53 protein-coding genes (2 of these 53 cut by a window edge) are annotated in these 56,723 nt (G+C 66.1%); 30 read left to right on the top strand and 23 right to left on the bottom strand.

The window, feature by feature from the left end; all coding sequences use genetic code 11:
- Both NYR55_RS08395 and NYR55_RS08390 read right to left on the bottom strand, forming a co-directional pair.
- Positions 1-456: the 5' portion of a DsbA family protein gene (locus NYR55_RS08395; RefSeq protein ID WP_260020777.1), read on the bottom strand. The gene continues 267 nt to the left of window position 1, outside the view; only the first 456 of its 723 coding nucleotides appear in the window; its start codon is at positions 454-456; the stop codon falls past the left edge of the window.
- Between the two features lie 60 nt (positions 457-516).
- Complete coding sequence (locus NYR55_RS08390; RefSeq protein WP_260020776.1) at positions 517-1,050, bottom strand: DUF721 domain-containing protein; 534 nt, start codon at positions 1,048-1,050, stop codon at positions 517-519.
- A 26-nt stretch (positions 1,051-1,076) separates the two neighbouring features.
- Here NYR55_RS08390 and mutY point away from each other — a divergent pair, with 26 nt between their 5' ends.
- From mutY to nudC, 3 genes are read left to right on the top strand one after another with little or no spacing between them, the layout of a single operon-like run.
- The gene (gene mutY / locus NYR55_RS08385; protein ID WP_260020775.1) at positions 1,077-2,126 is read left to right on the top strand and encodes an A/G-specific adenine glycosylase; all 1,050 of its coding nucleotides are present in this window, start codon (positions 1,077-1,079) and stop codon (positions 2,124-2,126) included.
- The gene (locus NYR55_RS08380; protein WP_260020774.1) at positions 2,126-3,436 is read left to right on the top strand and encodes a serine hydrolase domain-containing protein; all 1,311 of its coding nucleotides are present in this window, start codon (positions 2,126-2,128) and stop codon (positions 3,434-3,436) included. The genes mutY and NYR55_RS08380 overlap by 1 nt, the downstream gene beginning before the upstream one ends.
- Complete coding sequence (gene nudC, locus NYR55_RS08375) at positions 3,436-4,308, top strand: NAD(+) diphosphatase (protein ID WP_260021603.1); 873 nt, start codon at positions 3,436-3,438, stop codon at positions 4,306-4,308. The genes NYR55_RS08380 and nudC overlap by 1 nt, the downstream gene beginning before the upstream one ends.
- Here nudC and metW read toward each other — a convergent pair.
- Together metW and NYR55_RS08365 are read right to left on the bottom strand one after the other, a co-directional pair.
- Positions 4,305-4,895, bottom strand: coding sequence for a methionine biosynthesis protein MetW (gene metW / locus NYR55_RS08370; RefSeq protein ID WP_260020773.1), 591 nt, complete (start codon positions 4,893-4,895; stop codon positions 4,305-4,307). The two genes, nudC and metW, sit on opposite strands and share 4 nt — an antisense overlap.
- Positions 4,892-6,010: a homoserine O-acetyltransferase gene (locus NYR55_RS08365; RefSeq protein WP_260020772.1), complete on the bottom strand. Its 1,119-nt coding sequence runs from the start codon at positions 6,008-6,010 to the stop codon at positions 4,892-4,894. The genes metW and NYR55_RS08365 overlap by 4 nt, the downstream gene beginning before the upstream one ends.
- 89 nt (positions 6,011-6,099) lie before the next feature.
- Between NYR55_RS08365 and hisC the strand changes: the two genes are divergently transcribed.
- Positions 6,100-7,197 carry a histidinol-phosphate transaminase gene (gene hisC, locus NYR55_RS08360; RefSeq protein WP_260020770.1) on the top strand — a complete coding sequence of 366 codons (1,098 nt, stop codon included), beginning with the start codon at positions 6,100-6,102 and terminating at the stop codon, positions 7,195-7,197.
- On the top strand, positions 7,194-8,099 hold the full coding sequence (locus tag NYR55_RS08355; RefSeq protein WP_260020768.1) for a prephenate/arogenate dehydrogenase family protein: 906 nt from the start codon (positions 7,194-7,196) through the stop codon (positions 8,097-8,099). Before hisC ends, NYR55_RS08355 begins: the two co-directional genes overlap by 4 nt.
- Here NYR55_RS08355 and NYR55_RS08350 read toward each other — a convergent pair.
- The 4 genes from NYR55_RS08350 to ftsE are packed head-to-tail and all read right to left on the bottom strand — an operon-like array spanning position 8,096 to position 10,952.
- Complete coding sequence (locus NYR55_RS08350; RefSeq protein ID WP_260020766.1) at positions 8,096-8,800, bottom strand: lysophospholipid acyltransferase family protein; 705 nt, start codon at positions 8,798-8,800, stop codon at positions 8,096-8,098. The genes NYR55_RS08355 and NYR55_RS08350 overlap by 4 nt on opposite strands.
- A gap of 3 nt (positions 8,801-8,803) precedes the next feature.
- Positions 8,804-9,355: a YdcF family protein gene (locus NYR55_RS08345; RefSeq protein ID WP_260020764.1), complete on the bottom strand. Its 552-nt coding sequence runs from the start codon at positions 9,353-9,355 to the stop codon at positions 8,804-8,806.
- Entirely contained in the window at positions 9,352-10,251 is a 900-nt protein-coding gene (locus tag NYR55_RS08340) for an FtsX-like permease family protein (RefSeq protein WP_260020762.1), read from the bottom strand. The genes NYR55_RS08345 and NYR55_RS08340 overlap by 4 nt, the downstream gene beginning before the upstream one ends.
- A complete protein-coding gene (ftsE, locus tag NYR55_RS08335; RefSeq protein WP_260020760.1) occupies positions 10,248-10,952 on the bottom strand; it encodes a cell division ATP-binding protein FtsE in 705 nt (234 codons plus the stop codon). The genes NYR55_RS08340 and ftsE overlap by 4 nt, the downstream gene beginning before the upstream one ends.
- Positions 10,953-11,121: 169 nt before the next feature.
- On the opposite strand from ftsE, the gene NYR55_RS08330 reads away from it, so the two are divergent.
- The gene (locus NYR55_RS08330; RefSeq protein WP_260020758.1) at positions 11,122-11,841 is read left to right on the top strand and encodes a zinc-ribbon domain-containing protein; all 720 of its coding nucleotides are present in this window, start codon (positions 11,122-11,124) and stop codon (positions 11,839-11,841) included.
- Here the strand turns inward: NYR55_RS08330 and NYR55_RS08325 are convergent.
- Positions 11,825-13,186: an MATE family efflux transporter gene (locus tag NYR55_RS08325; RefSeq protein WP_260020756.1), complete on the bottom strand. Its 1,362-nt coding sequence runs from the start codon at positions 13,184-13,186 to the stop codon at positions 11,825-11,827. The genes NYR55_RS08330 and NYR55_RS08325 overlap by 17 nt on opposite strands.
- A gap of 56 nt (positions 13,187-13,242) precedes the next feature.
- Positions 13,243-14,355, bottom strand: a complete 1,113-nt coding sequence (locus NYR55_RS08320) for an alkene reductase (RefSeq protein ID WP_260020755.1) — start codon at positions 14,353-14,355, stop codon at positions 13,243-13,245.
- Positions 14,356-14,411: 56 nt separating this feature from the next.
- On the opposite strand from NYR55_RS08320, the gene NYR55_RS08315 reads away from it, so the two are divergent.
- From NYR55_RS08315 to ssb, 5 genes are read left to right on the top strand one after another with little or no spacing between them, the layout of a single operon-like run.
- Positions 14,412-15,338, top strand: coding sequence for a DMT family transporter (locus NYR55_RS08315; RefSeq protein ID WP_260020754.1), 927 nt, complete (start codon positions 14,412-14,414; stop codon positions 15,336-15,338).
- 36 nt (positions 15,339-15,374) lie between these two features.
- Positions 15,375-16,034 carry a COQ9 family protein gene (locus NYR55_RS08310; RefSeq protein ID WP_260020753.1) on the top strand — a complete coding sequence of 220 codons (660 nt, stop codon included), beginning with the start codon at positions 15,375-15,377 and terminating at the stop codon, positions 16,032-16,034.
- Between the two features lie 38 nt (positions 16,035-16,072).
- Complete coding sequence (locus NYR55_RS08305; RefSeq protein ID WP_260020752.1) at positions 16,073-16,321, top strand: FeoA family protein; 249 nt, start codon at positions 16,073-16,075, stop codon at positions 16,319-16,321.
- Positions 16,318-18,165 carry a ferrous iron transporter B gene (locus NYR55_RS08300; protein WP_260020751.1) on the top strand — a complete coding sequence of 616 codons (1,848 nt, stop codon included), beginning with the start codon at positions 16,318-16,320 and terminating at the stop codon, positions 18,163-18,165. Before NYR55_RS08305 ends, NYR55_RS08300 begins: the two co-directional genes overlap by 4 nt.
- 9 nt (positions 18,166-18,174) lie before the next feature.
- Positions 18,175-18,726, top strand: a complete 552-nt coding sequence (gene ssb / locus NYR55_RS08295; protein WP_260020750.1) for a single-stranded DNA-binding protein — start codon at positions 18,175-18,177, stop codon at positions 18,724-18,726.
- Between the two features lie 7 nt (positions 18,727-18,733).
- On the opposite strand, the gene NYR55_RS08290 is transcribed toward ssb, so the two are convergent.
- Together NYR55_RS08290 and NYR55_RS08285 are read right to left on the bottom strand one after the other, a co-directional pair.
- Positions 18,734-19,594: a pirin family protein gene (locus NYR55_RS08290; RefSeq protein WP_260020749.1), complete on the bottom strand. Its 861-nt coding sequence runs from the start codon at positions 19,592-19,594 to the stop codon at positions 18,734-18,736.
- A gap of 14 nt (positions 19,595-19,608) precedes the next feature.
- Positions 19,609-20,622: a polyprenyl synthetase family protein gene (locus NYR55_RS08285; RefSeq protein WP_260020748.1), complete on the bottom strand. Its 1,014-nt coding sequence runs from the start codon at positions 20,620-20,622 to the stop codon at positions 19,609-19,611.
- A 112-nt stretch (positions 20,623-20,734) separates the two neighbouring features.
- Between NYR55_RS08285 and NYR55_RS08280 the strand changes: the two genes are divergently transcribed.
- A complete protein-coding gene (locus NYR55_RS08280; RefSeq protein ID WP_260020746.1) occupies positions 20,735-21,016 on the top strand; it encodes a chorismate mutase in 282 nt (93 codons plus the stop codon).
- A 21-nt stretch (positions 21,017-21,037) separates the two neighbouring features.
- Here the strand turns inward: NYR55_RS08280 and NYR55_RS08275 are convergent, their stop codons facing one another.
- Both NYR55_RS08275 and uvrB read right to left on the bottom strand, forming a co-directional pair.
- Positions 21,038-21,562 carry a hypothetical protein gene (locus tag NYR55_RS08275; protein WP_260020744.1) on the bottom strand — a complete coding sequence of 175 codons (525 nt, stop codon included), beginning with the start codon at positions 21,560-21,562 and terminating at the stop codon, positions 21,038-21,040.
- 73 nt (positions 21,563-21,635) lie between these two features.
- The gene (gene uvrB / locus NYR55_RS08270; RefSeq protein WP_260020742.1) at positions 21,636-23,834 is read right to left on the bottom strand and encodes an excinuclease ABC subunit UvrB; all 2,199 of its coding nucleotides are present in this window, start codon (positions 23,832-23,834) and stop codon (positions 21,636-21,638) included.
- A gap of 56 nt (positions 23,835-23,890) precedes the next feature.
- Between uvrB and NYR55_RS08265 the strand changes: the two genes are divergently transcribed.
- Positions 23,891-24,280: a VOC family protein gene (locus NYR55_RS08265; protein WP_260020740.1), complete on the top strand. Its 390-nt coding sequence runs from the start codon at positions 23,891-23,893 to the stop codon at positions 24,278-24,280.
- Here NYR55_RS08265 and NYR55_RS08260 read toward each other — a convergent pair.
- The gene (locus tag NYR55_RS08260) at positions 24,277-25,446 is read right to left on the bottom strand and encodes an MBL fold metallo-hydrolase (RefSeq protein WP_260020738.1); all 1,170 of its coding nucleotides are present in this window, start codon (positions 25,444-25,446) and stop codon (positions 24,277-24,279) included. The two genes, NYR55_RS08265 and NYR55_RS08260, sit on opposite strands and share 4 nt — an antisense overlap.
- Positions 25,443-26,966: a fumarate hydratase gene (locus tag NYR55_RS08255; RefSeq protein ID WP_260020736.1), complete on the bottom strand. Its 1,524-nt coding sequence runs from the start codon at positions 26,964-26,966 to the stop codon at positions 25,443-25,445. Before NYR55_RS08255 ends, NYR55_RS08260 begins: the two co-directional genes overlap by 4 nt.
- Positions 26,967-27,100: 134 nt before the next feature.
- Between NYR55_RS08255 and NYR55_RS08250 the strand changes: the two genes are divergently transcribed.
- The 5 genes from NYR55_RS08250 to NYR55_RS08230 all read left to right on the top strand — a co-directional run bounded on the left by NYR55_RS08250 (position 27,101) and on the right by NYR55_RS08230 (position 36,933).
- Positions 27,101-29,167, top strand: a complete 2,067-nt coding sequence (locus tag NYR55_RS08250; RefSeq protein WP_260020735.1) for an EAL domain-containing protein — start codon at positions 27,101-27,103, stop codon at positions 29,165-29,167.
- 71 nt (positions 29,168-29,238) lie between these two features.
- Positions 29,239-31,371 carry an NAD-dependent DNA ligase LigA gene (gene ligA, locus NYR55_RS08245; RefSeq protein WP_260020734.1) on the top strand — a complete coding sequence of 711 codons (2,133 nt, stop codon included), beginning with the start codon at positions 29,239-29,241 and terminating at the stop codon, positions 31,369-31,371.
- Between the two features lie 98 nt (positions 31,372-31,469).
- Positions 31,470-34,928, top strand: a complete 3,459-nt coding sequence (locus NYR55_RS08240; RefSeq protein ID WP_260020733.1) for a TonB-dependent receptor — start codon at positions 31,470-31,472, stop codon at positions 34,926-34,928.
- Positions 34,929-35,041: 113 nt separating this feature from the next.
- Positions 35,042-36,136: a sensor histidine kinase gene (locus NYR55_RS08235; RefSeq protein WP_260020732.1), complete on the top strand. Its 1,095-nt coding sequence runs from the start codon at positions 35,042-35,044 to the stop codon at positions 36,134-36,136.
- Positions 36,133-36,933 carry a LytTR family DNA-binding domain-containing protein gene (locus tag NYR55_RS08230; RefSeq protein ID WP_260020731.1) on the top strand — a complete coding sequence of 267 codons (801 nt, stop codon included), beginning with the start codon at positions 36,133-36,135 and terminating at the stop codon, positions 36,931-36,933. Before NYR55_RS08235 ends, NYR55_RS08230 begins: the two co-directional genes overlap by 4 nt.
- 83 nt (positions 36,934-37,016) lie before the next feature.
- Here the strand turns inward: NYR55_RS08230 and NYR55_RS08225 are convergent, their stop codons facing one another.
- From NYR55_RS08225 to NYR55_RS08215, 3 genes are all read right to left on the bottom strand, one after another.
- Complete coding sequence (locus tag NYR55_RS08225; RefSeq protein WP_260020730.1) at positions 37,017-37,310, bottom strand: DUF3297 family protein; 294 nt, start codon at positions 37,308-37,310, stop codon at positions 37,017-37,019.
- A 60-nt stretch (positions 37,311-37,370) separates the two neighbouring features.
- Entirely contained in the window at positions 37,371-39,017 is a 1,647-nt protein-coding gene (locus NYR55_RS08220; protein ID WP_260020729.1) for an FAD-dependent oxidoreductase, read from the bottom strand.
- Positions 39,018-39,123: 106 nt separating this feature from the next.
- On the bottom strand, positions 39,124-39,507 hold the full coding sequence (locus NYR55_RS08215; protein ID WP_260020728.1) for a hypothetical protein: 384 nt from the start codon (positions 39,505-39,507) through the stop codon (positions 39,124-39,126).
- Between the two features lie 143 nt (positions 39,508-39,650).
- Here NYR55_RS08215 and NYR55_RS08210 point away from each other — a divergent pair, with 143 nt between their 5' ends.
- From NYR55_RS08210 to NYR55_RS08195, 4 genes are all read left to right on the top strand, one after another.
- Positions 39,651-40,049: an EVE domain-containing protein gene (locus NYR55_RS08210; protein ID WP_260021602.1), complete on the top strand. Its 399-nt coding sequence runs from the start codon at positions 39,651-39,653 to the stop codon at positions 40,047-40,049.
- A 47-nt stretch (positions 40,050-40,096) separates the two neighbouring features.
- Entirely contained in the window at positions 40,097-41,101 is a 1,005-nt protein-coding gene (locus tag NYR55_RS08205; protein ID WP_260020727.1) for a glycoside hydrolase family 5 protein, read from the top strand.
- Between the two features lie 212 nt (positions 41,102-41,313).
- Positions 41,314-41,868 carry a DUF2975 domain-containing protein gene (locus tag NYR55_RS08200; RefSeq protein ID WP_260020726.1) on the top strand — a complete coding sequence of 185 codons (555 nt, stop codon included), beginning with the start codon at positions 41,314-41,316 and terminating at the stop codon, positions 41,866-41,868.
- A complete protein-coding gene (locus tag NYR55_RS08195) occupies positions 41,868-42,104 on the top strand; it encodes a helix-turn-helix transcriptional regulator (protein ID WP_260020725.1) in 237 nt (78 codons plus the stop codon). The genes NYR55_RS08200 and NYR55_RS08195 overlap by 1 nt, the downstream gene beginning before the upstream one ends.
- Before the next feature lie 138 nt (positions 42,105-42,242).
- On the opposite strand, the gene NYR55_RS08190 is transcribed toward NYR55_RS08195, so the two are convergent.
- Both NYR55_RS08190 and typA read right to left on the bottom strand, forming a co-directional pair.
- A complete protein-coding gene (locus NYR55_RS08190; RefSeq protein WP_260020724.1) occupies positions 42,243-43,193 on the bottom strand; it encodes an OmpA family protein in 951 nt (316 codons plus the stop codon).
- Positions 43,194-43,356: 163 nt separating this feature from the next.
- On the bottom strand, positions 43,357-45,177 hold the full coding sequence (gene typA / locus NYR55_RS08185) for a translational GTPase TypA (protein WP_260020723.1): 1,821 nt from the start codon (positions 45,175-45,177) through the stop codon (positions 43,357-43,359).
- Between the two features lie 128 nt (positions 45,178-45,305).
- On the opposite strand from typA, the gene NYR55_RS14985 reads away from it, so the two are divergent.
- From NYR55_RS14985 to NYR55_RS08170, 3 genes are all read left to right on the top strand, one after another.
- Positions 45,306-46,472, top strand: coding sequence for a DUF418 domain-containing protein (locus NYR55_RS14985; protein ID WP_260020722.1), 1,167 nt, complete (start codon positions 45,306-45,308; stop codon positions 46,470-46,472).
- A gap of 83 nt (positions 46,473-46,555) precedes the next feature.
- Positions 46,556-47,755, top strand: a complete 1,200-nt coding sequence (locus NYR55_RS08175) for a toxic anion resistance protein (RefSeq protein ID WP_260020721.1) — start codon at positions 46,556-46,558, stop codon at positions 47,753-47,755.
- Positions 47,752-48,447 (top strand): hypothetical protein, encoded by a 696-nt coding sequence (locus NYR55_RS08170; RefSeq protein ID WP_260020720.1) that lies wholly within the window; start codon positions 47,752-47,754, stop codon positions 48,445-48,447. The genes NYR55_RS08175 and NYR55_RS08170 overlap by 4 nt, the downstream gene beginning before the upstream one ends.
- A 24-nt stretch (positions 48,448-48,471) precedes the next feature.
- On the opposite strand, the gene NYR55_RS08165 is transcribed toward NYR55_RS08170, so the two are convergent.
- Positions 48,472-48,633 carry a DUF1674 domain-containing protein gene (locus NYR55_RS08165; RefSeq protein WP_260020719.1) on the bottom strand — a complete coding sequence of 54 codons (162 nt, stop codon included), beginning with the start codon at positions 48,631-48,633 and terminating at the stop codon, positions 48,472-48,474.
- A 70-nt stretch (positions 48,634-48,703) separates the two neighbouring features.
- Here NYR55_RS08165 and htpX point away from each other — a divergent pair, with 70 nt between their 5' ends.
- From htpX to purH, 5 genes are all read left to right on the top strand, one after another.
- A complete protein-coding gene (gene htpX, locus NYR55_RS08160; protein ID WP_260020718.1) occupies positions 48,704-49,603 on the top strand; it encodes a zinc metalloprotease HtpX in 900 nt (299 codons plus the stop codon).
- 6 nt (positions 49,604-49,609) lie between these two features.
- The gene (locus NYR55_RS08155; RefSeq protein ID WP_260020717.1) at positions 49,610-50,896 is read left to right on the top strand and encodes an RsmB/NOP family class I SAM-dependent RNA methyltransferase; all 1,287 of its coding nucleotides are present in this window, start codon (positions 49,610-49,612) and stop codon (positions 50,894-50,896) included.
- A gap of 95 nt (positions 50,897-50,991) precedes the next feature.
- Positions 50,992-51,654, top strand: a complete 663-nt coding sequence (gene rpe / locus NYR55_RS08150; RefSeq protein ID WP_260020716.1) for a ribulose-phosphate 3-epimerase — start codon at positions 50,992-50,994, stop codon at positions 51,652-51,654.
- Positions 51,651-53,384, top strand: coding sequence for a heparinase II/III family protein (locus tag NYR55_RS08145; protein ID WP_260020715.1), 1,734 nt, complete (start codon positions 51,651-51,653; stop codon positions 53,382-53,384). Before rpe ends, NYR55_RS08145 begins: the two co-directional genes overlap by 4 nt.
- A 44-nt stretch (positions 53,385-53,428) precedes the next feature.
- Positions 53,429-55,018, top strand: coding sequence for a bifunctional phosphoribosylaminoimidazolecarboxamide formyltransferase/IMP cyclohydrolase (gene purH, locus NYR55_RS08140; protein WP_260020714.1), 1,590 nt, complete (start codon positions 53,429-53,431; stop codon positions 55,016-55,018).
- 49 nt (positions 55,019-55,067) lie between these two features.
- On the opposite strand, the gene NYR55_RS08135 is transcribed toward purH, so the two are convergent.
- Positions 55,068-56,723, bottom strand: partial view of an ABC transporter ATP-binding protein/permease gene (locus tag NYR55_RS08135; protein ID WP_260020713.1) — the 3' portion only. The gene runs 159 nt beyond the window's last position; 1,656 of the gene's 1,815 nt are visible here — the last part of the coding sequence; the start codon falls outside the window, past its right edge — the gene reads right to left on this strand; its stop codon occupies positions 55,068-55,070.

Below are 56,723 nucleotides of genomic sequence, written 5' to 3'. Positions count from 1 at the left end.
CGCCTGGGCGCGCTGTTCGGAAATTGTCGACTGCTTGGCGATGAATGCCGACTGGTTGGCCATCATCTGGTCGAGCACCGGGAAGAACGCGGTGTCGGGCACGCAATTGCCCAGCAGGATCGGCGCCAGATCGACGACGCCGTGCACCGGAAATTCGCGGAATTCAAAGCTGACCTTACCGGTGGAGATGTAGTTGGCCTTGAGCGGCTCCATCCCCTCCAGCGCAAAGCGGGCGCAGGTCGGGCAGGTGCGCGATCCATATTCCACCAGCTTCAGCGGCGCATTGGGGTTGCCCAGGCGAACGCCGCCCTCCGGCGTGCGGGCGACCGTTGTCGTCCAGTTCTGGCCCGCGGGCGGGGGCGCTGCCTCCACCGGGCCTTCGGCAACGACATTGCCCTCTGCACCGCCGCCACAGGCGACCAGAACCAGAGGCAGGGCGAGGATGAGCTTACGCATCGTCAACGACGGTCTCCTGACAAGATATTTCGGGCGTTCTGGCCGGTTCCGCGCGCGGGATCAACTGATCTTGGCAATCGGCAGCGGCAGGGGCGGGCTATCCTCGATCCCGGCGGCCAGCGCCTCCAGCACCCGGAGCAATTCGGGATCGGCAACGGCGCGGACATTCTCGCCCACCTGCACCGGATTGGGTGGCGGGGCCGGGCGGGGCGGGGCGGGGGCGCGGCGGGGCGGCGCGGCCTGCCGGAACACGATCCGGGCGACGGCGGCATAGCCGAAGAACCGGTTCACCCGGTCCATGATCTCTGGCGAGATGTGCTGCATCATCGTGCCATAGGCAGGCGATACCTGTAGCGTCAGCACGCCATTGTCCCGCTGTCCGTGCGGAAAGCGCAGCGATTCGGGTTGCGACACCCGGGCATAGCGTTCGCCGACGATTTCGGGCCAGCGCGTGACGATCGCGCTTTGCACGAACCCGAACCGGCGAAATGCCGCGCGGCCGACATCGGGCAGCAGATCGGCGACCGACCGCGTGCCGCCGACGCGCTGGCGCGGCAGATCATGAGTCGGTGCAGGTTGCCGGGATTTGGCCATGGCCGCTTTCATGCCATAGGGCGGCCGTGCCCGCCAGTCCGTCAGACCCCGTAGCGATCGCGCCCGCCCTGCTCGGCTGGTATGATCGCAGCGCGCGCACCCTGCCCTGGCGTGCGCCGCCGGGCGCGCCGGCCATGGACCCCTATCGCGTATGGCTGTCCGAGGTGATGCTGCAACAGACGCAGGTCGCCACCGTCATCCCTTATTTCCACGCCTTCACCACGCGCTGGCCCGGCTTTGCCGCGCTGGCTGCGGCGGACGAGGGTGACGTCATGGCGGCATGGGCGGGGCTTGGCTATTATTCCCGCGCGCGCAACCTGATCGCCTGTGCCCGCGTGGTGGCGCAGGCGCATGGCGGGCGGTTGCCGGAGACGGAGGCGGCGCTGCTGACCCTGCCCGGGATCGGTGCCTATACCGCCGCTGCCATTGCCGCCATCGCGTTCGGCCGGCGCGCGGTGGTGGTGGACGGCAATGTCGAACGGGTGGTCGCGCGGCTGTTCGCCATCGGCCAGCCGCTGCCCGCCGCACGGCCGCTGATCCGTGCGCAGACCGATGCGATCACGCCGGACGACCGTCCGGGCGATTTCGCGCAGGCGATGATGGACCTGGGCGCGACCGTCTGTACGCCGCGCAATCCCCAATGCCTGATCTGTCCGCTGCGGGGCGGTTGCCGCGCGGCCATGGCCGGCAATCCGACGGAGTATCCGGTCAAGGCGCCGCGCAAGGCAAAGCCGGTGCGCCATGCGACCATGTTCTGGGTGGAACGGGATGGCCACGTCCTTTTGGAGCGGCGGCCGGATCGCGGGTTGCTGGGCGGGATGCTGGCGCTGCCCACCGGGCCATGGGCGGATACGCCGCCGGACCTTGCCGATGCGCCGGTATCGGGGGACTGGCGCTGGGCCGATGGCACGGTGCGCCATGTGTTTACGCATTTCGAACTGCATTGCCGCCTTGCGACCGTCACATTGCCGATGCACATCCACAGCAATGGCCATTGGTGGCCGGTGGATCAGCTGGACCGGGCAGGGCTGCCGACGCTGTTCGCCAAGGTCGCCGGATTGCGAAGGAACGGATGATGAAGCGGTTGATCCTGATGCTGGCGCTGAGCAGCATTGCCTGTGCCCCGGTGATGTCGGAACCGGCCGCGCCCCCCGTTGCACCGGCCAGTGCATCGGCTGACCTGTCCGGTCTGGACGCCCTGGCGCGCCGGTATGTCGCGGAAAACAAGACGCCGGGCATCGCGATGGCGATCGGGGTCGGCAATGCGCCGACGACGTTCATCAGCGCGGGCAAGCTTGCCGACGATCCCAATGCGCCGGCGGCAACGCCCGACAGCCTGTGGCGCGTTTATTCCATGACCAAGCCGGTAACGGCGATGGCGGCGATGATCCTGATCGAGGAAGGCAAGCTGCGCCTGGATCAGCCGATTGCCGAGGTGCTGCCCGAATTCGCGCAGATGAAGGTGCTGACCGATCCGGCCAAGAGCCTGGACAGCCGGCCGGCAAAGACGCCGATCACCGTGCGTCACCTGCTGACCCACACCGCCGGGCTGGGCTATTCCATCGTCACCACCGGCCCGTTGCTGAACGAATATAACCGGCTGGGGCTGCTGCCTGCGGCGGTCAATGTGCAGATGGAAGCGCAGATGGCCGCCGCCCGGCCCGACAGCCTTCAGGAATTCGCCCGCCGCGTTGCCAGCGCGCCGCTGATCGCTGAACCGGGGACGGTGTGGAGCTATTCGATCAGCCTGGATGTGCTGGGCGCGGTGATCGAAAAGGCGAGCGGGATGCCGTTCGACCGCTTTGTCCAGACGCGATTGTTCGATCCGCTGAAGATGACGTCAAGCTTCTGGACGGTCCCGGAAAGCGCGGCGTCGCGGCTGGCCACCAACTACACCTTTGTCGGGGACAACCGGATTCCGGTCGATCCGGGCATTGGATCGCTGTGGACCCGTGCGCCGGAATTTCCCTATGGCGGCGCGGGCCTGGTCATGTCGGCGCGCGATTATGACCGGTTCCTGCATATGCTGCAGAACAAGGGCGAGCTGGACGGTGCCCGCGTGATGAAGCGCGAGACGGCGGAACTGGCGATGTCCAATCTGTTGCCGCCGGGCGTCGATTACGAACGGGCAGCGGCCAATACCGGGGGCGACCGCGCGGCGGCGACCATGGGCTATGGCGCGGGCGGCAGCGTCTATCTGGCCGACAAGGCGGGCGGCGCGGGCGCCGGCACTTATGGCTGGGGCGGGGCGGCGGGCACCGTTGCCTGGGTCGATCCGAAGAACGGCGTGCGCGGCACGATCATGGTCAATTATTTCCCCAGCGACAAATGGCCGCTGCGCGATGAAGCGACCAAGGCTGTTTACGCCGACATCGCCGCCAAGTGATTCCGCAGCCCGGATTTAGCGGCGGCTGGCTGGACCGCGCCGATGCCCTGCGCCAGCAGCCGGAGCGGGTGGCCGCGATGCTGGCCGATCCCGCATCGCGCCTGTTGCGGCTGACCGCGCTGGAGCCGGAACTGGACGGGGCGGGGCGGCTGGTCTGGGACGGGATTGCCACGCTGGCGGCGGATGCGCAGCCGCTGCTGCTGGGGATCCGCGACGGCATTGCGCACTTTGCCGCCGCGCGCACCGACGATCCGGCGGCGTTCGGCCGGTCGCCCACGCTGACCGCATTGCTGGGCGAGATGCGGCATGAGGAAGCGGCGGTCTATGCCGTCGCCCGCAGCCTGATCGACTGGCATCGGCGGCACGGGTTCTGCGCCAATTGCGGGCAGGCGAACGATATGGCGCGGGCGGGATGGATGCGCGCCTGTTCCGCTTGCGGGGCGGAACATTATCCGCGCACCGATCCCGTCGTCATCATGCTGGCCGAACGCGGCGACCGGGTGCTGCTTGGCCGCCAGCCCAGCTGGCCCCCGGGCCGGTGGTCGGCGCTGGCCGGATTTGTCGAGGTGGGCGAGACGATCGAGGAAGCGGTGCGGCGCGAAACGATGGAGGAAGCGGGCATCAGCGTCGGCGCGGTCCGCTATATCGCCAGCCAGCCCTGGCCGTTCCCGTCATCGCTGATGATCGCGTGCATCGGCAAGGCGCTGGACGAGGCAATCACGATCGACGCCAACGAGCTGGAACAGGCGCGCTGGTTCACCCGGGACGAGGTTTCCGCCGCGCTGGCGGGAGCCGATGATGCTGCGTTCATCCCCGCGCCGCCCTATGCCATCGCGCACACGCTGATGACCGCCTGGATTGCCGGGGCCTAGCGCCGCAACAGGAACACCGCGTGCTGCGCCGTCCAGTTCGCCGCCCAGGGCGAACGCAGCTGACCGTCAGTCAGATACCAGGCGCCCTCGATCGTGATCTGCCGCTCGTCCAGAAAAGCGCGGAAATCATCGACCGACAAATGGTGGATATTGGGCGTGTCATACCATTGCGCGGGCAGCGCCCGCGTCACCGGCATCCGGCCATGGCGAAGCAGGAACAGGCGCATCCGCCAATGCGCGAAATTGGGAAAGCTGACGAAAGCGCGCGCACCGATGCGCAGCAGTTCGTCCAGCACCCGGTCGGGCCGGCGCGTCGTCTGCAATGTCTGGCTGAGGATCGCGTAATCGAAACTCTGGTCGGGATAGCCGGCAAGGTCGGTATCGGCATCGCCCTGTACCACCGACAGGCCGCGGCCGATCGCGGCGGCGACATTGGCGGCATCCAGTTCAAGCCCGCGCGCGTTGACCCCGCGCGCATCGCGCATCGCCGCCATCAACTGTCCGTCGCCGCACCCGACATCCAACACACGGGCACCCGGCGCCACATTGTCGGCGATGACGGCAAGGTCGGGGCGCAGCGCCGTCATCGGCCATTCCCCAGAAAGCCCGCCACCACCTGGTTCATTTCCGGCGCATCCAGCAGGAATGCGTCATGGCCGAACGGGCTGGACAGCTCGACAAAGCTGGCCTCTGCCCCGGCGGCGTGCAGGGCATGGACGATCGCGCGGGATTCGGCGGTGGGATACAGCCAGTCGGTATCGAAACTGACCACGCAGAACCGGGTCCGCGTCCCCTTGAACGCATTGGCGAGCAGGCCGCCATGTTCCTCGGCCAGGTCGAAATAATCCAGCGCACGGGTGATGTAGAGATAGCTGTTGGCATCGAACCGGTCGGTAAAGGCCAGGCCCTGATGCCGCAGATAGCTTTCCACCTGAAAATCCGCGTCGAAGCCGAAGGTCTTGCTTTCCCGCGCCTGCAGCTTGCGGCCGAATTTTGCGGTCAGCCCCGCTTCCGACAGATAGGTGATGTGCGCCGCCATCCGCGCCACGGCCAGGCCGGCGGCGGGCGGCTGACCCGCGCCATAATAATCGCCGCCGCGCCAGTTGGGATCGGCCATGATCGCCTGTCGCCCGACCTCGTGAAACGCGATGTTCTGGGCCGAATGGCGCGCGGTCGATGCGATGATGACGGCCGAGCGGACCCGGTCGGGGAACGTCGCGGCCCAGCTCAACGCCTGCATCCCGCCCATCGACCCGCCGACCACGGCCTTCAGCGTGCCGATGCCCAGATGATCGAGCAGCATCGCCTGTGCCCGCACCATGTCGCGGATGGTGATGACCGGAAAGCCCATGCCCCAGGGGCGGCCCGTTGCCGGATTGATCGTCGCCGGACCGGACGAGCCCATGCAACTGCCCAGCACATTGGTGCAGATGACGAAATGATGCGCGGGATCAATCGGCTTGCCCGGCCCGATCATCCGCGTCCACCAACCGGGCTTGCCGGTGACGGGGTGGGTCGATGCAACATGATGATCACCGGTCAGCGCATGGCAGATCAGAATGGCGTTGGAACGATCGGCGTTCAGCGTGCCATAGGTCTGATACGCGATTTCGACGGGCGCCAGCTGCGCACCCGAATCGAGCACGAGCGGTCCGGGCAGGATCGCAGTTGGGCTGGAGCCGGGCCGTGCATCGTCTGACATCGGTCGCGGAAGTAGGGCCAGCCAGTGCGCGGCGCAAGCAGGACGGCGCGCCTTGCCATCCCGGCCAAGCTGCGCCATGGCCCCCGGCCATGAACGCTCCCATGCCCAAACCGTGGATCATGGACATCGCCCCCTATGTGCCGGGCAAGTCCAAGACCGACAGCGGCACCGTTGCCGCCAAACTTTCGTCCAACGAAAATCCGCTGGGCTGTTCGCCCCATGCGGAGGTGGCGTTCGAGGCGGGGCGGACCAGCCTGGCCCGCTATCCCGACGCCAGCGCCGCCGGGTTGCGCGAGGCGATTGCCGAGGCCCATGGCCTCGACCCCGCCCGCGTCATCTATGGCACCGGGTCGGACGAGGTGCTGCATCTGGTTGCCGGGGCCTATGCCGGGCCCGGGGATGAGGTGATTTTCGTCCGCTACGGATTTTCCGTCTATGAAATCGCCGCCCGGCGCGTGGGCGCAACGCCCGTCATCGCACCGGACAAGGATTATGCGACTGATGTGGACGCGATCCTGGCCTGTGTCAGCCCGCGCACCCGCATCGTCTATATCGCCAACCCCAACAACCCGACCGGCACTTTTGCCCCGCGCGAGGAAATCGCCCGGCTGCACGCAGGCCTGCCCGGTGACGTGATGCTGGTGATCGATCAGGCCTATGCCGAATATCTGTCGGCGGAGGAGGACGATCTGGGCCTGGAAATGGCCCGGACGCTGCCCAATGTCATCGTCACGCGGACCTTTTCCAAGATTTACGGCCTGGCCGCGGAACGCATCGGCTGGGGCTATGGTTCGGCCGAGGCGATCGGCGCGATGCACCGCATCCGGGCACCGTTCAACGTGACCACGGCGGGCCAGATGGCCGCCATCGCCGCGCTGAAGGATCAGGATTTCGTCGCGCACAGCCGCGATCACAATGCCCGGTGGCGCAGCTGGCTGGAGGGAGAGATTGCGGCGATGGGCAATCACGGCCTTCGCCTGGTGCCAAGCTGGTGCAACTTCATCCTGGTTCTGTTCGAAGGCGCGGTGACGGCAGAGGTCGCGTATCACGCGCTGATGGAGCGGGGCTATATCGTCCGCTGGCTGCCCGGCCAGGGGCTGCCCCATGGCCTGCGCATCTCGATCGGGACCGAGGATGAGACGCGCGGCGTGGCCGCTGCGCTGCGCGAGATCGTGACGGCGGGATGAGCGCGGTCCGTTCGGTCGCCATCATCGGGCTGGGTCTGATCGGCGCGTCCATCGCGCGGGCGACGGCCGCGATGCTGCCGGACGTGCGGGTGACCGGGCATGACAGGGATGCGGGCGTGCGCGACCGGGCACGGGCCATCGGCCTGTGCGATGTGATCGACGATCCGGCCGAAGCGGTGGCGGGCGCGGACCTGATCGTGCTGTGCGTGCCGGTCGGCGCGATGGGCGATGCGGCGCGGGCGCTGGCCCCCGGCCTGTCGCCCGGCGCGATCGTCAGCGATGTGGGATCGTGCAAGGCGAGCGTCGCGGCCGCGCTGGTCGACGCATTGCCGGATGCCATCGTCATCCCCGCGCACCCGGTGGCGGGGACCGAACAGAGCGGCCCGGAGGCCGGATTTGCCACCCTGTTCCGGGGGCGGTGGTGCATCCTGACCCCGGCCGAGGGCACCGATCCGACGGCGGTCGAGCGGCTGGCGGCCTTCTGGCGCGGTATCGGCGCCGATGTCGAGACGATGGATGCCGAACATCATGACCGGGTGCTGGCGATCACCAGCCATCTGCCGCACCTGATCGCCTATACCATCGTCGGCACGGCGTCGGACATGGAGGCGGTGACGCGTAGCGAGGTGATCAAATATTCCGCCGGGGGCTTTCGCGACTTTACCCGCATCGCGGCCAGCGACCCCACCATGTGGCGCGACGTGTTCCTGGCCAATCGCGAGGCGGTGCTGGAAATGCTGCAGCGTTTTTCAGAGGACCTGTCGGCGCTGCAGCGCGCCATACGCTGGGGCAAGGGCGACGAGCTGTTCGAACTGTTCAGCCGCACCCGCGATATCCGGCGCGGCATCGTGGAACAGGGTCAGGACGATGCCCGCCCCGATTTCGGACGGGTCCACGACTAGTGTGAAAGGGTTCCGGGGCGGTCGAGCAGGTTGATCGCCCGGTGCACCTCAACCTCGATCGCGTCCCTTGAACGGCCGGCCGGAATGGTATCGCCGATCCGCATCGTCACGGTGCCTGCGCGCAGCGGGCCGGTGCGCGGCCAGGCATAGCCGCTGTCCACCGCGATCGGCACGACGGGCAGGTCGAGCAGTTTGTACAACCCGGCGAAACCCGATTTCAGCGGCGGTTGCTCGCCCGGCTGTACCCGCGTCCCTTCCGGGAAAATCGCGATGGACCGGCCGCGCGCGGCGGCGGCGCGCCCTTCCTTCATGATGTGGCGCAGCGCCCGCGCCGATGCGTCGCGGTCGGCGACGATGCAGCCATAGCGGACGGCCAGCCATCCCCAGACGGGGATTTCGGCCAGTTCGCGTTTCAGGATGATCGCCGGGCCACCGAAATGCGCGGCCATGACCAGCGTTTCCAGCATCGACTGGTGCTTGATGGCATAGAGCACCGGTCCCTCGGGCCGCGTCCCTTCGATCCGGATGCGGACGCCGGCACAGATCCGCGCGATCGCCAGCGCCATCGCCGCCCAGCGCCCGGCATAGACGATCAGGCCGCGTTGCCCCCAGATCAGGCTGACCGGCGCGGCCAGCACGACCGGCACGGACAGGGCGACGAAAACCAGCTGGAACAGGCGGTGGCGCAACCAGATCGTCATGGGTCAGCCGCCAATGCCCAGCAACAGTGCCAGCCGCCGCACCGCATATTTGTGATATTCGCGCAGCAGCGCCCGGAACGGCGCATTGGTTGCCACCGGATCCTCGACCACGCGAATATCGGGGCCAAGCGAATTGCGCAGTTCCAGGCTGGCGCGGGCCATATGCCAGTCGGACGTCACCAGCCGGACCGACCGGTAGCGGCGCGAGAGCACCCAGGCGCGGGTTTCATCGGCATTCGACCGGGTATCCACCGCCTCATGCCCCAGATCGACGCAGCAGCGGAACAGCGTGGTCGGCGCGCCATATTGCACGGCCAGCTCGACCGGGCGGACATCGGGATCGACACCTGAAATCAGCATCCGCTTCGCCTCGCCCGCCCGCATCAGGGCAAGGCCACGGTCGATCCGTCCGGCGGCGCCTGTGACCACGACGATCGCGTCGGTCCGCTCGTCCGTTGCCGGCTGTCCGAACGACACGAGGAACCATGCAAGGCCGCCGATCCACAGGATGAACGCCAGCGCGATCAGGCGTGCGGCCCAGCGAAGGAGCATCATGGCACCTGCTCCAGCGCGCGCATCACCGCAATCCGCGCCGCGATCAGGGCGGCAAGGCCAAAGGCAACGGGCAGCGCGATCAGCGCCAGCGCATCGCGCGGACCCAGCAAGCCGCCCTCGATCATCGCGGAATCCATCGCCGCTGCCTGCCACTGCACGACGATCAGCACCAGTGCCGCCGCGCCCGAACCGATCAGCCCGCCGATCAGCGTGTCGAGCGCGATCCGCGCCTCGAACAACCGGGCGACCTGCTTGTCCATCGCTCCCAGCAGGTGCAGCACGTCGATCGTCAGCCGGTGGGTGTCCAGCCCCGACCGGACGGCCAGCACCACGACCAGCGTGGTTGCCAGCACCATCAGCACGACGATGCCCAGCGCCAGCCAGCCGAGCAGCCGGAACATCGACCGCACCGGCGCCAGCCAGCGGGCATGGCGTTCCACCTGCGCGCCGGGCGACAGCCTGCGCACCGCCAGTTCAACCGCGGCCATTGACGCTGCATCGCCGCCCGCCACGTCCACATCGATCATCGCGGGCAATGGCAGATCGGGGTCCAGCCCGGCATCGCCCAGCCATGGCTGAAGCAGCTGCGCCATCGCCGCGCGCTCGACCGGCCGGACGCCGGCGACCTGGGGCACGGTGCGCAGCCGACGGGCAAGGTCCGCCGCCGCCCGGTCCCGTACCGCCGCATCCCCCTCGATCAGCTGCACCGTCAACCGGCCGGCCAGCTGCCGGTCGAGCGACTGGCCCGCGCGCGCCAGCATCAGGCCGGCGGCGGCCGCCAGCGTGGTCAGGAACAGCATGATCGCCATGGTCCACAGCATCGCGCGGGTGCGGTGCCGTTCGTCCAGCAGGCGACGGTCGGCGGGCGAGGGGAGCCACAGGTCGGGCCGTTTCACAGGCCGCGCCCCGGCGGATGGCGCAACAGGCCGGACGGATCGACCAGCCGCCCCTTGTCGATGCGCAGCATTTCGGCGCGCGGGATCCGGCCGATCAGGTGGAAGTCGTGCGTCGCAACGACCACGGTGGTGCCCATCTGGTTCAGGCTTTCGAACAGGTAGAGCAGCCGTTCGGCCATGTCTGGATCGACATTGCCGGTCGGTTCGTCCGCGATCAGGATTTCGGGGCGTGAAATCACCGCGCGGGCGATTGCCACGCGCTGCTGCTCGCCGCCCGACAGGGTTTCCGGCGTCGCCCGGTCAAGCTGGGCCAGCCCGACCCAGGCCAGCATTTCCCGTACCGGCGCCTCGATCTCCGTCTCGCGCATCCCGGCAACGCGCAGCGGCAGGGCGATATTGTCATAGGCGGACAGGTGCGGGACCAGCCGGAAATCCTGAAACACCACGCCGATGCGCCGCCGGAATCCGGGCAGCCGGTCGCGGCGCAGCGCGCTCACATCCTCTCCGAACAGGCGGATGGCGCCGCGCGTCGGCCGCTGTGCCAGATAGAGCAGGCGCAGCAGCGACGTCTTGCCCGCGCCGGACGCCCCGGTAACAAAGGTGAACGCGCCTTCCGACAGGGCGAAACTGATGTCGCTGAGCGTTTCCGCGCCCGTGCCGTAACGAAGGCCGACCTGCTCGAACTGAACGATCTTGGCCATTCGCGCGCTGTCCCGCCGCTCCCCGTTTTCGTGCCACAATGCGACACGCCATCGCACGGTTGCTGGAATGGCTCAAGCCGGGCGTCTTTCGCTTGCCTTCACCATCGGACAACGCCTAGATTCGCGCATTCGCCGCCGTGTCGGTGTCTGACTGTTTCCGGGCCTGTCCATGATCATTGAATGCACCGAATGCCAGACCCGCTATCTCGTTCCCGATGCCGCCATCGGTGCGGAAGGGCGCACGGTCCGGTGCGCGAAATGCCGGCATAGCTGGTTTCAGCCGCCGACCATGACGCAGCCAGCACCCGCCGCCGCACCGCAGCCCGCAATCGCGGCTCCGGCGGCACAACCGGCGATGCCGGCGGCGACGGCGGTGGCTGCTGCCGCAGCGGCAGTCGCTGCGCCATCCCGTGCAGCGGGGCCGGGGATCGATGCCTTTGCCCATCGCGCGCCGTTTCGTCCCCGCCGCAATCCGGCCAAGCGCTGGACCGCCATGGCGGTGGGCGCGGGTGCGCTGATGCTGTTGGCCACAATCGGCATCCTGTTTGTCGATACGCCGGGCATTGCGCGTCAGATGGGGCTGGATTTCGTGTCGGCCGAAACGCCGCTTGGTCTGGTCAGCGATCCGGTCGACCGGCGCGCGCTGTCGGGCGGCAGCGAACTGTTCGCCGTTTCGGGCCGCGTCACCAACCCGACGGGCAGCGTGCAGCGCGTTCCCGATATCCGGGCGGACCTGCGCGATGGGCAGGGTCGGCTGGTCTATAGCTGGACGATCGCCCCGCCGCAGCGGAGCATCGAGCCGAATGGCGAAGTGCGGTTCAACACGGTCAAGCTGAACCTGCCTGCCAATGGCAAGCGCGTGGAATTGAGCTTTACCGGCCCGATCTAACGGCCAGCCTGCGCGCCACGACCCATAGCCGCGCACCGTTGAGCGCGGCGGCGGCGACCATGCCCAGCCCCGATGCCAGCGCAAGGCCGGTGCCGCCCCATCCCGCCGCATAAAATGCCCAGCCAAGGCCCCCTGTGATCACGAAATAGGCAAGGATCGAGTTGACCCCTGCCATCACCTGATCGCCCAGCGAGCGCAGCGCATAGACCAGCACCACCTGAATCCCGTCGAACAGGATGAAGGGCGCCCAGAGCATCAGCATCGCCGCCGCGACCGTCCAGGTTTCCGCCTCTGCCGGAAACAGGCTCGCCACGCTGCCCGGTGCAAGGATCATCGGCAGGGCAAGCAGGGCAGTGACCGCTGCCGCGAGTGCGACCGCGATCAGCGTGCGGGGGATCGCCGCTGCCGCCATGCCCTCGCCCACCGCATTGCCTGCCCGGACCCCCGCGGCCGAGCCAAGCCCGATGGCAAAGGAAAAGGTGACGTTGTGGGCGGAAAACACGATCTGGAACCCGTGCGCCACCTGATCCCCCAGCCGGGTGGACAGGGCGATCAGGATCGAAAACCCGGCAAGTTCAAGCGCAGAGGCAAGTGCAGGCACGAACCCAAAGCGCAGCAGGGCGGCGACGTCGCGCCACTGGATCGCCCAGCGGCTGCCCGCCAGACCGCGCTCGGCCGCGTCCGGCATTCGCCACGCCGCGATCAGCATCGCGCCAGCGCCGACCGCCGATGCGGTGACCGTTGCCGCAGCCGCGCCGACCGCACCCAGCAGGGGCAGGCCCAGATGCCCGCCGGACAGCGCCCAGGCGAGCAGCGCGTTGAGCGGCAGGATCGCCAGATTGATGACCATCGCGATGCGCGGCCGGCTGATCCCTTCGAAAAAGAAGCTGCAGGCCAGGATCACCAGCTGAAACGGCGCAGCCAGCGCCATCACCTGAACCACGCGGGCAGCGGCGGGCAGGATGTGGGGATCGACGCCGATCACGGTCAGGATCGGCGCCGCGAACAGCGCCAGGATGGCAGTGACGATCGCGGCCAGGCCTAGCGCGGCGACCAGCCCGTGGCGCAATGTCCGCCCGGTCGCCGCCCGGTCGCCCGCCCCATCGGCCTGCGCCGCATGGACCAGGATGCCCGACAGCCAGCCGACCGCCATGACGATGCTGATGAACGTAACAGCGCGGCTCGCCCCCAGCGCCGCCGCCTCCTGCGTCCCCGTCAGGCCGACGACGATGATGTCGGTGACGTGCAGGATCGTCCAGTTGAGGCTGGTCAGCACCACGGGCCAAGCCAGCGCCAAAAGGCGACGGGCCTCGGTACGGGCAGGCTGGGCGGCGGGGAATGACATGACGGGCGGCGTGTAGCGCGCCGCCCGTCGGAAGGGAAATCAGGGTCGCACGGCGATCAGGCGGCTTCCACCTCGGCCAGGGTCGGATAGTCGGTATAGCCCTCTGCCCCGCGCGAATACCATGTCGCCATGACGTCAGGGGCAAGATCCGCCCCGGTCTTCAGCCGTTCGACAAGGTCCGGGTTCGAAATGAACGGCCGGCCAAAGGCGATGCCGTCGGCATGGCCGCTTTCCACTTCGGGTGCGGCATTATGCGCACGATAATCCTGGTTCAGGATCAGCGGACGGGTGAACACGCGGCGGATGGCGGGCGACAGCTTTGGCTGATCCGTCTGGCCGAACGTGCCGTCCGGGCCGACCTCGCGCAGTTCGAGGAACGCGATCCCCTGATCGTTCAGCCATTGTGCGGCGGGCACGAACACCGCCTCCGGGTTGCTGTCGATCACGCCCTGCGTGTCGCCATTCGGGCTGAAGCGCACGGCCACGCGATCGGCACCCACGGCGCCAATCAGCCGCTCGACCGCCTCGCGCAGCAATCGGGTGCGGTTCTCCGGGCTGCCGCCATAATCGTCGTCGCGATGGTTGCTGCCGTCGCGCATGAACTGATCGATCAGATAGCCATTGGCGGCGTGGAGCTGAACCCCGTCGAAGCCGGCGGCGCGGGCATTGCGTGCGGCCCGCTCATAATCGTCGAGCACCCGGGCAATATCGTCCAGCGTGGCGGCCCGCGCCTCGCCATAGGGGCGCTTTGCCGTCTCGCTTTCCTTCAGGCTTTCATAAGTGCGCACCGCGCCGGGCGCCGTGGTGGCGGATGCCGACAGCGGGGCTGCCCCGCCCAGGAAATCGGGATGGACCAGTCGGCCCATATGCCAGAGCTGGGCAAAGATGCGGCCACCAGCGCGCTTGACCTGCTCGATCACCGGCTTCCATCCCTCGACCTGTTCATCGGTCCAGAGACCGGGGGTATAGGCCCAGCCCAGCCCTTCGCGACTGATCCCGGTCGCTTCGGAAATCAGCAGGCCGGCGGTGGCGCGCTGCGCATAATAATCGCCCATGATCGGCGTGGGGACGTGCGCCTCGGTCGCGCGGCCGCGGGTCAGCGGCGCCATCAGGACGCGGTTGGGCGCGGCGACGGCGCCAAGCTGGATCGGATCGAACAGGCTGGGCATGAAAAACTCCCGAAAAAGTCATTGCGTTGCGGCAAAGATAGGGGTGAAGCGGATCGATGCATCCCCAGCCGCCGGCCGAAAGCGTTTCAGCGCCCCAAGAAGAAATTGCTGCACCTGCTGCCTCGCCCGGCGCGGGGCCGCTGCTGGCGCTGATCGCGTCGAACATCCTGCTCGCCTTCGGGCCGCTGTTCGTGCGGCTGGCCGATACCGGGCCGGTGGCATCGGCGTTCTGGCGCATCAGCCTGGCCGTGCCGGTGCTGTTTGCCATTGCCGCCTGGCGCGGGCGCGGCTGGCTGGGCGAAGTGCCGCGGCTGTGGCCGATCCTGATGGTGTCCGGCATCGCCTTTGCCGCCGATCTGGCGGCCTGGCACCTTGGCATCCTGAAAACCTTCATGGCCAATGCCACGTTGTTCGGCAATTCGACGACGCTGTTCTTTCCGATTTACGGGTTCATCGTCCTGCGCGCCTGGCCCAGCCGGGCGCAGGCGGCGGCATTGGCGATGGCGATGGTGGGGGCCGCGCTGCTGCTTGGCCGGTCGGCACAGCTCAGCGCCGACAATATTCTGGGCGATCTGCTCTGCCTGCTCGCCGGGCTGCTCTACACCGTCTATTTCATCCTGATGGCGCGAGTGCGCGAGCGGCTGGACGCGGTACCTGCACTGGCGCTGTCCAGCCTGATGAGCGCCGCGCCACTGCTGATCTTTGCCATCCTGCTGGGCGAGCGGATCTGGCCGGGGGACTGGACGCCGCTGATCGCTTTGGCGCTGTGCAGCCAGATTCTGGGGCAGAGCCTGATCATCTATGCGCTGCATCACGTCTCGCCGCTGGTCGTCGGCATCGCCCTGCTGACCCAGCCGGTGGTGGGCGGGGTGACCGGATGGCTGTTGTTCGGCGAGCGGCTGGGCGTGCTCGACCTGATCGGCGCGCTGCTGGTTGCCGCCGCGCTCGTTCTGGTCCGGCGCGGCCCGGCGCTTGCGAAGTAGCGCCGCCGATCTAGATAAGACGTCAGGAGACTGAGCATGGCCGATCTGTCCGACGCGACCCTGGATGAACTGCGTGAGGCGCTGGCAGCGGAATTGCCCGCGCAGGCGGCGTTTGATGGTTGGAAACCGGCCGCGGTCGATGCCGCCGCCGACGCGCTGGGTGTCGACCGCGATGTCGCGCGGCTCGCCTTTCCGGGCGGCGCGGTCGACATGATCGATGCCTGGTTCGCGCAGGTGGACCGGGAAATGGAGGCACGGCTGCCCGCCGAGCAACTGTCCAACCTGAAAATCCGGGATCGCATCACCCGCCTGCTCGAAACGCGGCTGGATATCCTGGCCCCGGACCGGGAGGCGCTGCGCCGGGCGCTGGCCATTCTGGCGATGCCGCAAAACGCGCCGCGCGCGGTAAAGCTGGGCTGGCGATCGGCCGACCTGATGTGGCGGATGGCGGGCGATACCGCGACCGATTTCAACCATTATACCAAGCGGGTGACGCTGAGCCTCGTCTATTCCAGCACGATCATGGCGTTTCTGGACGATGAGAGCGACGATTTCGCCGACACGCGCGCGTTCCTGGCCCGCCGCATCGACAATGTGATGCAGTTCGAAAAGGTAAAGGCCAAATGGCGCGGGGCGGGCGGGGAACGCCCCAGCCTGACCCGGTTCATCGGCCGCCTGCGCTATCCCGCAATCTAATTGATAATCAGTCGCAGCAACGCTAAGGCGGGCAGGTGATGTCATCTCATTCGCTTGCCCAGCTTCGCGCGCGCGACCGCGCCATGGTGACTGCTATCGACTGGCAACGCCTGTCCGAGCCGGAGGCGCGCCGTCTGCGCGAGCTTGGCATGGATGAGGGGGTCGAGGTCGAGATGGTGCGCCGGGGCGGCATCCTGGGCGGGCCGCTTGCCTGCCGGATCGGACGGATGACGGTGGCGCTGCGCCGCCATGTCGCCCTGGCGGTTACGGTCGAGCCGGCGGCATGAGCACCATTCCCATGATCGCGGTCGTCGGCAATCCCAATGCCGGCAAGACCGCGTTGTTCAACGCGCTGACCGGTGCCCGGCAAAAGGTCGGCAATTATCCCGGCGTGACGGTGGAGCGGCATTCGGGCCGCATCGCGCTGGCCGATGGCCGCCCGGCCGAACTGGTCGATCTGCCCGGCACCTATAGCCTGAACCCCGCCAGCCCGGACGAGGCGGTGACCCGCGACGTGGTGATGGGCCGTTTCGCCGGCGAGCGGCGGCCCGATGCCATTCTGGTCGTGGTCGATGCCGGCAATCTGGACAATCATCTGCGGTTCGCGTTGCAGCTGATCGCGCTGGGCCTGCCCGTTGTCGTTGCGCTGAACATGGTCGATCTGGCCGAGCGCGACGGCCTGACGCTGGACGCCGCGCGCCTGTCCGCCGAACTTGGCGTGCCGGTGGTGCCGACCGTGGCGGTGCGGCGGCGCGGGCTGGATGACCTGCGCGATCAGCTGAGCGAAGCATTGCGGACAAGGGCGGTCGTCGCCCCGGTGGCGGACGTGCCGGAGTTTTCCGATGTGCAGCGGCGGGCCCGCGCCATCGCACGCGCCGCGACGCTGAACGAAACGATGACGCGCCGCTGGACGCACCGGATCGATGCCGTGGCGCTGCATCCCGTGTTCGGCCTGATCCTCCTGCTTGGCCTGTTGTTCGTCATGTTCCAGGCGGTGTTCGCGTGGTCCGAAGCGCCGATCGGCTGGATCGAGGACGGGATCGCCGCGCTGGGCGGGGTGGTGGGCGAAACGCTGCCGCCGGGCATCCTGCACGACCTGATCGTCGATGGCATCATTGCCGGCGTAGGCGCAGTGATCGTGTTCCTGCCCCAGATCCTGATCCTGTTCGGCTTTATCCTGGTGCTTGAGGCATCGGGATACATGACGCGAGCGGCGTTCATGATGGACCGACTGCTGGCCGGGGTCGGCCTGTCCGGTCGCGCGTTCATCCCGCTGCTGTCCTCCTTTGCCTGTGCCATTCCCGGCATCATGGCAACGCGGACGATTGCGGACGAAAAGGAGCGGCTGTCGACCATCCTGATCGCCCCGCTGATGACGTGTTCCGCGCGGCTGCCCGTCTATACGATCATCATCGGCGCGTTCATTCCCGCGCGCGCCGTGCTGCCGGGTGTGGGGCTGCAGGGGCTGGTGCTGTTCATCCTGTACATTGCGGGCATTCTGGGCGCGCTGGCGGCGTCCTTGTTGCTGCGCCGGACGGTGACCAAGGGCGCGTCCTCGGGATTCATGATGGAGCTGCCGCGCTATCAATGGCCCAATGTGCGCGATCTGCTGCTCGGCCTGTGGCAGCGGGCGAGCGCGTTCCTGAAGCGCGCGGGGACGATCATCCTGGTCACCACAGTCTTGCTATGGGCGCTCCTCGCCTATCCCAAGGCGCCGGAGGGGCAGGCGCAGGTGGAATACAGCTATGCCGGGCGGATCGGCGCGGCGATCGAGGTGGTCGTGGCCCCCATCGGGTTCAACCGCGACATCGCGCTTGCCCTGTTGCCTGCCATGGCGGCGCGCGAGGTTGCCGTGGCGGCGATCGGAACCGTCTATGCCGTCGAGGATTCGGAAAGCGCCGATGGACAGACGACGATCCGCGACAATCTGCGCACCCGGTGGAGCCTGCCCACCGCGCTCGCCTTTCTCGCCTGGTTCGTGTTCGCGCCGCAATGCATCTCGACCATCGCGGTTGCGCGGCGGGAAACGAATGGTTGGAAATGGCCGCTGTTCATGGTTGGCTATCTGTTCCTGCTGGCCTATGCCTCGGCCGGCATCGTTTATTGGGGCGCGATCGCCCTGGGGCTTTAGGGACAGATCATGGCAGGCAGCGTCAACAAGGTCATTCTGGTCGGCAATCTGGGCAAGGACCCGGAAGTGCGCAGCTTTTCCAATGGCGGCAAGGTCGTTGAACTGCGCATCGCCACGTCCGAAAACTGGAAGGACCGCCAGACCGGCGAGCGCAAGGAAAAGACCGAGTGGCATACGGTCAAGATCTTCAATGACGGCCTGGCCGGCGTTGCCGAACGCTATCTGAAAAAGGGCAGCAAGGTTTACATCGAAGGCGCGCTGACCACCCGCAAGTGGCAGGATCAGAACGGGCAGGACCGGTATTCGACCGAAGTCGTGCTGCAGGGGCTGAACGGCAATCTGACGATGCTGGATGGCGCGCCCGGCGGCGGTGGCGGCGTGGGCGGCGGCGGATCACGCGGCGGCGGCGGCGACTGGGATCAGGGTGGCGGCAACGACTTTGCCGGCCAGTCTTCGCGCGGCGGAAATGGCGGCGGCGGTCGTGGCTTCAACGACTTTGGCGGCGGCTCGGGTGGCGGCGGCGGCTTTCCCGACGATCTGGACGACGACGTTCCGTTCTGATCGGCGCCTATAGCGTCGAAATCTCCGCAATGCCGAACCGGCCCGCCTGATAATCGCGATAGGCGGCGTGGATTTCCTCTACGCTGTTCATCACGAACGGGCCGTGCGCGACCACCGGCTCGCCGATCGGATCGGCATGGCACAGCAGGAACGAAGCTCCCGACGGGGAGGCCAGGGTCAGCCGGTCGCCCGGCCCGAACCGGCCCAGATGATGTTCCGGTAGCGCCCGTCCGCCAATGTCGAGCGCGCCGCGCACCGCATAGACGAACAGATCGCGGCCGGTAACGCCGTCCAGGCTGAGCGAAGCACCCGCATCCAGCGTGCCGAAACTGGCGAACACGCCGGTCAGCGATTCGACCGGCCCGGTTGCGCCATCGAAGGTGCCGGACACCAGATGCAGGCGCGCGCCATCGCGGGAGATCACCGGGATGGCCGCGGCGCTGACCCCGACATAGCGGGGCTGCGTCATCTTGAGCCGTGCGGGCAGGTTTACCCATAGCTGCAGGATTTCCATGGGTCCGCCGTCGCGCTTGAATGCCGCCGGGCTGACTTCCGCATGGACGATGCCGCGCCCCGCCGTCATCCACTGGATGCCGCCTGCATCGACGATGCTTTCGTGGCCCGCCGAATCGGTATGCGCCAATGACCCGTCGAGGACGAAGGTGACGGTTTCAAATCCGCGATGCGGGTGCGGACCGAATGGCAGGCCGTGATTGCCCGGCGGATAGGTTTGCGGGCCGTGATGGTTCAGGAACAGGAACGCGCCGATCCGGTCCAGCCCGATTCCCGGCACCGGCCGCCGGGTGACCAGATCGCCGATATCGTCCCGATGGGCGGGGTGGACGGACAGCAGCGCGATGTCGGCCATCGACCAGCCGGAGGTCAGTATGCGCGGGCGACGGCGAACTCGACCGCTTCGACCATCGCGTCCTTGGCCTTGCCATTGGCGAACGCGCCAAGCGCGTCGATCGCGCGCTGGCCGTAATGGCGGGCGCGGGCCAGGGTGTCGTCCACGCTGCGACTCGCCTGAACCAGGCGCACCGCCTCGGCAAAATCGGCGTCCGATGCGCGGCGGCCGGCGATGGCGTCGCGCCAGAACCGGCGGGCTTCCTCGTCCCCGCGGGCATAAGCGAGGATGACGGGCAGGGTCATCTTTCCCTCGCGGAAATCGTCGCCCGCATCCTTGCCCATCGTGCCGGCGTCCGACGTATAATCGATGGCGTCGTCGACCAGCTGGAATGCAATGCCCAGATTGCGGCCATAGGCGTCGAGCGCGGCTTCCTCGCCCTCTGGCCGTTCGGCCACGACGGCGGCAATGCGGCACGCGGCGGCGAACAGCGCGGCGGTTTTTGCGCCGATGATGTCGAGATAGCGGTCCTCGCCCAGCTCGACCTGCCGCGTCGCCGTCAGCTGGTTGACCTCACCCTCGGCGATCACCGCGCTGGCGTGGCTCAGGATCTTGAGCACCTTGAGGCTGCCATCCTCGACCATCAGTTCGAACGAGCGCGAGAACAGGAAATCGCCCACCAGCACGCTGGCCGGATTGCCCCAGATGATGTTGGCAGTACGCTTGCCCCGACGCAGATCGGACCCGTCGACCACGTCGTCGTGCAACAGGGTGGCGGTGTGGATGAATTCGACCGCGGCGGCCAGCTTGTGATGGCGGTTGCCGCCGTAATCGAGCAGCCGGGCGCTGGCCAGGGTCAGCATCGGCCGCATCCGCTTGCCGCCGCCGGCAATCAGATGCCCGGCCAGTTCGGGGATCAGCGGGATTTCCGACTGCATCCGGTCCAGGATCACCTGGTTCACGGCGTTCATGTCGGCCGCGACAAGCGCGATCATGGGATTGAGCGAGGGCTCGGCCCCGGTGCGCAGGCGGTGGATCGTCGCGGTCATCAGCAGGGGATGTGGCGGCTCGACGCGCCAAAGGCAAGGCTTTGCCCTTGCCTTTGCGTAACGTCACCGCGAAAGCAGCGTTAACGAAACGGGACCGGGCCGGGGACGCAGAATGACGGATGCTACGCTCGCACGCTATCGCCAGAGCATCGACAATATCGATGCCGCGCTGATCCATATGCTGGCCGAACGGTTCAAGATCACTCAGGCGGTCGGGCTGTACAAGGCGCAGGCCGGATTGCCCCCCGCCGATCCGGGGCGCGAGGAACGGCAGATCGAACGGCTGCGCCAGTTGGCCGATCAGGCTGGGCTGGACCCCGAATTTTCGGAAAAGTTCCTGCGCTTCGTCATTGACGAGGTGATCCGCCATCATGAGCGGTTTCAGGAACGCTGATCCCCCGCGTTTCCGCCGACCCTAGCGCCGGCAATCCTCGACCACGCGCAGAAATTCGGGCCAGGCGGGGATGACCAGCGTCTGGCCGCCGCCGGTCACGACGAACCGCCCGCGACTGAATCCGATCGCGTCGAACAGGCGGTCATTGGCCGGACGGACGAACCCGGCCATGCCCGGCTGACCCGGCAATGGCGACAGGACGACGGGCGCGGCCATCGAACTGGTCTGCACCTCTGCCGAGGCGGTTCCCGGCGGCAGGCGAAAGCCAAGGGTCAACTGACGCGACTGGCATCCCGCGCTGACCAGCGGCAGGGCGCCGGCGGTGCCATAGGTCGCGATTCCCGGCCGCCACTGCCAATCCCCGGGCGTGACCGGCCAGTCGCGCCAGTCGGCGGAGCTGCTGGGCACAGGGGCTGGGGCGGGTGCCGGCGCGGGGCTGGGCGCCGGGCGCGGGGCGGGGGCCGGAGCCGGCGGATCGACCCGCGGCACACAGGCGGCGATAGACAGGCCGAGCAGGATCAGCGGCGTGCGGGAAAAACGGACCATGGCCCGCTTATGGGCGATGCACGCCGCCGCCTCAACCGCCGATCACCGCGACATGCGGGGAAAGCGGAACGGGTCAGCGCCCGGCGCGGCCACCCCCGAATTTGCGCTGCGTCTTTCCGTAGCGGGTCTTGCGCGTGCCGGGTTTCCCCTCGTTCGACCTTCCCATGACTGGCGCCTTGCGCTCGCCCTCCGGCAGGCCCAGCTCCTCCGCCTCCAGCGAGCGGATTTCGTCGCGGATGCGGCCGGCCTCCTCGAACTCCAGATTGGCCGCTGCCTCGCGCATCTTCTTTTCCAGATCCTGGATATAGGCGCGCAGATTGTGGCCGACCATGTGGGGCCGGTCCTCGATCCCGGTATCGACCGTCACCTGATCCTTGCTGGCGACATGGGCGATGATGTCGCCGATATTGCGCTTGATCGTGGTCGGCGTGATGCCGTGCAGCGTGTTGTAGGCGACCTGTTTTTCGCGCCGCCGGTTCGTTTCGTTGATCGCGCGTTCCATGCTGCCGGTCATCCGGTCAGCATAGAGGATCACGCGGCCCTCGACGTTGCGCGCGGCGCGGCCGATCGTCTGGATCAGCGAGGTTTCCGAACGCAGGAACCCTTCCTTGTCCGCATCAAGGATGGCGACCAGGCCACATTCGGGAATATCCAGCCCCTCTCGCAGCAGGTTGATGCCGACCAGAACGTCGTACACGCCCAGCCGCAGGTCGCGGATCAGCTCGATACGCTCCAGCGTTTCGACGTCCGAATGCATGTAGCGGACCTTGATCCCCGCCTCGTGCATATATTCGGTCAGATCCTCGGCCATCCGCTTGGTCAGCGTGGTGACGAGGGTGCGGTATCCCTTGGCCGCCGTCGCCTTTGCCTCGACGATCAGGTCCTGGACCTGTTCCTCGACCGGCTTGATCTCGACGGGCGGGTCGATGAGGCCGGTTGGCCGGATGACCTGTTCGACGAACACGCCGCCGGTCTGTTCCATTTCCCACCCGCCGGGCGTGGCCGAAACGCTGACCGTCTGCGGCCGCATCGCATCCCATTCGTTGAAGCGCAGCGGGCGATTGTCGATGCAGCTGGGCAGGCGGAAGCCATATTCGGCCAGCGTGATCTTTCGCCGATGGTCGCCGCGCGCCATCGCGCCGATCTGCGGCACCGTCTGGTGGCTTTCATCGACGAACAGCAGCGCGTTTTCGGGCAGATATTCGAACAGGGTCGGCGGCGGTTCGCCGGGCAGACGGCCGGTCAAGAACCGGCTGTAATTTTCGATCCCAGCGCAGGAGCCGGTGGCGGCAATCATTTCCAGGTCGAAATTGGTCCGCTGTTCCAGCCGCTGCGCCTCCAGGAGCTTGCCCTCGATCTGCAGCTCCTTAAGCCGCTCGGCCAGCTCGAACTTGATCGCTTCCATCGCCTGTTTCAGCGTCGGGCCGGGCGTCACATAGTGCGAATTGGCATAGACGCGGATGCTGTTCAGGCTGGCGACCTTGGCCCCGGTCAGCGGATCGAACTCGGTAATCTCCTCGATCTCGTCGCCAAAGAAGCTGACGCGCCAGGCGGTGTCTTCATAATGCGAGGGGAAGATTTCGAGGTTGTCGCCGCGCACGCGGAATGCGCCGCGGGTAAAGGCCGCGTCGTTGCGCTTATACTGAAGCGCGACGAGCTTTCGGATGATCTCTCGCTGATCGACCGACTGACCTTTCTTGAGGTCGAAGATCATCGCCGAATAGGTTTCAACCGAGCCGATACCGTAGAGGCAGGAGACGGAGGCGACGATGATCACATCGTCCCGTTCCAGCAGCGACCGGGTGGCCGAATGGCGCATCCGGTCGATCGCTTCGTTGATGCTCGATTCCTTTTCGATATAGGTATCGCTGCGCGGCACATAGGCTTCGGGCTGGTAGTAATCGTAATAGCTGACGAAATATTCGACGGCGTTTTCGGGAAAGAAACTCTTGAATTCGCCATATAGCTGCGCGGCCAGGATCTTGTTGGGGGCAAGGATCAGCGCGGGGCGCTGCATCCCCTCGATCACCTTGGCCATGGTGAACGTCTTGCCGGAACCGGTGACGCCCAGCAGCACCTGATCCTTTTCGCCCGCGCGGGCCTGTGCCACCAGTTCCTCGATCGCCTGGGGCTGATCGCCGGACGGGGTATAGTCCGACACGATGCGGAACGGCCGCCCGCCCTCGCTCTTTTCCGGCCGCGCCGGGCGGTGCGGAATGAAGCTTTCTCCGGTTTCGGGTTCGTCCAGCCGCGTGCGAATCTGAATTGCCATGGGGTCAATATGGGGGGAGGATGCCGCATTGACAAAGGCCGGGGAGGACCAATTCCATGATCGGGTACACGATTGCCGGCACCAATGACGTCGAGCGTGCGCGGGGCTTCTACGATGCCCTGTTCGGCGCGATCGGCGTGGGGCGGTTGATGGAGTTCGGCCCGCGCGGTTCGGCATGGGGCGTCAGCTGGGGACAGCCGATGTTCGGCATCCTGACCCCGCATGACGGCGAACCGGCCAGTGTCGGTAACGGCATGATGATCGCGCTGGCCGCCGACGAGCGGGCCAAGGTGGACGCGCTTCATGCCAAGGCGATCGAACTGGGCGGCACCTGCGAAGGCCCGCCGGGATTGCGCGGGCCAGAGGGGCCGCAGGCCTTTTACGCCGCCTATTTCCGCGATCTCGATGGAAACAAGCTGGCGGCGTTCCGGGTCGGTCCGGCCTAACGCAGCGCGCGCACCGCCGGGGTATCGAGACAGCGGAGCAGCGCATCCCGGCTCATGGCGGGTCCGCCCGGCGTGGCTGCCCCCATTGCCGCAATGGGCGTCACCGCACCCAGCGCAATGGTGTCGAACTGTCCCGGCTGGCGGGTACAGGCCATGGCAGCGGCCAGCAGCTTTGGCGGGGTGTCATACCCTTCATAGGACAGGCGATAGGTGCCCCAGTGGATGCCGATGCCGCGTCCGGCGCCAAGGCGGCGGAATATCTCGACTGCATCAACAGGGCCGATATGGCTGCCCGTGCCCATTTGACCGGGGGTAAAGCGGAAGGCGCCGATCGGCAGGATGGCCAGCCGAACCGGGCCGTGGCGCGCGGCCTCATTTGCCCAGTTGCCATCGCCGAATCCAGTGTCGCCGGCAAAGAACAGGTTACCGCCCGATGGCAGCGTGACGACGAAGCTGGACCAGAGCGCCCGGTTGCGATCGGCGAACCAGCGGCTGCCCCAGTGATGGTTGCGGTTGACGATCACCTCCACGCCGGGCCGCACTGTCACACGCCCGCCCCAGTCGGCGGTGCGGGCTGGCACCCCCGCCTGGCCGATGACGCTGTCATTGCCCAGGCTGGTGACGATCAGCGGCCGGTCCCGATCCCACAGCCGTTTCAGCGTGGCGAGGTCCATATGGTCATAATGATTGTGGCTGACGACGATCAGGTCGATACGGGGCAGGTCGTCGAATGCCACGCCGGGCACTGCAACCCGCGCCGGACCGACGCCAAACGGGCCGGCGGTGTCCGCATAGATCGGATCGGTCAGGATGTTCAGCCCCTGCGTCTGCACCAGCACGGTGGCATGGCCGATCCAGGTGGCGAGCATCGCCTCGCCCGCGACGCGCGCGGGCGGCTTGCCCTGCTGCACGTCGACCCGGTCCGGCCAGGGCGGCCGGTCATCGGTCAGCATCCGGGTGAAAAAGCCCGCACGGCCCCCGCCACCCGGCGGGGCAGCGGTATCCTCTCCATCCGGATTGAAAAACCGCGCCCCGTCATAATGGCCGCTTTCCGGCCCGTCATAATAAAGGCGGTCCAGAAAGCGCGGCACGATGGTCACCGCGAGCAGGGCAGCGATGACCAGCCAGAGCAGCCCGGTGCCAAGCCAGCGGAACAGGGCGATCATGCGCCCTGCAGCAACCGTTCTTTGGCGATCCTGTCGCGCCATACCAGCGGGGCGAGCTGGTGGACATTGTTGCCCTCGCTATCCACCGCCACGGTCACCGGGAAATCCTCGACCTCGAACTCGTAGATGGCTTCCATGCCCAGGTCCTCGAACCCGACGACCTTGCTGCCCTTGATCGCGCGGGCGACCAGATAGGCCGCGCCGCCGACTGCCATCAGATAGGCGGATTTGGCGTCCCGGATCGCCTCGGTCGCGGCCGGGCCGCGCTCTGCCTTGCCGACGCAGGCCAGGAGGCCCTGATCCAGCATCATGCGCATGAACTTGTCCATGCGGGTTGCTGTGGTGGGGCCAGCGGGGCCGACGACTTCCTCGCCCACCGGATCGACCGGGCCGACATAATAGATGACGCGGCCCTTGAAGCTGACCGGCAGTTCCTCGCCCGCGGCCAGCATGTCGGCAATCCGCTTGTGCGCCGCGTCGCGCCCGGTCAGCATCTTGCCGTTGAGCAGCAGCCGGTCGCCCTGTTTCCAGCCCTGCACCACTTCCGGCGTCAGGGTGTCGAGGTCGACGCGGATCGCCGCCTTGTCCGGGGTCCAGTTGACGTCGGGCCATTCGTCCAGCTTTGGCGCTTCCAGATAGGCGGGGCCGGATCCGTCCAGGCTGAAATGCGCATGGCGGGTGGCGGCGCAGTTGGGGATCATCGCCACCGGCTTGCCCGCCGCATGGCAGGGCGCATCCAGGATCTTGACGTCGAGGATGGTGGAAAGCCCGCCCAGCCCCTGCGCCCCGATGCCCAGCGCGTTCACCCGGTCGAAAATCTCGATGCGCAGCGCCTCGATATCGTTCTGTGGCCCGCGTTCCTTGAGGACGCTCATGTCGATGGGTTCCATCAGCGCCTTTTTGGCCAGCAGCACGCAATGTTCCGCCGTGCCGCCGATGCCGATGCCCAGCATCCCCGGCGGGCACCAGCCAGCCCCCATCTGCGGCAGCATTTCCACCACCCAGTCGACGATGGAATCGCTGGGGTTCATCATCTTGAACTTGGACTTGTTCTCGCTGCCGCCGCCCTTGGCCGCGACATCGACATGGACATGATGGCCCGGCACCATTTCGACATGGAGGACGCAGGGCGTGTTGTCGCGCGTGTTGCGCCGGGTAAAGGCGGGATCGGTCAGAACCGATGCGCGCAGCTTGTTTTCCGGGTTCAGATAGGCGCGGCGGACCCCTTCATCGACAATGTCCTGCAACGAACGCGACGTGTCGTCCAGCCGGCAGTCCATGCCCCACTGGATGAACACATTGACGATGCCGGTATCCTGACAGATCGGCCGATGCCCCTCTGCGCACATCCGGCTGTTGGTCAGGATCTGCGCGATCGCATCCTTTGCCGCCGGCGCCTGTTCGGCCTGATAGGCCGCGCCCAGCGCCCGGATATAATCCATCGGGTGAAAATAGCTGATGAACTGAAGCGCGTCGGCCACGCTGTCGATAAGGTCGGCGGTCTTGATGGTCACAGTCATGGGCATTCCCGGCACGGCGGATCGAAAGCGCATCTATGCAGCGCCCGGCGCTTCTCCAAGCCGTAATTGTTGCGTGAACGTGGAAACGAATTCTCAAACAACTGCGCGCTACCCGTTTCGAAACGGATTAGGTGATGAAACGAGTGCTAGGCGCATTTCTGTCCAGAACATCGGCAGCAACGGCTGCCCGCAAGGATGGGGAGGCGGATGGCGCGCTGGCTCTGCAGCTCGTGCGCGCGTTCGAGGATCATGGCAGCGGCTGGTTTTGGCAGACGGATCGCCAGGGCAGAATCACCTATCTGACCGCAAAGGTTTCGGCCGACGTCTGCGAAAACGAAGAGGCCGCAGTCGGTGCGATGCTGACCGACCTGTTCCGGATGGACGAAAATTCCCCCGATTCGGAACGCAGCCTTGCCTTTCACCTGACATCGCGCACCGGGTTCACCAATTATTCGGTGCGCGGCGCCCGCCATGGTGTCGAACGGTGGTGGTCGATTTCGGGCCGGCCGGTGTTCGACCATCTGGGGCATTTTCAGGGATTTTGCGGCAGCGGCAGCGACCTGTCCGAACAGCGGCGGGCAGAGGCGGAAATCCAGCGGCTGGCCATGTTCGATGCGCTGACTGGCCTCGCCAATCGTCAGCGGATGCGCCTGTCCCTCGATCAGATGCTGTCGATCAATGGCCTGGCCAGCTATCGCGCCACGACGTTGCTGCTGCTCGACCTCGACCGGTTCAAGGCGGTGAACGACACGCTGGGCCATCAGACGGGCGATGCCCTGTTGAAACAGGTCAGCCAGCGGTTGACGCGGGCAGTGGGCGACAAGGGGCTGGTCGGCCGGCTGGGCGGCGACGAGTTCGAGGTCGTGCTGCCGGGCGAGGGGCATCAGGACACGATCAGCGAGGTGGCGCGCACGATCATCTCCGCGCTTAGCCACCCCTATTTCATCGGCGGGTCGTCGATCAGTATCGGCTGTTCGATCGGCGTCGCGATTGCGCCCGATGACGGCGGCGATGCCGAAACGCTGACCCGCAATGCGGATCTTGCCCTTTATGCGGCCAAGGCGGACGGGCGGGGCGTGCACCGGTTTTTCCGCCCCGAACTGCTGGCCGGCGCACAGGGGCGCAAGCAGCTTGAGGACGATCTGCGTTCCGCCCTGGCGCACAACCAGTTCCACCTGGTCTATCAGCCGGTGGTGTCCACCCGCGACCCGCGCATCGTGGGGTATGAGGCGCTGATCCGATGGGATCACCCGGTGCGCGGCCCGGTCAGCCCGGCCGAGTTCATCCCGATTGCCGAGGATTGCGGCCTGATCGAGGAAATCGGCAGCTGGGTCCTGCGTACCGCGACGATCGAGGCGGCGACCTGGCCCGACCATGTCCGGGTGGCGGTGAACGTATCGCCCATCCAGTTCGCCAATCCCGCGCTGCCCAGCACCGTAACCAGCGCGCTGGCCCGGTCCGGCATCGCGCCCGCCCGGCTGGAACTGGAAATCACCGAGGGCGTGTTCCTGACCGAAAATGCCGCCACCGAACGGATGTTCACCAGCCTGAAGGGGCTGGGCGTGCGGCTGGCGCTGGACGATTTCGGCACGGGTTATTCCTCGCTCGGCTATCTGCGCAATGCGCCGTTCGACAAGATCAAGATCGACCAGAGCTTTGTGCGCGGCGCGGCGCAGCCCGGCAGCCGCAATGCGGCCATCATCCGCGCCATCGTGACGCTGGCCGAAACGCTGCACATGGAAACCACGGCCGAGGGCGTGGAAATGCAGGATGAGGTGGAGCTGATCCGCAACCTGGGGTGCAGCCACATCCAGGGCTTTGTCTATGGCAAGCCGGTGCGCTGCGAACAGGTGCTGCAGCAATTGCAGACGGGCGAGGGCGAGGTGAAGGCGACCGGCCACCGCCATTCCCGTGCACCGCGCGCGCGAATGCTGCGCTGGGCGACGCTGCGGGTGAACGGTGCGTCGGGCGAGGTGCGGATCCGCGACCTGAGCAGTTCGGGCGCGATGATCGACGGGATCGAATTTCCGCAAAGCGCGCTGGGCTGCGCAGTGCAGATCGAGATGATCGAGGGCGAATGGGCCGGGGCGACCGTGCGCTGGGCGCGGGGCGAGCAGGCGGGAATCCAGTTTGACGAACCGTTCAGCCTGGATCGGTTGAACACGCCGCTGCGCCCGTCGCGCATCCGCAAGTCCGCCTGAACCCGAACGGGCGGCTGCCGCGCCACCACAGGGCTTGATCCGCCGGGGGTCGGCCCGCTAGCGCAGGGCGCATGGACCGGATGCCCGCCACCGATGAGGATGCCGCCGAGGCGCTTGCCCGGCTGGCCGAGACGATCGCCCGGCACAACCGGCTGTATCATGCCGACGATGCGCCCGAAATCAGCGATGCGGATTATGATGCGCTGGTCCGGCGCAATGCCGCCATCGAGGCCGCGTTCCCGCATCTGGTCCGCGCCGATTCGCCGTCGCGTCAGGTGGGCGCCGCGCCGGCAGGGCACCTGACCAAGGTGGCCCATGCACGCCCGATGCTGAGTTTGGACAACGGATTTTCGGACGAAGACGTCGCCGATTTCCTGGCCAGCGTGCGCCGGTTCCTGAAGCTGCCGGTCGACGAGCCGGTTGTGCTGACCGCAGAGCCAAAGATCGACGGCCTGTCCTGTTCGCTCCGGTACGAGGGGCGGCGGCTGGTTCAGGCGCTGACCCGTGGGGACGGACAGGTGGGCGAGGATGTGACGGCCAATGCCCTGACCGTCGCCGACATTCCCCGCACGCTGCCCGCCGATGCACCCGACCTGTTCGAGGTGCGCGGCGAGATTTACATGGCCAAGGCGGATTTCGCCGCGCTCAATGCCCGGCTGGCGGCGGAGGCGGAGGAAAGCGGCAAGCCCGCCCGGCAATTCGCCAATCCGCGCAACGCCGCTGCCGGATCGCTCCGGCAAAAGGATGCCGCCGTCACGGCCAGCCGCCCGCTGCGGTTCTTTGCCCATGGCTGGGGGGAGGCAAGCGCGCTGCCCGGCACGACGCAGGGGGCGGTGGTCGATGCGCTGCGCCGCTGGGGCTTTCCGGTCGCCCGCCATTTCGCGGTCGCCGACACGCTGGCTGCCGCGCTTGGCTTGTACCGCGCGATCGAGCGGGAGCGGGCCGACCTGCCGTTCGACATTGACGGCGTGGTGTACAAGGTCGACCGGCTGGACTGGCAGGATCGGCTGGGCTTTGTCGGCCGCGCGCCCAGATGGGGGCTGGCCCACAAATTCCCGGCGGAACGGGCGCAGACGACGCTGAACGCCATCGACATTCAGGTCGGGCGGACGGGCAAGCTGACCCCCGTTGCGCGGCTGGAGCCGGTGACGGTGGGCGGCGTGGTCGTGACCAACGCGACGCTGCACAATGCCGACGAGATCGGCCGGCTGGGCGTGCGCCCCGGCGACCGGGTGGTCGTGCAGCGCGCAGGCGACGTCATCCCGCAGATCGTGGAAAACCTGACCCGCGACGAGCCGCGCGAGCCATGGCTGTTTCCGGCGCATTGCCCCGAATGCGGATCGGAGGCGGTGGCCGAGGAGGGCGAGGTCGACATTCGCTGTACCGGCGGGCTGATCTGTCCGGCGCAGCGCATCGAGCGGTTGCGCCATTTCGTCAGCCGCGGCGCACTGGACATCGAGGGGCTGGGCGAAAAGACCATCATGGAGCTGGTCGGGCTGGGCTGGATCGGAGAACCGGCCGATATCTATCGCTTGGCCGGGCATCGCGACGCCCTGTTGCAGCGCGAGGGGTGGCAGGAAAAGTCGGTCGACAATCTGCTTGCCGCAATCGAGGCAAAACGGTCGCCCGACGCCGCCCGGCTGCTGTTTGGGCTGGGCATCCGCCATGTCGGCGCGGTGACGGCGCGCGACCTTTTGCGCCGGTATGAAACGCTGGATGCCGTCAGGGACCTTGCCGATGAGCTGATCCGCCTGCGCGAGGCGCATCATCCCGCGCTGGGCGAGGATGCGCGCAAGGCGCAGGCGCGGCTGGACAAGGCGCTGGCGGAGCGGATCGGGGTGGATCAGATCGGCGCGGCTGTCGCCCATGCGCTTGCTGACTTTTTCCACGAACCGCACAATCGCGCCGTCTGGGACGATCTTCTGGCGGAGGTCAGCCCGCCGCCTTTCGTGGTCGAGGCGCGGGCATCGGAAGTGACGGGTCAGACGGTGGTATTCACCGGTAGCCTGGAAACCCTGTCGCGCGACGAGGCCAAGGCGCAGGCAGAGGCGCTGGGGGCCAAGGTGGCGGGCTCCGTTTCGGCCAAAACGGACCTGGTTGTTGCCGGTCCGGGCGCGGGCAGCAAGCTCAAGAAAGCCGCCGATCTCGGCATCCGGGTGATCGATGAGGCAGCATGGTCGGCCATCGTTGCCGCGGCGCAGTGATGCAATTTTGCAACGCGGCAAATCTTCGCGTCGCCCCCCTTTGCGCATTGTAACATTCCGGCAATAATGCCGTCCCATGGGCGGCGACAGACGGTGAAATGCACCGCATCCGCCTGTTTGGGGCTTTCAAAGGGAAAACGATGCGAAACCATCTGTTTATGGGCGCGGCTGTTGCTGCGCTGATGATGCCTGCCGCGGTCAGCGCGCAGCAGATCACCACCGGAATCGAGGGGACGGTCACGGACGAATCGGGTGCACCGCTGACTGGTGCAACCGTGACGATCACGGACACCCGCACGGGCGTCGAACGGACCCAGGTCACCGGCTCGACCGGCAGTTTTCGGACGGATAGCCTCGTCACGGGCGGTCCATACACCGTGCGCGCCGCCGCCGATGGGTACGAGGGCCAGACGATCGAGGGTGTCAACCTGACGCTGCAGGGCAATACCAGCCTCAATTTCAACCTTACCAGTGGCGCGGGCGATATCGTCGTCACCGGCGCGCGGGTCACGGTCACCCAGCTGGCGATCGGCCCGGGCCAGTCGTTCGGTACCGAGGATTTGGAAACCTTCCCCTCGATCACCCGCGACATTCGCGACATCATCCGCATCGATCCGCGCGTCAGCCTGGACCGTCAAAACGAAGTCGATCGCATCTCGTGTCTGGGCGGCAACGACCGTTCGAACACGTTCAGTATCGACGGCATTCAGCAGGCCGACATCTACGGTTTGAACGGCACGCCGTTCGCGGCCCGCAACGCCCAGCCGATCCCGTTCGACGCCGTCCGCGAAACGTCGGTCGAATTCGCGCCGTTCGACGTTCAGTATGGCCAGTTCACCGGTTGCGCCATCAACGTCGTCACCAAGTCGGGCCAGAACACGTTTCATGGCTCGGCCTTCTTCAACTATGCCAGCGACTCGCTGCAGGGCAATTCGCTGAACGGCCGCGAACTGAACATCGCGCCGTTCGAGGAAAAGCGCTGGGGCGCCGCGCTTTCCGGCCCGATCATCAAGGACAAGCTGTTTTTCTCGTTCGCGTATGAGGAGACGGATCTTGGCGATGTTGAGGACACCGGCCTGATCGGTTCCAACTATCCCAACGAAGTCAACTTCGCGAATCTCGCCCAGTTCGAGCGGTTCTCGCAGATCGCGCGTGAAGTGTATGGGGTCGATCCGGGTCCTGCGGGCCAGAGCCTGCCCGAATACAGCGTTCGCTATTTCGGCCGCCTGGACTGGTACATCACGGAAGGCCATCGCTTTGAGGCGACGTATCAGCGGCTCAAGGAAAGCAACATCGAACCCGACGATTTCGGCGCTGATCGGTTCACTGGCCTCAACTCCTATGAGGACGAAGGCACCGACGCCAGCTTCTACTCGGCTCGCCTCTATTCCGACTGGTCGGACATGTTCTCGACCGAAGTGCGGGTAAGCCGTGCAGATGTCGCCGACGTCCAGGGCCCGCTTGGCGGTGGCGAAGCGCAGTCTGCGAATCCGCTTCCCCGTCTTGTTGTCGGTGTGTCGCAGCCCGGACCGAACAATACCCGCCTCGACGGCTCTTTCGTTGCCGGCCCGGGCTTCAGCCGTGCGGCAAACGATCTGCAGACCCAGGTGGACCAGCTGAAGGTTGCTGCCCACATCAAGCCTGAAGGGCACGACATCACCATCGGCTTCGAAGCCAATCAGGCGGATGTATTCAACCTGTTCGTTCAGAACGCGACCGGCACGCTGACCTTCGCCAATCTCGACGATTTCGCTGCTGGCCTGCTCACCATTGGCGGTAACAGCAATCCGAACGGAACGCAGATCGTCAACGGTGCAACGGCGACCGGCAACAACGGTGCTTCCGGCGCCTACACCAACGCGACCCCGACGCTGGATGTGAATACCGCGGCCGCCGCGTACAAGCGGACGCAGTTCTCGATCTATGCTCAGGACAGCTGGCAGGTCACGCCCCGTCTCAACGTGCTCGCGGGTGTTCGCGCCGACTGGTTCGACGGCGGCTCGCCGCAGACCAACCCGGAATTCATCCGTCGTTACGGTTTTGCCAACAATGTCAGCTTCTCGAACATTCCCGTCGTGGTGCAGCCGCGTGTCGGCTTCACCTACAACTTCGAGAATGACGGTTTCCTGACCAACAGCCAGCTCAAGGGCGGCGTCGGCATCTTCTCCGGCGGCGATCCGTTGGTCTGGGTGTCCAACGCATTCCAGAACAATGGCCGTGCAATCGGTTTCGGCGATCTGGCTAACGCGCTGTGCAACCCGATCCGGGTTGGTGGCCGCGTGGATGTCGTCAACGCTCAGGGTCAGTTCACCGGCGTTCCGGGCTGTGTCTTCCAGGCTGCTGCCGATCAGGCCAATCGTGGTCTGGCCGACACCCAGTCGACCGATCCGAACTTCCGCATCCCGACCGTGCTGCGCGCCAACCTGGGCTTTGCAACCCGGATCGGTACCGCCAGCGGCCTGTTCAGCGACTGGAACCTGAACCTCGACTATATCTATTCCAAGTTCCGGAACCCCGCGTCGTTCGTCGATCTGGCTCAGGTTGTTCGCACGACGAGCGGCCTCAACGGTTTCACCGTCGATGGTCGCCCGATCTACGCCTCGATCGACCCGACGGTGGCGGGTTGTACGGCCGTGCTGCAGAACCAGGGTGGTACGCCGCCGACCTATACCAACATCAATGCGCCCTGCTTCAACACGCAGCGTGACGATGAAATCCAGCTGACCAACTCGGCCGGATTTGAAAGCCATGCGGCGTCGGTCATCCTGTCCAAGCGGTTCGACAGCGGTTTGTTCACGGCAGGCGGCACCACCCGGTTCAATCTGGGCTATGCCTTTACCGATGCCGAACAGCGCCGGTTCAACAATGCGACCACGGCCGGTTCCAGCTTCGACGGCGCCACGCTGTTCGATCGTCAGGATCCTGAACGTCAGCGGTCGTCCTATGCGTCCAAGCACAACATCACGCTGGGCCTGAACTTCCGTGAGCAGTTTTTCGACGAGTACGACACCAGCTTCGGCTTCGTGTTCGTTGGCCGTTCTGGTCGTCCGTACAGCTACGTGTTCGCCAATGGCGGCGTGTTCGCAGACAGCGTTTCGGGTACGTTCAACAATCCGATCTATGTGCCGACCGGCGTATCCGATCCTAACGTCGCTCCGACCAGCAACGCTGCTGCGGTGGCTGCGTATGATCAGTTCATCAGCGGTAACGACTGCGTGTCGAAGTATCGCGGCCGGACGATGCCTGCCAATGTCTGCGAGAATGACTGGTTCTTCGACCTGGACCTGCGCTTCAGCCAGGAACTGCCCGGACCGGCGAACTTCTTTGGCGTGAAGGACCGCTTCACCCTGTTCGCTGACTTTGACAACTTCCTGAATCTGATCGACAGCAATTGGAACATCAGCCGTACCGTCGGTAACAATGTCGGTGTCATCGATAGCGGCGTGGATGCTCAGGGTCGTTATGTCCTGACCAACTTCTCGAACCGAGAGAATAATCTGGTTTCGACCTCGCCGTCGCTGTGGCGCATCCAGCTGGGTGTCCGTTACGGCTTTTGATCAACGCATCGACAACCCCTTTCACCGCCGTCCCAGCAATGGGGCGGCGGTTTTTCTTTGGCGCTGGCGGGCCGGATTTGCTCCGGCGGCAATCCGCGCCTAGATTGGCGTCGATGCGTCCGCCCGTGCTTTCCCGCCCGTTTTTCGAAGACAAGAGCCGCGCCTTCTGGGTGCTGCAGGCGGCGGGCTGGTCCGGCTATCTGCTGCTTCGTACGGTTTCCAGCATTTCGAACAGCTTTGACGTCGACACCGTCCTGTCGGTGATGATCAATGCCATTGTCGGCTATTGCCTGACGCTGCTGCTGTCCGTGCTTTATGCCATGTACCGGCGATTGCCGCGCCTGTCGGGCATTTTGCTGACCGTGCTGACGCTGGTCGGGGCGACGGGGCTGTATGCCGTCATCGATGCCTTTACCTTCGTCTTCATCCGTCAGGCGGCGCCCAATGTCGATCTTCAGCTGGTGCTGGGCCTTGTCTTCCTCAACTTCACGGTGCTGGCCGGATGGTCGGCGCTGTATTTCGGCATCAATTTCTATCTGATCGTCGAGGCGCAGATCGATCAGATGCAGCATCTGGAAAGCCAAGCCAGTTCGGCTCAGCTTGCCATGCTGCGCTATCAGCTCAACCCGCATTTCCTGTTCAACACGCTCAATTCCATCTCGACGCTGGTGCTGCTGAAACAGACCGAGCGGGCGAATGCGATGCTCAGCCGGCTGGCCTCGTTCCTGCGCTATACCCTGGCGAACGAGCCCACCGCGCACGTGCCGCTGGAACAGGAGGTGGAGACGCTGAAGCTCTATCTCGAGATCGAGAAGATGCGGTTCGACGAGCGTCTGCGCCCAAAGTTCGATATCGATGTGCGCGTCGCCCAGGCCCGGCTGCCCTCGCTGATCCTGCAGCCGCTGGTCGAAAACGCGATCAAATATGCGGTGACGCCGCTGGAGGAGGGGGCGGAGATCGCGGTTGTCGCTCGCCTCAACGGGGAACGGGTGCAGATCACCGTGTCGGACACCGGTCCCGGCTTGATCGACCGGCCAAAGCGGCCAAGCCTGTCGACTGGCGTAGGACTGACCAACACGCGCGAGCGGTTGGCCCAGGCCTATGGCGACCAGCATCGTTTCGAAACGCGATCGAAACCAGGTGGGGGATTCAGCGTTCTGATTGAATTGCCCTTCCAGCTGGAAGAACCCGATCGAGAGGCAGCATGACAATTCGAACCATTTTGGTCGACGACGAACCGCTGGCGATCCAGGGCCTTGAGCTTCGGCTTCAGGCGCATGAGGATGTCGAAATCGTCGAGAAATGCGGCAATGGCCGCGAAGCGATCCGCGCGATCAAGACGCACAAGCCCGACCTTGTGTTTCTGGACATTCAGATGCCCGGCTTTGACGGGTTTTCGGTGGTGCAGGGCCTGATGGAGGTCGAACCGCCGCTGTTCGTGTTCGTCACCGCCTATTCCGATCATGCCATCCGCGCGTTCGAGGCGCAGGCATTCGATTATCTGGTGAAGCCGGTGGAGGAGAGCCGCCTCGCTGACACGCTGGAACGCGTGCGCCAGCGGCTGACCGAAAAGCGGGGTAGCGCCGAGGTCGAAAAGCTGAAGGAAGTGCTGGCGGAAGTCGCCCCCGATGCGGTCGAGGGGCTGAACGTCGGTTCCGATGCACCGGAATCGAGCCGGTACGAGCGGCTGATCAACATCAAGGATCGCGGCCAGATTTTCCGCGTCGATGTGGACAGCATCGAAAGCGTGGAGGCGGCGGGCGATTACATGTGCATCAAGACCGCCGACAACACGCTGATCCTGCGTCAGACGATGAAGGACCTGGAAAAACGGCTGGATCCGCGCCGGTTCCAGCGGGTGCACCGGTCGACCATCGTCAACCTGGACCTGGTCAAGCAGGTGAAACCGCACACCAATGGCGAATGCTTTCTGGTGCTGGATTCAGGCGCGCAGGTAAAGGTGAGCCGCAGCTATCGCGACGTGGTGGCGCGTTTCGTCCACTGACCCTGGCGAAGCCCCGGTTGATGCCGGGGCTTCATGCCGGGCGGGATGATTGAGTGGGGGCCAGCGTCCGCCGGCACCATCGATCAGTCGGCGCTGGCGTCGCCCGTGTCGGCGGCTTCGTCGGCAGCGTCAGCCGCGCCGACATCCTGATACCATGCCTCGACCGGGCCGGTCAGCTTGATGGTCAACGGCTGACCATGGCGATCGACCTTCTTGCCCAGCTGGACGCGGATCCAGCCTTCGGAAATCGAATATTCCTCGACATCGCGGCGTTCCACGCCCTTGAACCGGATGCCGATGCCACGGCGCAGGGTTTCGGCATCGAAATGCGGGCTGTTGGGATTGACGGACAGATGGTCGGGGGGCGTGTCGCTCATGCCCGCCGCATAGCGGGGCGATGGCCGGATGCCAAGCTGGCTTTGGCCCTTTGCAACAGTTCAGTCGGCCGTATCGGCCAGATAGCCGTGAACGGCGGATACGACCACCGATCCCTCGCCAACCCCGGATGCCACGCGCTTGACCGACCCCGCGCGGACATCGCCCACGGCAAAGATGCCTGGCTGCGATGTTTCGAACAGGCGGTCGCCCTGCGTCTGGACGAACCCCTTGTCGTCCAGCGAGACGCAACCCTCCAGCCATGCCGTATTGGGCTGCGCACCGATCATCACGAACAGCGCGCCGACCGCCTTGTGCGTTTCCGCGCCTGTATGACGCTGGGTCCAGCGGACGGAGGCCAGATGGCTGTCGCCCTCCAGCGCTGTCATCTCGCTATGCGGATGCAGGGTCACCGTTTCGCACGCTTCGATCCGTTCGATCAGATAGGCCGACATGGTGTCCGCAAGGCCGCGCCCGCGCACCAGGATGTGGACATGGGCGGCATGGCCGGACAGGAACATCGCCGCCTGACCCGCCGAATTGCCGCCGCCTATGACGACCACCTCGCTGCCCGCGCACAGGCCCGCCTCCATCGCCGTCGCGGCGTAATGGATGCCATTGCCCTCGAACCGGTCATATCCGGCCAGGTGATCCAGCTTGCGATAGCGTGCGCCGGTGGCGATCACGATGGCCCGCGCCTGCACGCTTGCGCCGTCGTCCAGTATCAGGCGATAGGGCCGAGCTTCGCAGTCGATGCCGCTGACGCTGCGCGAAACGGCAAGCCGGGCGCCGAATTTCTGTGCCTGAACCTGCGCCCGGCCGGCCAGCGCCTGGCCCGAAATCCCGGTAGGAAAGCCAAGATAATTCTCGATCTTGGAACTGGTGCCCGCCTGTCCGCCCGGAGCCATCCCCTCGATGATCAGCGTCGACAGCCCCTCTGACGCGGCATAGACGGCGGCCGCCAGCCCGGCCGGACCCGCGCCGACCACGGCGACGTCATGCACCTGATCCGGATCAAGCCCGACGGTCAGCCCCAGGGCATCGGCCAGATCGGCATTGCTGGGATTGCGCAGCACGCCGCCATCGACCAGCACCACAGGCAGGGCATCGGCATCCACTCCGAACGCATCAAGACAGGCGGGCAGGTCTGCCTCCCGCTCCGTATCCACCGTCTGATGGGGATAGCCGTTCCGAGTGAGGAAGGTTTCGATCCGCGCCGTTGCGGCTGCATGGGCCGGCCCCACCAGCGTGACCCCGCCCTGCCGGTGGCGCATCAGGCCCACCCGGCGCAGGATGAAGGCGCGCATGATGATCTCGCCGATATCCGGCTCTGCGGCGATCATGCGCCGGAAATCGGGCCGGGCGACGCGAATGACGCGCGTATCGGCCGCCGCCTGCCCGCTGACCAGGATTTTGCGGTCGTTGAACAGGTCAAGCTCGCCGGTAAACTGACGCGGCTGGTGATGGTGAACGATGCGGTCGCCATCCTTGGCATCATGATCCAGGATCGCGATGCTGCCCTGTTCGACCAGAAAGAAATCGACGCTGCGGTCGCCGCGACGGAACAGGAAACTGCCCTGTTCAGCGGGTTCTGACCGGCCATAAGCGGCAATGCGTCTGGCCATCGTTTCGCTCAACACCGGAAAGGTCTGTGCCGTCCGGGCATAGGGATCGTCCGGGGCGAGCGGTGCCGAATCGCGTTGCGTCATAGACCCAGCGTAACCCGGTTTCGTTACGCCGCCGAGTCACCGCATGCGCGATCCCTAGCTGGGGAAAAAGGCGGCGCCGATGGGCAGCGCCGCCTTTCCGGTTGGATCAGTAGCAATACCGGACGCGCACCCGCCGGCCTTCATAGGGATCCCAGACCCGGCGCACGTCGCAGCGGCGATAATCCCGGTACCGCTGGGCGTAATATCCATTGGCGGGATAATAACCGCGATCGCGATAATAGCGGCGGTCATAATCCCAGCGGCGATCATCCCAGCGGCGGTCGTAGTCGTGGTAGCGGCCGCGATCCCGGTCGGCCAACGCCGAGCCGATCACGATCCCCGCAATGCCCCCAACGATCGCGGCGGCGGCGACGTCACCGCCCCTGTCCCGGTCGCGATAGCGATAGCGCTGCGCTTCTGCCGGGCTTGCTGCGGTCAGCGTCGTGGCAACCAGCACTGCGCCCAACCCGATCTTGTTCAACATCGTCATCTCGGATGCTCCTCATTCTCCCCGCCCCCGGCCGGATGACGGCGCATCCAGCTTTCGGCATGGGATCATTCATGGCAGCATCGCGCTGAATGGAGGTGGAACCCCCCATTCAGCGGCGGTTTATCGCAGGGGACAGCAACGGCATGGCGCACTGGCTGATGAAATCCGAACCGGACAGCTATGGCTGGGCCGATCTTGAGCGCGATGGCGCGACGCTTTGGGATGGCGTGCGCAACAATGCCGCGCGGCTGCACCTGCGTGCGATGCGGGCAGGCGACACGGCCTTTTTCTACCATAGCGGCGCGGAAAAGGCGGTCGTCGGCACCATGGAGGTGACCGGCGATCCCGTGCCCGATCCAAAGGATGGCGAGTGGGTCGCCGTTCCGGTACGCCCGCTTCGCGCCATGCACCCTCCTGTGCCGCTTGCCGCGCTGAAGGGTGAGCCGGCGCTGGCCGGCATGGCGATGCTGCGCCAGTCGCGCCTGTCGGTCAGCCCGGTCAGCGATGCGGAATGGCAGGCGGTGCTCGCCATGACCGGTTGACACGGACGGACAGACACGGCCCTCTTTCGCCACCAGGAGAAGAGGCCATGACCCCGATGATCGACCGCCGCACGCTGATCGGGATGGCTACCGCCATGCCGCTGGCCGCTTCGTCCCTGACCGCTCCATCTCTCGCCACACAGCCGGTGACGGCCGTTGCCCGGCACGGCAGGCTTCAGGTGAGGGATGGCCGCCTGACGGATCAGTCGGGAAAGCCGGTCACGTTGCGCGGCATGTCGCTGTTCTGGAGCCAGTGGATCGGCAAATACTGGAACGAGCCGACGGTCCGGCGGCTGCGCGACGATTGGGGCATCACCCTGATCCGTGCAGCGGTGGCCGTGGATCAGGGCGGCTATCGCGAACATCCCGACCGGGAATGGGCAAAGCTGGAAACGGTGGTCGATGCCGCCGTGGCACTGGGCCTGTATGTCATCGTGGACTGGCACGCGCATGAACCGCACCCGGCCGATGCCGCTGCCTTTTTTGCCCGGGTGGCGCAGCGATGGGGCGCGCTGCCCAACCTGATCTACGAACCCTATAACGAGCCGCTGCAGAACCATGGCTGGTCCGATGTGCTCAAGCCCTATCACCGGCAGGTGCTGGCCAGCATCCGCGCCCATGACCTGCGAAATCTGGTCGTGCTGGGCACCCGCACCTGGAGCCAGGCTGTCGAGGAGGCGGCGGCCGATCCGGTTGCCGATCCCAACATCGCCTATACGCTGCATTATTACGCAGCCACGCATAAGCAATGGCTGCGCGATGCGGCCGACCGTGCGCTGGCCAAGGGCGCGGCGCTGTTCGTCACCGAATATGGCGTCACCGAAGCCAGCGGCGACAAGTCGATCGATGCGGCAGAAGCGCAGGCGTGGTGGGACTGGATGGAAGCGCGGGGGATCAGCCACGCCAACTGGTCGGTCAGCGACAAGGCGGAGCTATGCTCGATCTTTACGCCTGGAACGACAACCGATGGTCGCTGGACCGATGCCAACATCACGACCGCGGGGCAGCTGGTCAGGAACGAACTGCGTCGCCGAAACTCAGCTGCAGCATGATCCCGTCCCGCTGTGCTTGCGCCTGCCGGATTCAGGCCGAACCAGTCGCGGCAGGGCAGCCGGTGATGTCGTCGGCTGCGCGGGTCCGCCCGCCCGCTTTTTTGCCGATTATTGTTTAACGGCATCGAGTATATCGAAAAGCAATAAAACCGATTGACCCCGCCACCGCATTCGCATATCGAAAAACAATAACGACAACATCGAGGTTCGATATGACGAAGGTTCAGGAACTACGATCCGGCGGGGTGCTGTTGCCCGTCGCCACCGTGACGGTCCGGATCATCACGATCGTGCTGTGGGTTGCGCTGGGTGTGGTGCTGATCACCATCCCGGCTGCTATCGTGTTGCAAGGGGAGATTGCCAAGGTTCTGGCCGACGGATTGACGCAGGACCGGGCGATCGGTGATCCGGCGACACTGCCGTGGCGCATCGTTGCGGTGCTGAGCGGGGCGGCGATGCTGATGGCGCTGACCATCGCGTTCTTCACGCTGCTCTATCGCATCGCCTGGTCGGTACAGGCCGGAGACCCGTTCATCCCGGAAAACGCCGTGCGGCTGCGGCGGATGGCCTGGCTTTTCCTGGCAACGGAGGCGGCCAGCGTCGTGCTCGGCATCACTGCCCGGGCGCTGCTGCCCTTTGCCGACCAGGGCGGGGGCGGTATCGAGATTTCCGTTACCGGCCTGATCGCCATCCTGGCGCTGTTCATCCTGGCTCGCGTCTTTGAACTGGGCACGCAGATGCGCGCCGAGATCGAGGGGACGGTGTGATGCCGATCATCGTAAAGCTGGACGATCTGCTCCACGCCCGCCGCATGACGCTGTCCGAACTGTCGGATCGGGTCGGGATCACGCTCGCCAACCTGTCCATCCTGAAGACCGGCAAGGCAAAGGCGATCCGGTTTTCCACCCTGAATGCGCTGTGCCGGGAACTGGATTGCCGCCCCGGCGACCTGCTGGACCATGTGCCGGGCGATGAGGAGGCGGACGATGAAACTGACGCTTGAATTCAGCCTGCCGCCCCGGATCGTCGCGATCCTGTTTCTGGTGGCGGTGACAGTGCCCATGCTCGGTTAAGCGGCGGACACCAAAAAGCGGCCCTGGCGTCAATCGCGCCAAGGCCGCCTTCGGTTATGGCAATGCCGTTAGCGGCTGGCCGATTCCATCCCGTCCAGGCCCTTGCTGACCAGGATATTGACCGACACACGGCGGTTCTGCGCCTTGCCTTCCTCGGTCGTGTTGTCGGCCAGCGGATCGGCCTCTGCCATGCCGGTCGGGGTCAGCATGCGATACGGCTTCCACCCGCAGGCCTGCTGAAGGTAGTTCACCACGCGGCCCGCGCGCTTTTCGCTCAGGGTCTGGTTGAATTCCTCATCGCCCGTGGAATCGGTGTAACCGACGACCAGCAACAGCGCGTTGTCCATTGATTCGGCCTGCTGGGCGGCGCTGCACAGCGCGGCCTTGCCTTCTTCCGACAGCACGGCCTTGCCGGTGTCGAAGTTCACATTGGTCGTCGCCTTCACGTTGTACTGATCGATGTTCGCCACCCGTCCGCGCAGGTCCGCAACGCGGGTCCGCACTTCTTCGGTCGCGGCGGTCTGCTCGGCAAAACGCTGGTCGGTGCCCGAACGGATCATCGACGCGACCTTCAGATCCTTGTTCGCCAGCTTGACCTGGCTGGCGACCAGACCGCCGCTCCACTGCTTGGTCTTGATCGTGACGGGCAGGCCGTTGAGCAGCGAATCGGCGGCCAGCTTGCTGCGGCCAAGGCCCAGAAAGCCGCCGCTGCCGGTCACGCGCGTACCTTCGCTGACCAGCACGACGTTCTGCTGACCATCCTTGGTCGTCACCTGGATCTGATTGGCGTTCCGGGCGGAAATGATGCCCTGAACATCGGGGCCTTCGGGCAGGCCGGCGGGATCGGGCACATCGCCGACGACATTGATGTCGGGACCCGACTGGGTCGGCATCGCCTGTTCCTGCGGGACCTGTTCCTGCTGGGGTGCCTGTTCCTGCGCCATCAGGCTGGCGGGCGCCGCGCCGGCCATCAGGGCCAGCGCGATGAACATTCGGCTTTTTCCGGAAAGAGTGGACATAAGACTGCTCCTCAACACACGATGAATGACCGCCATCGCGTGTTGAAATCAGCCTTTCGCCCAGATGAACAAGCCGTCATCCGGCCCGATTGTCACGGCGACGTGACCAGCCCGCGCGGTGGACCGAACGGTATCGATCCGGCCGGCGCGGGCCTGTTCAGGGTCAGGCAGCGTCTTTCTTGCGGCTTGCCTTCTTGCGCTCATGCGGGTCGAGAATCGCCTTGCGCAGCCGGATCGTCTTGGGCGTCACCTCGACCATTTCGTCATCGTCGATATAGGCGATGGCCTGTTCCAGCGTCATCTTCTTGGGCGGGGTCAGGCGGATCGCGTCGTCCTTGCCCCCCGATGCGCGGAAGTTGGTGAGCTGCTTCGCCTTCATCGGATTGACCTCCAGGTCATCCGTCTTGGCGTTCTCGCCGATGATCATGCCTTCGTACAGCGCCTCGCCATGCCCGACGAACAGGATGCCGCGATCCTCAAGCGACGCCAGCGCATAGCCCTGTGCCTCGCCCGAACCGTTGGAGATCAGGACGCCGTTCTTGCGGCCCTCGATCACGCCCTTGTGGGGGCCGTACTTTTCGAACAGCCGGTTCATGATGCCCGTGCCGCGCGTGTCGGACAGGAATTCGCCGTGATAGCCGATCAGGCCGCGCGACGGGGCGCTGAACGTGATGCGCGTCTTGCCGCCGCCGGACGGCCGCATGTCGGTCATCTCGGCCTTGCGCTGGTTCATCTTGTCGACGACCGTGCCCGAAAATTCCTCGTCCACGTCGATGACGACGGTTTCATACGGTTCCTCGCGGCCATGTTCGCCATCGCGGAACAGCACGCGCGGGCGGCTGATGCCCAGTTCGAACCCTTCGCGGCGCATCGTTTCGATCAGGACGCCCAACTGAAGTTCGCCGCGGCCGGCCACTTCATAGCTGTCGCGGTCGGCGCTTTCGGTCACCTTGACCGCCACGTTCGATTCCGCCTCGCGGAACAGGCGGTCGCGGATCATGCGGCTGGTCACCTTGCTGCCCTCGCGGCCCGCAAACGGGCTGTCGTTGACGGCAAAGCGCATCGACAGGGTGGGCGGATCGATCGGCTGTGCCTGCAGCGGCACGGTGACGCTGGTGTCGCAGATGGTGTTGGACACGGTCGCCACGGCCAGACCGGCCAGCGAGATGATGTCGCCTGCCTGCGCCTCCTCCACCGGCACGCGGTCCAGGCCGCGGAAGGCCATGATCTTGGACGCGCGGCCTGCCTCGATCACCTTGCCGTCGCTGTCGAGCGCATGGATCGGCTGGTTCAGGCGGACGGTGCCGCTTTCCACGCGGCCGGTCAGGATGCGGCCAAGGAAATTGTCGCGGTCGAGCAGGGTGACCAGGAACTTGAACTCGGCATCCGGATCGACGCTGGGCGGCGGCACATGGGCGACGATCTTTTCGAACAGCGGGGTCAGCGTGCCTTCGCGCGCTTCGGGATCATCGCTGGCATAGCCGTTGCGGCCCGAGGCATAGAGCACGGGGAAATCCAGCTGTTCATCGGTCGCTTCCAGCGTGACGAACAGGTCGAACACCTCGTCCAGCACTTCCTGAACGCGCGCATCGCTGCGGTCGATCTTGTTCACGACGACGATGGGCCTGAGGCCCAGCTTCAGCGCCTTGCCAGTCACGAACTTGGTCTGCGGCATCGCGCCTTCGGATGAATCGACCAGCAGGATGACGCCGTCGACCATGCTCAGGATGCGCTCCACCTCGCCGCCGAAATCGGCGTGGCCAGGCGTGTCGACGATATTGATGCGCGTGCCGTTCCATTCCACGCTGGTCGGCTTGGCCAGAATGGTGATCCCGCGTTCCTTTTCCAGGTCGTTGGAATCCATCGCGCGTTCTTCGACGCGCTGGTTGTCACGAAAGGTGCCGGACTGGCGGAAAAGCTGGTCCACAAGGGTCGTCTTGCCATGATCGACGTGCGCGATGATGGCGATGTTGCGCAGATTCATTCAATTTTCCCGGAAACAAGTTGGCGCGCGCATAGCCGAGTTGCCGCAGATGCGAAAGGGCAAAGGCGGATGACCCGTTCGCATTCACCCGCTATCGATGCCGCAACGACACGATGGGGGGATGCAAAGTGGCGCAGGCGAATGGATCGCGCGTCGATCTGGTCGACGGGTTGCGGGGTTATGCGCTGTTTGGCTTGTTCCTTGTCCACCTGATGGAACGGTTCGAGCTTTACTGGCTCGATCCCCGGCCGGACGCCGTGCTGGACTGGGTGTTCTTCATCTTTGCCGGCAAGAGTTTCGCCCTGTTCGCCCTTTGCTTCGGGTTCAGCTTCGCCACGATCATGGCCAATGCCGAACGCCGTGGACAGAAAGGGGCAGGACGCTTTGCGTGGCGGCTGGTGCTGCTGTTTGCGATCGGCACGCTTCATGCGCTTTGGTATCGGGGCGACATTCTTCAGGTGCTGGCCGTGATGGGCCTGCTCCTGATCCCGGCCCGGGCGATCCGGCGACCCCGCTGGTTGATCGCCCTGGGTCTCGTCTGCATTGCCAATCCGCTCCTGATTGCACGCGCGCTTGCCGCAGGCGCGGGGACTGGCTGGGCGCAGCAGCCACCGGTGTTCACCGGGGATACGGGACTTTCGATCCTGGCCAATGGCAGCCTTATCGACTTGGTTGCGGTCAATGCCGGGCCGGGCATGGCGGGCAAATGGTCCTTCTATCTGGACACCGGTCGGTTGTTGCAGATTGCGGGCCTGTTCCTGTTCGGCATGGCCATGGCGCGCAGCGGACTGCTTGCCGCACCGGAGCGGTTTGTCCGCGAGCGCCGGGCCATCCTGATCGCGGCATTTGCCGTGGCGACGCCGCTCTATTTCCTTTCCAACGCCCTGCTGCCGCCTGCTGCCGACGCCGGGGGGCAGCCCATGCACCGCGATCATTGGAACTGGGCACTGGCCAGCTGGCAGGCAACGGCATGGATGCTGGTGCAGGCCATGTTGTTCATCGCCCTTTGGCGGTCGCCGATCGGCGCTTTGCTGAGGCCGTTGGCTGCACCCGGGCGTATGACGCTGAGCTTCTATATCGGCCAGTCTTTGCTGTTCGTGCCGCTCTTCTACGGATTTGGCCTGCGCCTGTTCGATGCCGGATCGCACGGGCTATGGCTGCTCGTCGGCCTGCTGGCCTTTTCGGTGCAAATCCTGATCGCGCGCTGGTGGCTGGCCCGCTTTCGCTACGGTCCGCTCGAATGGCTGTGGCGGATGGCGACGCGGATGGAACGCGTGCCGATCGCCCGGACTTGATCGATCGGGTGTATTGCCCATATCATACAGTTGAAGGATGTGCCGAACCCCGTCATGCTTGGGTTTCTGGCATGGAGGGATGAATGGCCACCGAAACCGCGACTGCAACCGCCGATCTTCAGCTGACGCCGCCCGATCCGGTGCCGGTTGTGGCGGCGACCAAGGCGGCGGGGCTGGTGCCCGTGGACGAGGCCAAGCGGACCGAGCTTGAAGCGCGGGTGGACCAGTTCGTCGACGATCTGGTGGCGCAGGACGTCAATTCGCCCGAATTCGGCAAGCGCGTCGATGCGATCACCGCAATGGGGCAAAAGGAAATCCGCGAGGCGGCGGGCCAGTCCAATCGCTTCCTCGATCGCCCGGTCAAGGCGATGGACAAAGACAGCGGCATCGGTGCCGACCTTATTGAACTGCGCCGCACGGTTGAGCGGCTGGACCCCGGCGCCAACGGCAAGTTCTTCAACAAGCGCGGTTTTCTGGACCGGATCTTCGGCGACAAGATCAACAATTATTTCGACCAGTACAAATCCTCGCAAAGCCATATCAACGGCATCCTGAAGTCGCTGGCCAGCGGCAAGGACGAGCTGTTGATGGATAATGCCGCCATCGATGTGGAGCGGCAGAATCTGTGGGCGGCGATGGGCCGGCTGGAACAGATGATCCATATCAGCAAGGCGATGGACGCCCGGCTGGAGGACCGCGCCAACGATCTGGACGCGACCGACCCGGCCAAGGCCAGGGCGATTCGCGAAACCGCGCTGTTCTATGTCCGCCAGCGGACGCAGGACCTGCTGACCCAGATGGCGGTGACGGTGCAGGGCTATCTGGCGCTCGATCTGGTCAAGAAGAACAATGTCGAACTGGTCAAGGGCGTGGACCGGGCCAGCACGACCACCGTGTCCGCACTGCGCACGGCAGTGACGGTGGCCCAGGCGCTGACCAACCAGAAACTGGTGCTGGATCAGATCACGGCGCTGAACACCACCACGGCGGGCCTGATCGATTCGACCGGCGAAATGCTGAAATCGAACACGGCGCGCATCCATGAACAGGCGGCGTCCAGCACGATCCCGCTGGAAACGCTGCAACGCGCGTTCCAGAACATCTATGATACGATGGACGCCATCGACACGTTCAAGCTGAAGGCGCTGGACAGCATGAAGACCACGGTCACGACGCTGTCGAACGAGGTGGAAAAGTCCAAGGGCTATATCGCCCGTGCCGAGGGTCAGGCCGCCAATGCCGGACAGGGCGGGGCGGACCTTTACAAGCTCGAGTCGCTGTGACCGACGTCGACCGCGAGATCGAGCGGGCAAGCGCCGTTCTGGATCGCACGCGCGACCGGTATCGCGCGCGCGGACGCCAGCGGCGGGAGGCGGAGATCCTGCGCCGCCTTGGCCGGATCGCGGTGGCGGACATCGCGATCATCGTGGCCGCGCTGGCAATCGGCTGGTTCATCCCGCTCGGTATGGGCGGCGCGTTGCTGGTGATGGGGCTGCTGATCGCGGTCACGCTGTTCTTTGCGATCTTTCCGCTGGTTCCAGCGCCAACGTCCGAACGGCTGGCCGAAGTGCCGTTAAAGGCATTGCCGCAGCAGACAGAGGCGTGGCTGGAGCGGCAGCGGCCGCTGCTCCCTGCGCCTGCGCTCAATCTGGTGGACCGGATCGGCGTTCAGCTGGACGCGCTGGGTCCGCAGCTGGCCAAGGTGGGCGAGGGCGATCCCGCCGGGTTCGAGGTCCGCAAGCTGATCGGCGAGCAGTTGCCGGAACTGATCCGCGGCTATGAACAGGTGCCGCCGACGCTGCGCAAGGTGGAACGGCACGGCCGCACGCCGGACCAGCAGCTGGTCGACGGCCTTGCCCGGATCGATCAGGAGATTGCGGAGATGAACGCCCAGCTTGCCGAAGGGGCGCTCAATCAACTGGCGACGCGCGAACGCTATCTGCAGATCCGCTATCAGGGCGACGGCCAGGGCTGAACCATGGCCGGTCGCGGCCGGGCATCAGAAATCGATGGCGATGCCCTTCAGCTCCCAGTCGCCGTACCGCGTCGGGCTCTGACCGTCCGGGTCCTTCTGATCCGGCTCCACCGCCTTTGGTTGCGGGACCGGCGGCGACTTGGACAGATAGGCGGGCGGCTTGATGTGGGCGGGGCGCTGGCCCATGGCAGTGGCTCCGGATGATTGCGAAATCGCAGGTTCGCTCCCAAATTAGGGGGCGAAGGAGTGTGTTCAAGTGAACGGAATGAAGACGGCGATGCTGCTGGCCGCGATGACGGCGCTGTTCATGGCGCTCGGCCTGACGCTGGGCGGCCGGGGCGGCATGATCATCGCGCTGCTGGTGGCGGTGGGCATGAACCTGTTCACCTATTGGAACGCCGACAAGATCGTCCTCAGGATGCACAATGCGCGTGAGGTGGATGCTGCCAGTTCGCCGGAATTTTACGGCATCGTCCGCGACCTGGCGCAGCGTGCCGGCCTGCCCATGCCGCGCGTCTATGTGGTGGAGGAGGCGCAGCCCAACGCCTTTGCCACCGGGCGCAATCCCGAAAACGCGGCCGTCGCCGCGACGACCGGGTTGCTGCGCATCCTGGACCGGGATGAGGTCGCGGCGGTGATGGCGCATGAGCTTGGCCATGTGAAGAACCGTGACACACTGATCATGACGATGGTCGCGACGATTGCCGGGGCCATTTCGATGCTGGCCAATTTCGGGCTGTTCTTTCGTTCGGGGGATGACCGGTCGGCCGGGATTGCCGGGTTGCTGGCGGTGCTGGTCGCGCCCTTTGCCGCGATGATCGTGCAGATGGCGATTAGCCGGACGCGCGAATATGGCGCGGACCGGGCCGGCGCGGAAATTTCGGGCAACCCGCGTGCGCTGGCCAGTGCGCTGGCCAAGCTGGCGCGGGGGGCGGCAATGATCCCCAACAGCGTTGCGCAGCGCATCCCGGCAACGTCGCAGCTGTACATCGTCCCCGGCCTGTCGCGCGGCGACAACCTGTTTTCCACCCACCCCGATACCGGCAACCGGATCGCGGCGCTGGAGGAAATGGCGCTGGAGATGGGCGATCGTCCGGCCATCCGTCGGGCAACCGGGCCACGCGCCAGCGCGCTCGACCCCCTGCGGCGCGGCTGATCCCGCTTGGCCCGCCCCGTTCTTGCCAGCGATCCGCCCGGTGTCGCCGCCCGCCGTGCCAGCCTGAAGCTGCTGGATGCCGTGCTTCGCCGCGGCCTGCCCCTGGAGTCTGCACTGGATAGCGCGGCGGCGGGGCTGGACCGGCGGGAGGACCGCGCGCTCGCCCATGCGCTGGCCGCCACGGTGCTGCGCTGGTTGCCCGATCTGGACGCGCTGATCGACGGGGCGACCGCGAAAAAGCTGCCCGATGACGCCAAGGCGCGATTCGTGCTGCGGCTGGCGCTGGCCCAGGCGCTGGGGCTGAATACGCCACCGCATGCGGCGATTTCGACCGTGCTGCCGCTGGTCGATGGCGGGCCGCGCAAGCTGGTCCATGGCGTGTTCGGTGCCTTGATGCGGGGCGGGGTCACGCTGCCGCCCAAGCCGACCCTGCCCGATGCGGTCGCCCGCCGCTGGCGAAAGGCATGGGGCGATGCGGCCGTCCATGCCGCCGCCCGCGCGCTGGCGGTTCAGCCGCCGACGGACCTGAGCCTGGCCGATCCCGCCGCGACCGATCGGCTGGCCGCATCGCTGGGCGGGCACAGCCTGCTGCCCGGCCATGTCCGCGTGCCGCCCGGCGGATCGGTGCCCGCAATGGACGGCTTTGCCGAGGGCGAATGGTGGGTGCAGGATATCGCCGCATCGCTGCCCGCCCGGCTGCTGGGCGGGGGCAGCGGCACGGCACTGGACCTGTGCGCGGCACCCGGCGGCAAGACGCTGCAGCTGGCGGCGGCGGGATGGACGGTGACGGCCGTGGATTCGTCGGAAAGTCGTCTGGCGCGACTTTCCGAAAATCTGGCGCGCACGGGCCTTGGCGCCAGCGTGGTTACCGCCGATCTTGAGCAATGGGCGCCCGATGCACCGGCGGACATCGTGCTGCTGGATGCGCCATGCAGCGCCAGCGGCATTTTCCGCCGCCATCCCGATGTCCTGTACCGGGTCCGGCCGCGCATCGTCGCCGAACTGGCCGAGATGCAGGCGCGGCTGCTGGACCGGGCTGCCGACTGGGTGCGGCCCGGCGGCCTGATCGTTTATGCCACCTGTTCGCTGGAGCCGGAGGAGGGCGAGTCGCAGATCGAACGGTTCCTGGCCGCGCGGGGCGATTTCGCGCTGGATCCCGTGCTGCCCAGCGAGTTGCCCGAAGGCGTCGGCCCGGCCCATCCGCGCGGCTGGCTGCGCGTGCTGCCGGGGATGCTGGCCGATGCGGGCGGCATGGACGGTTTTTTCATGGCGCGAATGATGCGAACTGGCTGACGCGCCTTGCGACACCGATTCGCGGTGGTAGAGATAGGGGGTTGCTTCGCAAGAAAGCGGACCCACCCGACGTCGCCGTAACGAAAAAGAGCCGCATGACCCGCCCTGTCCGCATCGCGCCATCCATCCTGTCCGCCGATTTTTCCCGCCTGGGCGAGGAAGTGCGCGCCATCGACGCCGCCGGCGCGGACTGGATCCATGTCGATGTGATGGACGGCCATTTCGTGCCGAACCTGACCATCGGCCCGGCGGTCATCAAGGCGCTGCGCCCCCATTCCGCCAAGCCGTTCGACGTGCATCTGATGATCGCGCCGGTCGATCCGTTCCTTCAGGCCTTTGCCGATGCCGGCGCGGACTGCATTTCGGTCCACCCGGAAAGCGGCCCGCATCTGCACCGCACGCTGCAGACGATCCGTGGCCTGGGCAAGCGGGCCGGCGTGGTGCTCAATCCCGCAACGCCGCTGTCCGCCATTGCCCATGTCACCGACCTGATCGATCTGGTGCTGGTGATGAGCGTCAATCCCGGATTTGGCGGGCAGAAGTTCATCGAAAGCCAGCTGGACAAGATCGCCGATCTGCGCGCGATGATCGATGCGTCGGGCCGGGCCATCGACCTGGAGGTGGATGGCGGCATCGACCGGCAGACCGCGCCGCGCGCCATCGCGGCCGGGGCGGATGCGCTGGTGGCGGGCACGGCCACCTTTACCGGCGGTCCCGGTGCCTATGCCGACAATATCCGGGCGCTCAGGGGCGAATGAACATTCAGACGCCGCCGTCGCCGCCCGGAGACGGGATTGATGAGGGCAAGCGGCTTGTCCGCCTTGGCGGCGATCGCGGCCTGTCGCTGGCCGAACGGCTGACCGACCGGTTTCAGCGGCTGGCATGGCGCACGCCGATCCACCGGTTGGCGCTGCGCGGCCGCTATCCGCTGAAGCTGCTGGCGGTGGCCGATGATCCGTTCATGGGCGATGCGGCGCGCGGCAATGCGATGCTGCAGGGGATGCTCAGCTATCGCGGCGAAACGCTGAACATCGCCGGGCTGTCGCTGGACCGGCCGGGTTTTTCGCGTCCCTTTGCCGAATATGTGCACAGTTTCGCCTGGCTGCGCGATCTGTCCACCGTCGCGCCGCGCGTCACCGCCGCGCCGATCGCCGAATCGATCATGCGCCAATGGCTGGATGCTCATGCCGAACGGGTCGGCGATCCGGCATGGCGGGCGGATCAATGGGGTCGCCGGATCCTGTTCTGGGTCGCGCACGCGCCGCTGATCCTGTCGAGCAGCGACCTCATCTACCGGTCCAGGGTGCTGAACACGCTGGCGCGCGGATCGCGGCATCTGGAACGGGTGGTGGACAAGGCGCCGGCCGGCCTGCCGCGCATTGCCGGATGGTCGGGCATGGTCGCATCGCTGCTGATGATCCCCGGCGGCGATGGGCGCCGGGCGGGGGCAGAGGCGGGGCTGGAACGCGCGCTTGGCGCATCGCTGTTCGGCGATGGCGGCGTGGTTTCCCGGTCGCCCGATGCCCAGGCAGAGGCGATCATGCTGCTGACCATGCTGCGCGCCACCTATGCCGCACGCCGGCTGGATGCGCCGGGCTGGCTGGAACAGGCGCTGGTGCGGATGGTCGCTGCGCTGATCGGCCTGCGCCATGGCGATGGCAGCACCGGCAGCTGGCAGGGATCGGCCCCGATGGATGCCGATGCGCTGGATCAGATCGTCGCCGCAACGGGCGTGCGCACCCGGCCGCTGCGCCAGCCGCGCGACTGGGGCTATCACAGCATCACGGCCGGCACCGCTGCCCTGATCCTGGACGCAGCGCCGCCACCCGTCGCCCGGGTGGTGGAGGGGGGCTGCGCATCGACGCTGGCGTTCGAGCTGTCGGACGGGCCGAACCGGATCATCGTCAATTGCGGCGGCGCGCGCGGATGCCACCATTCGGTTGCCGACATGCTGGGCGAGGGGCTGCGGACGACCGCTGCCCACTCCACGCTGGTCATCGCCGACAGCAATTCCACCGCCATCCATGCCGACGGCACGCTGGGCCGCGGGGTGGGGGAGATCGAGCTGACCCGGCAGGAAGGCGACGGATCGTCGCGGATCGAGGCAAGCCATGACGGCTATGTCCGCCGCTTTGGCTTTGTCCATCGCCGCCAGCTGATCCTGTCGGCCGAGGGACGCGATCTGCGCGGCGAAGACATGCTGTTGCCGCGCGGGCGCAAGCGGCGGGGCGACACCCCCTTTGCCGTGCGGTTTCATCTGGCGCCGGGGATCGAGGTGGCACCCACCGCCGACGGACAGGGCGCGTTCCTGCGCGTGCCGGGCGGGGCGCTCTGGCAATTCCGGGCGCGGGGTGCGGCGATGAATGTCGAGGACAGCGTGTGGATCGACCCGCGCGGCCGCCCGCACGCCACGCGTCAGCTGGTCCTTTCCGGCGAAACGCCGCCCGGCGGCACGTCCGTTACCTGGGTTCTGCACCGCAGCCGCTGATTTGCCCTTGCCCTTCGCCCCGTGATCCTGAAAAGGCGCCGGGCATGGATATGGTCCCGCTGCGCCGCGCCCTGTTGTCGGTTTCCGACAAGACAGGCATCGTCGAACTCGCCACCGCCCTTGCCGGGCACGGCGTCGAACTCGTGTCGACCGGCGGCACGGCAAAGGCGCTGCGCGATGCGGGCCTTGCCGTCCGCGACATCAGCGACCTGACCGGCTTTCCCGAAATGATGGACGGGCGGGTCAAGACGCTGCACCCGATCGTTCATGGCGGCCTGTTGGCGGTGCGCGACAATGCCGATCATGTGGCCTCGATGCAGGCGCATGGCATCGGCGCGATCGATATCGTCGTCGTCAACCTCTATCCCTTTGCCGCGACCGTGGCCAAGGGCGCCGACCGGGACGAGATAATCGAGAATATCGACATTGGCGGGCCAAGCATGGTGCGATCGGCGGCCAAGAACCACGCCAGCGTCGCCATCGTCACCGATCCGGCCGATTATCCGGCGCTGATCGGGGAACTGGCGGACAATGCCGGGGCAACCTCGCTCGCCACCCGCCGCCGGCTGGCGGCAAAGGCCTATGCCGCGACCGCAGCCTATGACAGCGCGATCGCGCAATGGTTCGCCTTTGCCGATCAGGGCGAGCGGTTTCCCGCCACGCTGCCGCTGGCGTTCCGGCTGGGCGAAACGCTGCGCTATGGCGAAAATCCGCATCAGTCGGCGGCGCTCTACCTGCCGAACGGTCCTGCGGCGTCCGGCATTGCCCAGGCCGAACAGGTGCAGGGCAAGGAACTGAGCTACAACAATTATAACGATGCCGATGCGGCGCTTGAGCTGTTGACCGAGTTTCGCGACGGTCCGCCCACTGCGGTGATCGTCAAGCATGCCAATCCGTGCGGCGTGGCCAGCGCGGACACGCTGGCCGATGCCTATCGCGCGGCGTTCCAGTGCGACAGCGTATCGGCCTTTGGCGGGATCATCGCGCTCAACCGGCCGCTGGACGCGGAAACGGCGCGCGCGATCACCGAGATTTTCACCGAAGTCGTCGTGGCGCCCGGCGCGTCGGACGAGGCGCGGGCGATTTTCGCCGCCAAGAAGAATCTGCGCCTGTTGCTGGTCGGCGATCTGGCCGATCCGCGCCGCCCCGGCCTGATGGTCAAGACGATTGCCGGCGGCCTGCTGGTCCAGTCCCGCGACAATGGCGTGCTGGCCGATGTCGAACTGCGTCAGGTGACGAAGCGCGCGCCGACCGAGCGCGAACTGGCCGATGCCAAATTCGCCTGGACGGTGGCCAAGCATGTGAAGTCCAACGCCATCGTCTATGCCCGCGACGGAGCGACCGCCGGGGTGGGCGCCGGTCAGATGAACCGGCTGGAAAGCGCGCGGATCGCGGCGTGGAAGGCAAAGGACGCGGCGGAAAAGGCTGGGTGGGATGAGCCGCGCACCATCGGTTCGGCGGTGGCCAGCGATGCGTTCTTCCCCTTTGCCGACGGGCTGATGGCGGCGGTGGAAGCGGGCGCGACCTGTGTCATTCAGCCGGGCGGGTCGATCCGCGATGACGATGTGATCGCCGCGGCGGACGAAGCGGGGCTGGCCATGCTGTTCACCGGAATGCGCCACTTCCGCCACTGATCGGACGTTGGCCAAGGGTGCACCCGGTTCGCCGGCGCACCCGCGGGGATTAGGCCTCGGCCAGCGCGGCTTCCTGTTCCTGCGCCTGGCGCGCCCACATTTCGGCGTATAGCCCGCCCTTCGCCAGCAGTTCGGCATGGGTGCCGCGTTCGGCGACCATGCCCTGATCCAGCACGACAATCTGGTCCGCGCCGACAATGGTGGACAGGCGGTGCGCGATGATGATCGTGGTGCGCCCGCGCTCGATCGATTCCAGCGTCGACTGGATTTCATGCTCGGTTCGCGTGTCGAGCGCGCTCGTCGCCTCGTCCAGGATCAGGATCGGCGGGTTTTTCAGCAGCGTCCGCGCAATCGCGACCCGCTGCTTCTCGCCGCCCGACAGTTTCAGGCCGCGCTCGCCGACCCGCGTGGCATAGCCATCGGGCAGACTGTCGATGAACGCGCCGATCGCCGCGCCGCGCGCCGCCGCCTCGATCTCCGCCTGGCTGGCGCCGTCGCGGCCATAGCCGATATTGTATCCGATGGTGTCGTTGAACAGCACCGTATCCTGCGGGACGATGCCGATGGCGGCGCGCAGCGATGCCTGCGTCACCTGTCCGATATCCTGCCCGTCGATCGTCACCCGTCCGCCGGTCAGGTCGTAAAACCGGTACAGGATGCGGGCCAGCGTCGATTTGCCCGCGCCCGACGGCCCCACCACCGCCAGCGTCGATCCGGGCGGAACGTCCAGGTCGATCCCCTTCAGGATCGTGCGGTCGGGGTCATATCCGAACCGCACCCCTTCGAACCGGACATGGCCGCCCGTCACCGTCAGCGGCTTTGCGCCCGGCACGTCCACGACCTCTGCCGGCTGATCGATCAGGTCGAACATCGCGGCCATGTCGATCACCCCCTGACGAATGGTGCGATAGACCCAGCCCAGCATGTCGAGCGGCCGGAACAGCTGTGACAAGAGGGTCGACACCAGCACCACGTCGCCGGACGTGAATTCCCCCCGCGCCCAGCCATAGGCGACCAGCGCCATGCCGAATGCCAGCATGGCATTGGTGATCAGCGCCTGCCCGATGTTCAGCCATGCCAGCGAGTTTTCCGATCGGACCGCCGCATTGGCATAGGCGGTCATCGCGCGTTCGTACCGGTCGCCTTCGCGCTGTTCGGCGTTGAAATACTTCACCGTTTCGAAATTGAGCAGCGAATCGACCGCATGGGCGACCGCCCCGGTGTCCAGATCGTTCATCTGCTCGCGCAGCTTGGCCCGCCAGTCGGTGACCCAGCGGGTAAAGGCGATATAGCCGACCACCATCGCCAGCGTCCCGGCGACCAGCCAGCCGCCAAAGCGCGACCCAAAGATCTGCAGCACCAGCGCCAGTTCCAGGATGGTCGGCGCAATGTTGAACAACAGGAAATAGAGCATGGTATCGATGCTCTTGGTCCCGCGCTCCACCACCTTGGTGATCGCGCCGGTCCGGCGTTCCAGATGAAAGCGCAGCGACAGGCGATGCAGATGCCGAAAGGTGACGGCGGCCAGCCGCCGCGTCGCTTCCTGTCCCACGCGCTCGAACACGACGTTGCGCAGATTGTCGAAGAACACGCCGCCAAGCCGCGCGGCGGCATAGCCGATGACCAGCAGCACGACGAGCGTGACCGCCGACCGGTCGTCGATCGCCATCCGGTCCACCGCGCCCTTCAGCGCAAAGGGGGCGCC

The organism is Sphingomonas sp. BGYR3 (assembly GCF_025153455.1).
In the GTDB taxonomy this organism is placed as follows: Bacteria; Pseudomonadota; Alphaproteobacteria; order Sphingomonadales; family Sphingomonadaceae; genus Sphingomonas.
This window is presented reverse-complemented; position numbering and strand designations above follow the sequence as displayed.

Bases quoted from the DNA above. Each gene is read 5' to 3' on its own strand.
- NYR55_RS08390 (WP_260020776.1), bottom strand. From the start codon at position 1,050: ATGGCCAAATCCCGGCAACCTGCACCGACTCATGATCTGCCGCGCCAG.
- NYR55_RS08380 (WP_260020774.1), top strand. From the start codon at position 2,126: ATGAAGCGGTTGATCCTGATGCTGGCGCTGAGCAGCATTGCCTGTGCC.
- metW (WP_260020773.1), bottom strand. From the start codon at position 4,895: ATGACGGCGCTGCGCCCCGACCTTGCCGTCATCGCCGACAATGTGGCG.
- NYR55_RS08365 (WP_260020772.1), bottom strand. From the start codon at position 6,010: ATGTCAGACGATGCACGGCCCGGCTCCAGCCCAACTGCGATCCTGCCC.
- hisC (WP_260020770.1), top strand. From the start codon at position 6,100: ATGAACGCTCCCATGCCCAAACCGTGGATCATGGACATCGCCCCCTAT.
- NYR55_RS08355 (WP_260020768.1), top strand. From the start codon at position 7,194: ATGAGCGCGGTCCGTTCGGTCGCCATCATCGGGCTGGGTCTGATCGGC.
- NYR55_RS08350 (WP_260020766.1), bottom strand. From the start codon at position 8,800: ATGACGATCTGGTTGCGCCACCGCCTGTTCCAGCTGGTTTTCGTCGCC.
- NYR55_RS08345 (WP_260020764.1), bottom strand. From the start codon at position 9,355: ATGATGCTCCTTCGCTGGGCCGCACGCCTGATCGCGCTGGCGTTCATC.
- ftsE (WP_260020760.1), bottom strand. From the start codon at position 10,952: ATGGCCAAGATCGTTCAGTTCGAGCAGGTCGGCCTTCGTTACGGCACG.
- NYR55_RS08330 (WP_260020758.1), top strand. From the start codon at position 11,122: ATGATCATTGAATGCACCGAATGCCAGACCCGCTATCTCGTTCCCGAT.
- NYR55_RS08325 (WP_260020756.1), bottom strand. From the start codon at position 13,186: ATGTCATTCCCCGCCGCCCAGCCTGCCCGTACCGAGGCCCGTCGCCTT.
- NYR55_RS08320 (WP_260020755.1), bottom strand. From the start codon at position 14,355: ATGCCCAGCCTGTTCGATCCGATCCAGCTTGGCGCCGTCGCCGCGCCC.
- NYR55_RS08315 (WP_260020754.1), top strand. From the start codon at position 14,412: ATGCATCCCCAGCCGCCGGCCGAAAGCGTTTCAGCGCCCCAAGAAGAA.
- NYR55_RS08310 (WP_260020753.1), top strand. From the start codon at position 15,375: ATGGCCGATCTGTCCGACGCGACCCTGGATGAACTGCGTGAGGCGCTG.
- NYR55_RS08305 (WP_260020752.1), top strand. From the start codon at position 16,073: ATGTCATCTCATTCGCTTGCCCAGCTTCGCGCGCGCGACCGCGCCATG.
- NYR55_RS08300 (WP_260020751.1), top strand. From the start codon at position 16,318: ATGAGCACCATTCCCATGATCGCGGTCGTCGGCAATCCCAATGCCGGC.
- ssb (WP_260020750.1), top strand. From the start codon at position 18,175: ATGGCAGGCAGCGTCAACAAGGTCATTCTGGTCGGCAATCTGGGCAAG.
- NYR55_RS08290 (WP_260020749.1), bottom strand. From the start codon at position 19,594: ATGGCCGACATCGCGCTGCTGTCCGTCCACCCCGCCCATCGGGACGAT.
- NYR55_RS08285 (WP_260020748.1), bottom strand. From the start codon at position 20,622: ATGACCGCGACGATCCACCGCCTGCGCACCGGGGCCGAGCCCTCGCTC.
- NYR55_RS08280 (WP_260020746.1), top strand. From the start codon at position 20,735: ATGACGGATGCTACGCTCGCACGCTATCGCCAGAGCATCGACAATATC.
- NYR55_RS08275 (WP_260020744.1), bottom strand. From the start codon at position 21,562: ATGGTCCGTTTTTCCCGCACGCCGCTGATCCTGCTCGGCCTGTCTATC.
- uvrB (WP_260020742.1), bottom strand. From the start codon at position 23,834: ATGGCAATTCAGATTCGCACGCGGCTGGACGAACCCGAAACCGGAGAA.
- NYR55_RS08265 (WP_260020740.1), top strand. From the start codon at position 23,891: ATGATCGGGTACACGATTGCCGGCACCAATGACGTCGAGCGTGCGCGG.
- NYR55_RS08260 (WP_260020738.1), bottom strand. From the start codon at position 25,446: ATGATCGCCCTGTTCCGCTGGCTTGGCACCGGGCTGCTCTGGCTGGTC.
- NYR55_RS08255 (WP_260020736.1), bottom strand. From the start codon at position 26,966: ATGACTGTGACCATCAAGACCGCCGACCTTATCGACAGCGTGGCCGAC.
- NYR55_RS08250 (WP_260020735.1), top strand. From the start codon at position 27,101: ATGAAACGAGTGCTAGGCGCATTTCTGTCCAGAACATCGGCAGCAACG.
- ligA (WP_260020734.1), top strand. From the start codon at position 29,239: ATGGACCGGATGCCCGCCACCGATGAGGATGCCGCCGAGGCGCTTGCC.
- NYR55_RS08240 (WP_260020733.1), top strand. From the start codon at position 31,470: ATGCACCGCATCCGCCTGTTTGGGGCTTTCAAAGGGAAAACGATGCGA.
- NYR55_RS08235 (WP_260020732.1), top strand. From the start codon at position 35,042: ATGCGTCCGCCCGTGCTTTCCCGCCCGTTTTTCGAAGACAAGAGCCGC.
- NYR55_RS08230 (WP_260020731.1), top strand. From the start codon at position 36,133: ATGACAATTCGAACCATTTTGGTCGACGACGAACCGCTGGCGATCCAG.
- NYR55_RS08225 (WP_260020730.1), bottom strand. From the start codon at position 37,310: ATGAGCGACACGCCCCCCGACCATCTGTCCGTCAATCCCAACAGCCCG.
- NYR55_RS08220 (WP_260020729.1), bottom strand. From the start codon at position 39,017: ATGACGCAACGCGATTCGGCACCGCTCGCCCCGGACGATCCCTATGCC.
- NYR55_RS08215 (WP_260020728.1), bottom strand. From the start codon at position 39,507: ATGACGATGTTGAACAAGATCGGGTTGGGCGCAGTGCTGGTTGCCACG.
- NYR55_RS08210 (WP_260021602.1), top strand. From the start codon at position 39,651: ATGGCGCACTGGCTGATGAAATCCGAACCGGACAGCTATGGCTGGGCC.
- NYR55_RS08205 (WP_260020727.1), top strand. From the start codon at position 40,097: ATGACCCCGATGATCGACCGCCGCACGCTGATCGGGATGGCTACCGCC.
- NYR55_RS08200 (WP_260020726.1), top strand. From the start codon at position 41,314: ATGACGAAGGTTCAGGAACTACGATCCGGCGGGGTGCTGTTGCCCGTC.
- NYR55_RS08195 (WP_260020725.1), top strand. From the start codon at position 41,868: ATGCCGATCATCGTAAAGCTGGACGATCTGCTCCACGCCCGCCGCATG.
- NYR55_RS08190 (WP_260020724.1), bottom strand. From the start codon at position 43,193: ATGTCCACTCTTTCCGGAAAAAGCCGAATGTTCATCGCGCTGGCCCTG.
- typA (WP_260020723.1), bottom strand. From the start codon at position 45,177: ATGAATCTGCGCAACATCGCCATCATCGCGCACGTCGATCATGGCAAG.
- NYR55_RS08175 (WP_260020721.1), top strand. From the start codon at position 46,556: ATGGCCACCGAAACCGCGACTGCAACCGCCGATCTTCAGCTGACGCCG.
- NYR55_RS08165 (WP_260020719.1), bottom strand. From the start codon at position 48,633: ATGGGCCAGCGCCCCGCCCACATCAAGCCGCCCGCCTATCTGTCCAAG.
- rpe (WP_260020716.1), top strand. From the start codon at position 50,992: ATGACCCGCCCTGTCCGCATCGCGCCATCCATCCTGTCCGCCGATTTT.
- NYR55_RS08145 (WP_260020715.1), top strand. From the start codon at position 51,651: ATGAACATTCAGACGCCGCCGTCGCCGCCCGGAGACGGGATTGATGAG.
- purH (WP_260020714.1), top strand. From the start codon at position 53,429: ATGGATATGGTCCCGCTGCGCCGCGCCCTGTTGTCGGTTTCCGACAAG.